Annotated in this window: 46 protein-coding genes, 4 tRNA genes and 2 pseudogenes; 25 read left to right on the top strand and 27 right to left on the bottom strand. The window is 71.9% G+C overall.

All coding sequences use genetic code 11. The annotated features are described in order from the left end of the window. Window positions 1-213 precede the first annotated feature (213 nt). The 6 genes and pseudogenes from hutH to AB0B66_RS03895 all read right to left on the bottom strand — a co-directional run bounded on the left by hutH (window position 214) and on the right by AB0B66_RS03895 (window position 7,967). Window positions 214-1,749 (bottom strand): histidine ammonia-lyase, encoded by a 1,536-nt coding sequence (gene hutH, locus AB0B66_RS03870; RefSeq protein WP_360522447.1) that lies wholly within the window; start codon window positions 1,747-1,749, stop codon window positions 214-216. Window positions 1,750-1,847: 98 nt separating this feature from the next. Continuing rightward, window positions 1,848-2,963: pseudogene (gene hutI / locus AB0B66_RS03875) on the bottom strand (imidazolonepropionase); the annotation flags it as partial. Continuing rightward, window positions 2,951-4,252: a formimidoylglutamate deiminase gene (locus AB0B66_RS03880; protein WP_360522931.1), complete on the bottom strand. Its 1,302-nt coding sequence runs from the start codon at window positions 4,250-4,252 to the stop codon at window positions 2,951-2,953. The pseudogene hutI and the gene AB0B66_RS03880, both read right to left, overlap by 13 nt. Then, a complete protein-coding gene (locus AB0B66_RS03885) occupies window positions 4,252-5,451 on the bottom strand; it encodes an allantoate amidohydrolase (protein ID WP_360522450.1) in 1,200 nt (399 codons plus the stop codon). The genes AB0B66_RS03880 and AB0B66_RS03885 overlap by 1 nt, the downstream gene beginning before the upstream one ends. After that, a complete protein-coding gene (gene hutU / locus AB0B66_RS03890) occupies window positions 5,448-7,097 on the bottom strand; it encodes a urocanate hydratase (protein ID WP_360522453.1) in 1,650 nt (549 codons plus the stop codon). The genes AB0B66_RS03885 and hutU overlap by 4 nt, the downstream gene beginning before the upstream one ends. Window positions 7,098-7,109: 12 nt before the next feature. Next, window positions 7,110-7,967, bottom strand: coding sequence for a MurR/RpiR family transcriptional regulator (locus tag AB0B66_RS03895; protein ID WP_360522933.1), 858 nt, complete (start codon window positions 7,965-7,967; stop codon window positions 7,110-7,112). Between the two features lie 123 nt (window positions 7,968-8,090). On the opposite strand from AB0B66_RS03895, the gene AB0B66_RS03900 reads away from it, so the two are divergent. After that, window positions 8,091-8,933, top strand: a complete 843-nt coding sequence (locus AB0B66_RS03900; RefSeq protein ID WP_360522456.1) for a class I SAM-dependent methyltransferase — start codon at window positions 8,091-8,093, stop codon at window positions 8,931-8,933. A 217-nt stretch (window positions 8,934-9,150) separates the two neighbouring features. Further along, a complete protein-coding gene (locus AB0B66_RS03905) occupies window positions 9,151-9,990 on the top strand; it encodes an MOSC N-terminal beta barrel domain-containing protein (RefSeq protein WP_360522459.1) in 840 nt (279 codons plus the stop codon). Here the strand turns inward: AB0B66_RS03905 and AB0B66_RS03910 are convergent. Together AB0B66_RS03910 and AB0B66_RS03915 are read right to left on the bottom strand one after the other, a co-directional pair. Further along, entirely contained in the window at window positions 9,983-10,498 is a 516-nt protein-coding gene (locus tag AB0B66_RS03910) for a GNAT family N-acetyltransferase (RefSeq protein ID WP_360522462.1), read from the bottom strand. The genes AB0B66_RS03905 and AB0B66_RS03910 overlap by 8 nt on opposite strands. Before the next feature lie 73 nt (window positions 10,499-10,571). Then, window positions 10,572-13,679: a M14 family zinc carboxypeptidase gene (locus AB0B66_RS03915; RefSeq protein ID WP_360522465.1), complete on the bottom strand. Its 3,108-nt coding sequence runs from the start codon at window positions 13,677-13,679 to the stop codon at window positions 10,572-10,574. A 181-nt stretch (window positions 13,680-13,860) separates the two neighbouring features. Here AB0B66_RS03915 and AB0B66_RS03920 point away from each other — a divergent pair, with 181 nt between their 5' ends. Continuing rightward, window positions 13,861-14,214: an MmcQ/YjbR family DNA-binding protein gene (locus tag AB0B66_RS03920; protein ID WP_360522468.1), complete on the top strand. Its 354-nt coding sequence runs from the start codon at window positions 13,861-13,863 to the stop codon at window positions 14,212-14,214. 7 nt (window positions 14,215-14,221) lie between these two features. Here AB0B66_RS03920 and AB0B66_RS03925 read toward each other — a convergent pair. Both AB0B66_RS03925 and bcp read right to left on the bottom strand, forming a co-directional pair. After that, window positions 14,222-14,294 (bottom strand) — tRNA-Leu (locus tag AB0B66_RS03925). Window positions 14,295-14,389: 95 nt separating this feature from the next. After that, a complete protein-coding gene (bcp, locus tag AB0B66_RS03930; protein WP_360522471.1) occupies window positions 14,390-14,866 on the bottom strand; it encodes a thioredoxin-dependent thiol peroxidase in 477 nt (158 codons plus the stop codon). Between the two features lie 107 nt (window positions 14,867-14,973). Here bcp and AB0B66_RS03935 point away from each other — a divergent pair, with 107 nt between their 5' ends. Genes AB0B66_RS03935 through AB0B66_RS03945 form a run of 3 tightly spaced genes read left to right on the top strand, consistent with a single transcriptional unit; the run spans window position 14,974 to window position 17,545 of the window. Next, the gene (locus AB0B66_RS03935) at window positions 14,974-16,017 is read left to right on the top strand and encodes an energy-coupling factor ABC transporter permease (protein WP_360522936.1); all 1,044 of its coding nucleotides are present in this window, start codon (window positions 14,974-14,976) and stop codon (window positions 16,015-16,017) included. Between the two features lie 2 nt (window positions 16,018-16,019). Then, entirely contained in the window at window positions 16,020-16,790 is a 771-nt protein-coding gene (gene cbiQ / locus AB0B66_RS03940) for a cobalt ECF transporter T component CbiQ (RefSeq protein ID WP_360522474.1), read from the top strand. Next, window positions 16,787-17,545 carry an ATP-binding cassette domain-containing protein gene (locus AB0B66_RS03945; RefSeq protein ID WP_360522477.1) on the top strand — a complete coding sequence of 253 codons (759 nt, stop codon included), beginning with the start codon at window positions 16,787-16,789 and terminating at the stop codon, window positions 17,543-17,545. Before cbiQ ends, AB0B66_RS03945 begins: the two co-directional genes overlap by 4 nt. Window positions 17,546-17,570: 25 nt before the next feature. Here the strand turns inward: AB0B66_RS03945 and AB0B66_RS03950 are convergent, their stop codons facing one another. The 5 genes from AB0B66_RS03950 to AB0B66_RS03970 all read right to left on the bottom strand — a co-directional run bounded on the left by AB0B66_RS03950 (window position 17,571) and on the right by AB0B66_RS03970 (window position 22,665). Further along, window positions 17,571-19,415, bottom strand: a complete 1,845-nt coding sequence (locus tag AB0B66_RS03950) for a hypothetical protein (protein WP_360522480.1) — start codon at window positions 19,413-19,415, stop codon at window positions 17,571-17,573. 181 nt (window positions 19,416-19,596) lie between these two features. After that, window positions 19,597-20,721, bottom strand: a complete 1,125-nt coding sequence (locus AB0B66_RS03955) for a hypothetical protein (RefSeq protein WP_360522483.1) — start codon at window positions 20,719-20,721, stop codon at window positions 19,597-19,599. Window positions 20,722-20,736: 15 nt separating this feature from the next. Next, entirely contained in the window at window positions 20,737-21,465 is a 729-nt protein-coding gene (locus AB0B66_RS03960) for a thioredoxin domain-containing protein (RefSeq protein WP_360522486.1), read from the bottom strand. Between the two features lie 21 nt (window positions 21,466-21,486). After that, entirely contained in the window at window positions 21,487-22,056 is a 570-nt protein-coding gene (locus AB0B66_RS03965) for a MauE/DoxX family redox-associated membrane protein (protein WP_360522489.1), read from the bottom strand. Between the two features lie 30 nt (window positions 22,057-22,086). Next, window positions 22,087-22,665, bottom strand: coding sequence for a sigma factor-like helix-turn-helix DNA-binding protein (locus AB0B66_RS03970; protein ID WP_360522943.1), 579 nt, complete (start codon window positions 22,663-22,665; stop codon window positions 22,087-22,089). A gap of 190 nt (window positions 22,666-22,855) precedes the next feature. Here AB0B66_RS03970 and AB0B66_RS03975 point away from each other — a divergent pair, with 190 nt between their 5' ends. The 4 genes from AB0B66_RS03975 to AB0B66_RS03990 all read left to right on the top strand — a co-directional run bounded on the left by AB0B66_RS03975 (window position 22,856) and on the right by AB0B66_RS03990 (window position 27,406). After that, window positions 22,856-23,503: a hypothetical protein gene (locus tag AB0B66_RS03975; protein ID WP_360522492.1), complete on the top strand. Its 648-nt coding sequence runs from the start codon at window positions 22,856-22,858 to the stop codon at window positions 23,501-23,503. Between the two features lie 113 nt (window positions 23,504-23,616). After that, window positions 23,617-25,299 carry a copper resistance protein CopC gene (locus AB0B66_RS03980; protein WP_360522495.1) on the top strand — a complete coding sequence of 561 codons (1,683 nt, stop codon included), beginning with the start codon at window positions 23,617-23,619 and terminating at the stop codon, window positions 25,297-25,299. 39 nt (window positions 25,300-25,338) lie between these two features. Then, the gene (locus AB0B66_RS03985) at window positions 25,339-26,034 is read left to right on the top strand and encodes a YcnI family protein (RefSeq protein WP_360522946.1); all 696 of its coding nucleotides are present in this window, start codon (window positions 25,339-25,341) and stop codon (window positions 26,032-26,034) included. 136 nt (window positions 26,035-26,170) lie between these two features. Continuing rightward, a complete protein-coding gene (locus tag AB0B66_RS03990) occupies window positions 26,171-27,406 on the top strand; it encodes a hypothetical protein (RefSeq protein ID WP_360522498.1) in 1,236 nt (411 codons plus the stop codon). A 143-nt stretch (window positions 27,407-27,549) separates the two neighbouring features. Here AB0B66_RS03990 and AB0B66_RS03995 read toward each other — a convergent pair whose 3' ends face one another. Continuing rightward, window positions 27,550-28,761 carry a glycosyltransferase 87 family protein gene (locus AB0B66_RS03995; RefSeq protein ID WP_360522501.1) on the bottom strand — a complete coding sequence of 404 codons (1,212 nt, stop codon included), beginning with the start codon at window positions 28,759-28,761 and terminating at the stop codon, window positions 27,550-27,552. A gap of 105 nt (window positions 28,762-28,866) precedes the next feature. On the opposite strand from AB0B66_RS03995, the gene orn reads away from it, so the two are divergent. Continuing rightward, window positions 28,867-29,472, top strand: a complete 606-nt coding sequence (gene orn, locus AB0B66_RS04000) for an oligoribonuclease (RefSeq protein WP_360522949.1) — start codon at window positions 28,867-28,869, stop codon at window positions 29,470-29,472. Window positions 29,473-29,569: 97 nt separating this feature from the next. After that, a tRNA-His gene (locus tag AB0B66_RS04005) sits at window positions 29,570-29,645 on the top strand. 188 nt (window positions 29,646-29,833) lie between these two features. Here AB0B66_RS04005 and AB0B66_RS04010 read toward each other — a convergent pair. Then, on the bottom strand, window positions 29,834-31,090 hold the full coding sequence (locus AB0B66_RS04010; protein ID WP_360522952.1) for an Ig-like domain-containing protein: 1,257 nt from the start codon (window positions 31,088-31,090) through the stop codon (window positions 29,834-29,836). 195 nt (window positions 31,091-31,285) lie between these two features. Then, complete coding sequence (locus AB0B66_RS04015) at window positions 31,286-32,560, bottom strand: Ig-like domain-containing protein (protein WP_360522504.1); 1,275 nt, start codon at window positions 32,558-32,560, stop codon at window positions 31,286-31,288. Between the two features lie 314 nt (window positions 32,561-32,874). On the opposite strand from AB0B66_RS04015, the gene AB0B66_RS04020 reads away from it, so the two are divergent. Both AB0B66_RS04020 and AB0B66_RS04025 read left to right on the top strand, forming a co-directional pair. After that, window positions 32,875-32,950 (top strand) — tRNA-Lys (locus AB0B66_RS04020). Window positions 32,951-33,029: 79 nt separating this feature from the next. Then, window positions 33,030-33,167: pseudogene (locus tag AB0B66_RS04025) on the top strand (dethiobiotin synthase); the annotation flags it as partial. A 17-nt stretch (window positions 33,168-33,184) separates the two neighbouring features. Here AB0B66_RS04025 and AB0B66_RS04030 read toward each other — a convergent pair. Together AB0B66_RS04030 and AB0B66_RS04035 are read right to left on the bottom strand one after the other, a co-directional pair. Beyond that, window positions 33,185-34,465 (bottom strand): MFS transporter, encoded by a 1,281-nt coding sequence (locus AB0B66_RS04030; RefSeq protein WP_360522507.1) that lies wholly within the window; start codon window positions 34,463-34,465, stop codon window positions 33,185-33,187. Between the two features lie 20 nt (window positions 34,466-34,485). Next, the gene (locus tag AB0B66_RS04035) at window positions 34,486-35,136 is read right to left on the bottom strand and encodes a helix-turn-helix domain-containing protein (RefSeq protein WP_360522510.1); all 651 of its coding nucleotides are present in this window, start codon (window positions 35,134-35,136) and stop codon (window positions 34,486-34,488) included. Between the two features lie 360 nt (window positions 35,137-35,496). Here AB0B66_RS04035 and AB0B66_RS04040 point away from each other — a divergent pair, with 360 nt between their 5' ends. The 8 genes from AB0B66_RS04040 (at window position 35,497) to AB0B66_RS04075 (ending at window position 45,150) form a co-directional block, all read left to right on the top strand. Beyond that, window positions 35,497-36,855, top strand: coding sequence for a radical SAM protein (locus AB0B66_RS04040; protein WP_360522513.1), 1,359 nt, complete (start codon window positions 35,497-35,499; stop codon window positions 36,853-36,855). Window positions 36,856-37,049: 194 nt separating this feature from the next. After that, window positions 37,050-37,325: a type II toxin-antitoxin system RelE/ParE family toxin gene (locus AB0B66_RS04045; RefSeq protein ID WP_360522955.1), complete on the top strand. Its 276-nt coding sequence runs from the start codon at window positions 37,050-37,052 to the stop codon at window positions 37,323-37,325. Next, window positions 37,322-37,636 (top strand): helix-turn-helix transcriptional regulator, encoded by a 315-nt coding sequence (locus AB0B66_RS04050; protein ID WP_360522516.1) that lies wholly within the window; start codon window positions 37,322-37,324, stop codon window positions 37,634-37,636. Before AB0B66_RS04045 ends, AB0B66_RS04050 begins: the two co-directional genes overlap by 4 nt. 260 nt (window positions 37,637-37,896) lie before the next feature. Then, entirely contained in the window at window positions 37,897-38,055 is a 159-nt protein-coding gene (locus AB0B66_RS04055) for a hypothetical protein (protein ID WP_360522519.1), read from the top strand. Between the two features lie 123 nt (window positions 38,056-38,178). Then, window positions 38,179-38,306, top strand: a tRNA-OTHER gene (locus AB0B66_RS04060). Between the two features lie 229 nt (window positions 38,307-38,535). Beyond that, window positions 38,536-39,246, top strand: a complete 711-nt coding sequence (locus AB0B66_RS04065) for a hypothetical protein (protein WP_360522522.1) — start codon at window positions 38,536-38,538, stop codon at window positions 39,244-39,246. After that, on the top strand, window positions 39,243-40,157 hold the full coding sequence (locus AB0B66_RS04070) for a cobalt transporter (RefSeq protein ID WP_360522525.1): 915 nt from the start codon (window positions 39,243-39,245) through the stop codon (window positions 40,155-40,157). Before AB0B66_RS04065 ends, AB0B66_RS04070 begins: the two co-directional genes overlap by 4 nt. Window positions 40,158-40,170: 13 nt before the next feature. Beyond that, window positions 40,171-45,150, top strand: a complete 4,980-nt coding sequence (locus AB0B66_RS04075; RefSeq protein WP_360522528.1) for a carbohydrate-binding protein — start codon at window positions 40,171-40,173, stop codon at window positions 45,148-45,150. A gap of 49 nt (window positions 45,151-45,199) precedes the next feature. Here the strand turns inward: AB0B66_RS04075 and AB0B66_RS04080 are convergent, their stop codons facing one another. After that, on the bottom strand, window positions 45,200-45,922 hold the full coding sequence (locus AB0B66_RS04080) for a class I SAM-dependent methyltransferase (protein WP_360522531.1): 723 nt from the start codon (window positions 45,920-45,922) through the stop codon (window positions 45,200-45,202). Between the two features lie 15 nt (window positions 45,923-45,937). Beyond that, on the bottom strand, window positions 45,938-46,522 hold the full coding sequence (gene thpR / locus AB0B66_RS04085) for an RNA 2',3'-cyclic phosphodiesterase (protein ID WP_360522534.1): 585 nt from the start codon (window positions 46,520-46,522) through the stop codon (window positions 45,938-45,940). A gap of 230 nt (window positions 46,523-46,752) precedes the next feature. Between thpR and AB0B66_RS04090 the strand changes: the two genes are divergently transcribed. After that, on the top strand, window positions 46,753-48,792 hold the full coding sequence (locus AB0B66_RS04090; protein ID WP_360522537.1) for a carboxypeptidase regulatory-like domain-containing protein: 2,040 nt from the start codon (window positions 46,753-46,755) through the stop codon (window positions 48,790-48,792). Between the two features lie 41 nt (window positions 48,793-48,833). Here AB0B66_RS04090 and AB0B66_RS04095 read toward each other — a convergent pair whose 3' ends face one another. Together AB0B66_RS04095 and AB0B66_RS04100 are read right to left on the bottom strand one after the other, a co-directional pair. Further along, complete coding sequence (locus tag AB0B66_RS04095; protein ID WP_360522539.1) at window positions 48,834-49,166, bottom strand: DUF2795 domain-containing protein; 333 nt, start codon at window positions 49,164-49,166, stop codon at window positions 48,834-48,836. Window positions 49,167-49,212: 46 nt separating this feature from the next. Continuing rightward, a complete protein-coding gene (locus tag AB0B66_RS04100; RefSeq protein ID WP_360522542.1) occupies window positions 49,213-50,472 on the bottom strand; it encodes an MFS transporter in 1,260 nt (419 codons plus the stop codon). Window positions 50,473-50,677: 205 nt separating this feature from the next. On the opposite strand from AB0B66_RS04100, the gene AB0B66_RS04105 reads away from it, so the two are divergent. Together AB0B66_RS04105 and AB0B66_RS04110 are read left to right on the top strand one after the other, a co-directional pair. Continuing rightward, complete coding sequence (locus AB0B66_RS04105) at window positions 50,678-51,178, top strand: hypothetical protein (protein WP_360522545.1); 501 nt, start codon at window positions 50,678-50,680, stop codon at window positions 51,176-51,178. Window positions 51,179-51,258: 80 nt separating this feature from the next. Then, complete coding sequence (locus tag AB0B66_RS04110; RefSeq protein WP_360522548.1) at window positions 51,259-52,290, top strand: LacI family DNA-binding transcriptional regulator; 1,032 nt, start codon at window positions 51,259-51,261, stop codon at window positions 52,288-52,290. Between the two features lie 122 nt (window positions 52,291-52,412). On the opposite strand, the gene AB0B66_RS04115 is transcribed toward AB0B66_RS04110, so the two are convergent. The 3 genes from AB0B66_RS04115 to AB0B66_RS04125 form a co-directional block, all read right to left on the bottom strand. Beyond that, window positions 52,413-53,321, bottom strand: a complete 909-nt coding sequence (locus AB0B66_RS04115; RefSeq protein ID WP_360522551.1) for an MEDS domain-containing protein — start codon at window positions 53,319-53,321, stop codon at window positions 52,413-52,415. Window positions 53,322-53,688: 367 nt separating this feature from the next. After that, window positions 53,689-56,058 (bottom strand): glycoside hydrolase family 6 protein, encoded by a 2,370-nt coding sequence (locus AB0B66_RS04120; RefSeq protein WP_360522554.1) that lies wholly within the window; start codon window positions 56,056-56,058, stop codon window positions 53,689-53,691. A 335-nt stretch (window positions 56,059-56,393) separates the two neighbouring features. After that, on the bottom strand, window positions 56,394-57,011 hold the full coding sequence (locus AB0B66_RS04125; RefSeq protein ID WP_360522557.1) for a class I SAM-dependent methyltransferase: 618 nt from the start codon (window positions 57,009-57,011) through the stop codon (window positions 56,394-56,396). Window positions 57,012-57,030: the final 19 nt, after the last annotated feature.

Below are 57,030 nucleotides of genomic sequence, written 5' to 3' on the forward strand. Positions count from 1 at the left end.
ATGATCGCTGTTTCGGGTCAGAACCTTGCGTGGAGCCGCACTTCTTGACCTGAGACAGCGATCATCGCGCCCCTACGTCCCGTGATCGCGACGATCTTGCGCGAACTGTTACCGACTTGCCCGATTCGGGCGTGTCTCGCCCACGGTTCGCGCAAGATCGTCGCCGCGCCGCGCCGCGCCGCGCCGCGCCGCGCCGAGCCGCGCCGGGGTGGGTCAGGACAGGGGGCCGACCTCGGCTTCGATGGCGGCGAGGAGCTCGGGGCCGGAGACGGCGGCGCGGACGTGTTCCAGGATCGGGGCCATGAAGACGTCGGGGCCGGGGGTGCCGATGAGCGGCGTGAGCTGCTCGATGGCGATCCGGCCGGCGGGGGACGGGGTCAGCGGGGCGCGCAGCTGGAGGCCGCGTACCGCCGCCAGCAGTTCCACCGCGAGCAGGCTGGTCAGGTTGTCCAGGACGACTCGCAGCTTCTTCGCCGCGGCCCAGCCCATGCTGACGTGGTCCTCCTGCATGCCCGAGGTCGGGATGGTGTCCACGCTGGCGGGCGAGGCCAGCCGCCGGTTCTCGGCGACGATGCCCGCCGCGGTGTACTGCGCGATCATCAGGCCGGAGTTGACCCCGGCGTCGGGGCTGAGGAACGGCGGCAGGTCCCGCGAGCGGGTCATGTCCAGCAGCCGGTCGACGCGGCGCTCGCTGATCGAGCCGATCTCGGCGGCGGCGATGGCGAGGAAGTCCGCGGCGAAGCCGAGCGGCGCGCCGTGGAAGTTGCCAGTCGACTCGACCCGGCCGTCGGGCAGCACCACCGGGTTGTCGGCGAGGCTGACCAGTTCGCGCGCGGCGACGGTGCGGGCGAAGTCCAGGGTGTCCCGGGCCGCGCCGGCGACCTGCGGGGCGCAGCGCATCGAGTACGCGTCCTGCACCGCGTGCTCCAGGTCGTCCCGGTGGCTGTCCATGATCGAGGACTGCTGGAGCAGCTTGTACATGTTGGCGGCGCTCGCGCCCTGGCCCGGGTGCGGGCGGATCTCGTGGATCGACGGGTGGAACGGCCGGTCGGTGCCGAGCATGGCCTCGATCGACAGGGCCGCGGTCACGTCGGCGACGGTGCACAGATGGCCCAGGTCGTCGCAGGCCAGCAGCAGCATGGCGAGCATGCCGTCGGTGCCGTTGATCAGCGCCAGGCCCTCCTTGGAGGACAGGGAGATCCCGCTGAGCCCGGCGGCGTGCAGGGCGTCCTCGGCGGCCACCCGGGCGCCGTCCTTGCCGAGCACCCAGCCCTCACCCATCAGCACCAGCGCGCAGTGGGCGAGCGGGGCCAGGTCGCCGGACGCGCCGAGCGAGCCGTGCTCGGGCACCCACGGGGTGATGTCGTGGTTGAGCAGGTCGACGAGCGCCTGGGCGACGAGGGGGCGTACGCCGGAGTGGCCCAGCGCCAGCGAGCGCACCCGCAGCAGCATCATGGCCCGGACCACCTCGCGCGGCATGGGCGCGCCGACGCCGGCGGCGTGCGAGCGGATCAGCGCGTGCTGCAGCTCGGCCCGGCGCTCGGGGGCGATGAACGTGTTGGCCAGCGCACCGAAGCCGGTGGAGACGCCGTAGACGGGGCGGCCGTCGCGTTCGATGTCATCGACGATGGCGCGGCTGGCCTGCATCGCGGCGATGGCGGCGTCGCTGATGGACACCTGCGCGTCGGCGCGGGCCACCGCGGCGACGTCGCCGGGGGCGATGCCGGTGGGTTCGACGATGACGGTCATGAGAGCACTCCCTTGTGCGGAGATTCCGGATGGTGCGGCCCCGAGGCGTTAAGAAGGTGCCCTTCCTCAACGCATAGCGATGTGAAGGTGCCCTTCCTTGCTACGGAGCGGATCAGCGGCACGCCGGGCCGGTAGGCCAGGTGCAGGTGAGAGGGGGCGTCGAGGACGATCAGGTCCGCGGACGCGCCGATACCGAGGTGGCCGAGGTCGGGGCGGCGCAGGGCGCGGGCGCCGCCTGCGGTGGCGGCCCAGACGGCCTCGGTGGGGGTCATGAACATGTCCCGCACCGCCAGGGCGATGCAGAAGGGCATGGATGAGGTGTACGAGGAGCCGGGGTTGCAGTCCGAGGCCAGCGCGACGGTGACTCCGGCGGCGAGCAGGCGGCGCGCGTCGGGATACGGCGAGCGCGTCGAGAACTCCGCGCCCGGGAGCAGGGTCGCGACGGTGTTCGAGTGCGCCAGGGCGTCGACGTCGGCGTCGGACAGGTGGGTGCAGTGGTCGGCGCTGGCGCAGTCGAGTTCGACGGCGAGCCGCACGCCGCCGCCCATGGTGAGCTGGTTGGCATGGATGCGGGGGCGCAGCCCGGCGGCGATGCCCGCCTTCAGGACCCGGCGCGACTCCTCGACGTCGAACGCGCCGCGTTCGCAGAACACGTCCACCCAGCCCGCGTACGGCGCGCAGGCGTCCAGCATCGGGCCGGTGACCAGGTCCACGTAGCCGTCGGGGGAGTCGGCGGGTTTGACGTGCGCGCCGAGGAAGGTGACCTCGTCGGTGAACTCGCGGGCGATGCGCACCGAGCGGGCCTCGTCGGGCGTGCTGAGGCCGTACCCACTCTTGATCTCGATGGTGGTGGTGCCCTGCCGCAGCGCCTCGCCGACCAGCCGGGCCACGTTGGCGCGCAGCTCGTCGTCGGTGGCGGCGCGGGTCGCGGCGACGGTCGTGCGGATGCCGCCGCCGGTGTACGGCTGCCCGGCCATGCGCGCCGCGAACTCCGGCGCGCGGTCCCCGGCGAACACCAGGTGACTGTGGCTGTCCACGAAGCCGGGCAGCACTGCCGCCCCGCGTACGTCGAGGCGCTCGTCGGCGGCGGGCGCGGCCGAGGCCGGGCCGACCCATTCGACCCGCTCGCCGACCACCATCGCGGCGTCCCGCAGCAGGCCCAGCTCGGGATCGTTCGTGGTCAGCTCGCCGATGTTGGTGATCAGAAGAGACACGTGATCGCCTCCTGCAGCTCGCGGGCGACGTCGACCGAGACGTGCCGCCCGTCCCGGACGATCTCCCGGCCGTCGGCCATGACGTGGGTGACGTCGGCGGCGCTCGCCGCGAACAGCACGCCCTCGGGGTCGATCCCCGCGGTGCGCGGGCTGTCCAGGGCCACGGTCACCAGGTCGGCCCGCGCCCCGACCTCGATCCGTCCGGCGTCAGGCCAGCCCAGGCTGGTATGCCCGGTCGCCGTCGCCGCGGCCCTCAACTCGGCCGCCGTGAAGTGCCCGCGCTGCTCGGTGGCGAGACGTTCGTCCAGTTCCAGGGCCCGCGACTCCTCGAAGAAGTCTATGACCGCGTGGCTGTCGCTGCCCAAGGTCAACCGGGTGCCCGCGTCGGCCAGGGTACGCGCCGGGCCGATGCCGTCGCCGAGGTCGCGCTCCGTCGTAGGGCAGAAGCACGCGTACGAGTCCGACAGCAGCGCCATGTCCCGGTGCGTCAGATGGGTGGCGTGCACCGCCGTGAAGGTCTCGTGCACGGCCCCGAAGTCCGCCAGCACCTCCGTCGGCGTGCGCCCGTGCTCGGCCAGGCACGCCTCGTTCTCGGCCCGCTGCTCGGACACGTGCGCGTGCAGCGGCCGCCCCGCCGCCCAGGCGGCCACGGTCGCCATCTGCGTCAGCGGCACCGCCCGCACCGAGTGGATCGCCGCCCCGACCACCACATGAGGCGCGTCGGGCAGCGCGTCCACCCGATCCGCCCACCGCAGCGCGTCCCCGTCCCCGAACCGCAGTTGCGGCCCCTCCAGAGGCTTGCCGTCCACGGACGCGGTCAGGTAGAGCGTGTCCAGCAGCGTGATCCGCAGCCCCGCGTCGTGGGCGGCGGCGATCAGCGCGTGACTCATCGCGTTCGGGTCGCCGTAGGGCGTCCCGTCCGGCCCGTGGTGCAGGTAGTGGAACTCGCCCACCGACGTGATCCCGCCCAGCGCCATCTCCCCGTAAACGCCCCGCGCCAACCGGTAGTACGAGTCCGGATCCAGCGCCGCCGCGACCCGATACATCTGCTCCCGCCAGGTCCAGAACGACCCCCGGTCGGCATGAGTCCGCCCCCGCAGGGCCCGATGAAACGCATGGGAGTGCGCATTCGCAAACCCCGCCATCGTCAACCCACCCCGATACACCGCCCCGCTCCCAAGATCGTCGCGATCTTGGAGGCGGGTGATGCGGGTCAGGCGGTTTTCGTGGGTTTCCAGCAGGACGTCGGGGAAGACGCCGTCGGGGAGCCAGGCGTACTGGCAGTGGATCAGCACGCGAGGTCCTGGAGGACGCTGGCGAGGGCTTGGATGCCGGATTCGCAGTCGGCGTCGGGGGCGTGTTCGGCGGGGGAGTGGGAGATGCCGGTCGGGTTGCGGACGAAGAGCATCGCGGTGGGGACGAAGGCGCTGAGGACGCCTGCGTCGTGGCCCGCGCCGGTGGGCAGGATCGGGGCCTCGTCGAGCAGCTTGGACAGGCGGTCGCGCAGGCCGGTGTGGAACTCGGTCTCGGGGGAGACCGACTCGGCGGTCAGGGTGACCTCGGTGCCGTCGGCCAGGGCTCGGTGCTGGGCGTGCAGGTGTACGCCGGCGACGACCTGCTCCATCGTGTCGGGGGAGTCGGCGCGGGCGTCGAGCCAGGCGCTGACCTTGCCGGGGACGGCGTTGGTGGCGTTCGGGTAGACCTGGACGCGGCCGATGGTGGCGTGCGCACCGAGGCGGCGCGCCTCGTCGTTCGCGGCGAGCACGGTGGACGCGAAGGTCAGCATCGGGTCGCGGCGGTCGGCCATCAGGGTGGTGCCGGCGTGGTTGGCCTCGCCGGTGAAGTCCAGCCGCCAGCGGCCGTGCGGCCAGATGGCGCTGGCCACGGCGACCGGGCGGTCCAGGTCCACCAGGGCGCGGCCCTGCTCGACGTGCAGCTCGACGTAGCAGCCGACCCGGCCGAGCAGGTCCGGTCGAGCTCCGGCCGGGCCGTCACCGAGCGCCTGCCGCATGGCCGTGCCCAGGGTGACGCCGTCGCGGTCGGTCAGCGCCGCCGCGGCGGCCGGGTCGACCAGGCCCGCGAGCAGGCGCGAGCCGAGGCAGGCGAGCCCGAACCGGGAACCCTCCTCCTCCGCGAAGACCGCGATGCCGATCGGGCGGGCCGGGGTCACGCCCCGGGCCCGCAGCTCGTCGACCGCGAGCAGGGCACTGACCACACCGAGCGGCCCGTCGTACGCCCCGCCGTGCGGCACCGAGTCCAGATGCGAGCCGGTCAGCACGGCGTCCCCGGCGGCGGGATCACCCCACCACGCGAAGATGTTGCCGTTGCCGTCCTCTTCGATCAGCAGGTCCCGCGCCTTGGCCTGCTCGACGAACCAGCTCCGCAGGGTCATCTCGGCCGGCCCGAACGCGTAGCGCAGGTAACCGCCGGAGTCCGCGTCCCGCCCCACCGGCGCCAGCTGCGCCCACAACTCCCCAAAAGCGCTCATGACTCACGCATCGGGATGCGGACGCCGCGGTCGGTGGCGACCGAGGCGGCGTGGTCGTAGCCGGCGTCGACGTGGCGGATGACGCCCATGCCGGGGTCGTTGGTGAGGACGCGCTCGATCTTCTGGGCGGCCAGCGCGGTGCCGTCGGCGACGGTGACCTGCCCGGCGTGGATGGAGCGGCCGATGCCGACGCCGCCGCCGTGGTGGAGGGACACCCACGACGCGCCGGAGGCGGTGTTGACCAGGGCGTTGAGCAGCGGCCAGTCGGCGATCGCGTCGGAGCCGTCAAGCATCGCCTCGGTCTCCCGGTACGGCGACGCGACGCTGCCGCAGTCGAGGTGGTCGCGGCCGATGACGATCGGGGCTTTCAGCGTGCCGTCGGCGACCATCTCGTTGAAGCGCACGCCGGCCTTGTCGCGCTCGCCGTAGCCGAGCCAGCAGATGCGGGCGGGCAGGCCCTGGAAGGCGACCTTCTCCTGCGCCATTTTGATCCAGCGCGACAGCGACTCGTTCTCGGGGAACAGGTCGAGCACGGCCTTGTCGGTGGCGGCGATGTCGGCCGGGTCGCCGGACAGCGCGGCCCACCGGAAGGGTCCCTTGCCCTCCTCGAACAGCGGCCGGATGTACGCGGGCACGAAGCCCGGGAACGCGAACGCGCGGTCGTACCCGCCGAGCTGGGCTTCGCCGCGGATCGAGTTGCCGTAGTCGAACACCTCGGCGCCCGCGTCGAGGAAGCCGACCATGGCCTCGACGTGCTTGGCCATGCTGGCGCGGGCCCGCTCGGTGAACTCCTCCGGCTTGTCGGCCGCGAACGTCTGCCACTGCTCCATGGAGACGCCCTCGGGCAGGTACGACAGCGGGTCGTGGGCGCTGGTCTGGTCGGTCACGATGTCGATGGCGACGCCACGGCGCAGCAGCTCGGGGAAGATCGTGGCGGCGTTGCCGACGACGCCGACCGACAGCGGCCGCCGGTCGCGCTTGGCGGCCAGGGCCAGCTCGATGCCGTGGTCGAGGGAGTCGGCGACCACATCGAGGTAGCGGGTCTGCACCCGGCGGTCCAGCCGGGTCTTGTCGACGTCGACGATCAGGCACGCGCCGCCGTTCATGGTGACGGCCAGCGGCTGCGCGCCGCCCATGCCGCCGCAGCCGCCGGTCAGTGTCAATGTCCCGGCCAGGGTCCCGTCGAACTTCTTGGCCGCGACGGCCGCGAACGTCTCGTAGGTGCCCTGCAGGATGCCCTGGGTGCCGATGTAGATCCAGGAGCCGGCGGTCATCTGGCCGTACATGGTCAGGCCGAGCTGCTCCAGGCGGCGGAACTCGGGCCAGGTGGCCCAGTCGCCGACCAGGTTGGAGTTGGCCAGCAGCACGCGCGGGGCCCACTCGTGGGTGCGGAACACGCCGACCGGGCGGCCCGACTGGACCAGCATGGTCTCGTCGTCCTTGAGCGTGGTCAGGGTACGGATCAGCGCGTGGAAGCTGGGCCAGTCGCGGGCCGCCTTGCCGGTGCCGCCGTACACCACCAGGTCCTGGGGGCGCTCGGCGACGTCCGGGTCGAGGTTGTTGCACAGCATCCGGATCGCCGCCTCCTGGGGCCAGCCCAGCGCGGTGCGGGTGGTGCCGGTAGCGGCACGGATGATCTGCTCCATCGTTTCCCCTGCCTATTCCATGAAGACGCTGCGGCGGGTGGCCGAGCTCTCGAAGTGTTCGAGCCGGCGCTGGGTGGCCGCCGGGTCGACGTCGCTGATGGCCTGCAGCAGCACCATGGTCAGCACCATGGGGGCGGTGTGCAGGTCGAACACGAGCTGGGAGCCGACCGCGGCGGTGAGCGTCACGTCGGCGAGGTCGGTGGCCGGGCTGACCGGGGAGTCGGTCACCACGACGATCTTCAGGCCCAGGCCGCGGGCCTCGGTGAGGGCGTCGCGCAGTTCCCGGGGGTATCGCGGCAGCGCGTACGCCAGCACGGCCCGCGCGCCGGAGTCGGCGGCCTGTTCGAGCCGTTCGGCGAGCAGGCTGCCGCCGGTGTCCAGCACCCGCACCTCGGGGTGGATCTTGGCGGCGAAGTAGCCGAAGTAGCCGGCGAGCGGGGCGGCAGCGCGCAGCCCGACCACGGGCAGCGGGCGGCTGGCGGCCAGCAGGCCCGCCGCGGCGTGCACGGCGGCCGGGTCGGCGAGGTGGTCGGCGAGGCGGTTCAGGTTGGCCATCTCGTCGCGTACCGCGCGCTGCAGGTCGTTGTCGCCGTCGGCGGCGGTCCCGGCGCGCGGCCCGGCGGTGAGTTCGCGCAGGCGGCGGCGCAGGGCAGGGTAGCCGTCGAAGCCCAGCGCCATCGCGAAGCGGGTCACCGACGGCTGGCTGACCTGTGCCAGCTCGGCGACCTCGGCGGCGGACAGGTAGGCGACGGTGTCGGCGTGGTGCACGAGTTCGCGGGCGATACGCCGCTGGGTGGGCGTCAGCCGGGCGCCCTGCACGAGCGAGCGCACGTCAGCCGCAGCCCCGGTCGGCGCATCGGTTGTTGGCACCACATTCACGACGACACTGTATGCAAAATTTCATTCAGCGACAATCTCGGGTCTGTCCGCGAGGCGGCCGGACATGATAGAACTCGCACACGAATTCATGTTCGCCGGTGGAAGGTGCGCCCCATGCCCGACCGCAAGACCCGGATCAGGCGGGCCGTGTCGCGCACCGCGCTGGCCCCGCTGGCCGCCCTGCCCAAGCGTCTGGCCAGGGTCGCCAAGCACGACGCCAAGGTGATCCGCCAGTCCGCGCGCTGGCTGGTGACCTCCCGCGAGCACCACAACTACACCTATGACCTGACGCCGCTGAACCGCGAGCACCTCGCCTGGTTCGTCAGCATCGTCGCCGAGGCCCCCGTCGCCGACGTGCGCGGCTGGATGGCCGAGATCGAGTCCGACACGGCGCTGCGCACGCACATCGAGCAGACCACCGCCCGTTCCGCCCGCCGGGGCCTGGCCGACAAGCAGGTGCGCTACGCCCGCCGGGTCGGCTGGTATGCCCTGGTCCGGGCCCGCAAGCCGCGGCACGTGGTGGAGACGGGTGTGGACAAGGGCCTGGGCACCTGCGTGCTGGCCGCCGCCCTGCTGCGCAATGCCGCCGAGGGGCACCCGGGCCGGGTCACCTCCCTGGACATCAACCCCGAGGCCGGCTACCTGGCCAAGGCGGAGCCCTGGGCCGGCGTCGTGGACCTGGTCATCGGCGACTCCATCGCGACGCTGAACGCCCTGGACCGCCCGGTCGACATGTTCCTGCACGACAGCGACCACAGCGCCGGGCACGAGCAGCGCGAGTTCACCGCCGTCGAGCCGCACCTGTCCGAGCGGGCGCTGCTGCTCACCGACAACGTCACCATCACCACCGTGCTGCTCAAGCACGCGGAGAAGACCGGCCGCCGCTTCCTGGCCTTCCGCGAGCAGCCGAAGGAGCACTGGTACCCGGGCGACGGCATCGGCGCGGCCTGGCGCTGAGCCGCGCCCGTCCGGCCCCACTGCAGCTGAGCGAAGATCGCTGTTTCCGGTCATGATCTGCGGCTGCACCGCACGTTTTGACCGCAGACGGCGATCTTTCCCGGTTCCGCCCGGCTGAGCCGCCGTGCACCCGGGGCGCGACGCGGCCGGATCGGGCGGGTGGCGGGACGCTGGTCGCGTGGGGCCGCTCAGGCGAGGGCGCTGATAACGTCGCGTCATGCGAGTGAGCGCGCTGCACACGTACCCGATCAAGGGCTGCCGCCGGATCGATCACCAGCGGGCGACCGTCGAGCCCTGGGGTCTGGCCGGCGATCGCCGCTGGATGATCATCGACCCGGACGGGGCGCAGGTCACGCAGCGTGACATCGCTCGGCTCGCCCTGCTGCGCGCCGTGCCGGTGGGTAGCGGTCTGGAACTGTCCTTCCCCGGCGGCGAGCCGCTGCTGGTCGCGCAGCCCGCGCCCGACCCGGTCGTGACCGCCACGCTGTGGGGGCGCATCACCATGACCGCCACCGCGGCCGGCCCCGACGCCGACGCGCTGCTCAGCAAGGAACTCGGCCGCGACGTGCGGCTGGTCTGGATGGACGACCCGGCGAACCGCCGCCCGGTCGACCCCGACTACGCCGTGCCCACCGATCGGGTCTCCTTCGCCGACGGCTTCCCGCTGCTGCTGACCAGCACCGCCTCGCTGGACCGGCTCAACGACTGGATCGCCGAGTCGGGCTCCGAGGAGGGCCCGCTGCCGATGGCCCGGTTCCGGCCCAACGTGGTGGTCGACGGCGCGCCGCCGTTCGCCGAGGACGAGTGGCTGGGCCGGCGACTGCGGATCGGCACGCTCGTGTTCCGGGTCGCCAAGCCGTGCGGCCGCTGCGTGGTCACCACCACCGACCAGGAGACCGGCGAACGCGGCCGCGAACCGCTGCGCACCCTGGCCCGTCACCGCAATGTCGGCCAGCAGCTGCTGTTCGGCTCCAACCTGATCCCCGACACGTTCGGTGAGATCGTGGTCGGCGACGAGGTCGAGGTGCTGGACCGGTTCCGGGCCGAGCTCAGCTGAGGTCGAGCCACATGAGGACCTCGTCACGGTCGTCGCCGGGAGCCACCCGCAGCGCGCCCGGCAGCCGGCCGACCTCCCGGTAGCCCAGCGGCCCGTAGAAGCGCTCCAGGCCCATGCCGCCGCGCACCGTGATGTGCAGGCCCGCCAGCCCCATCTCGCGGCCGATCCGCTCGCCCTCACGCATCAGTGCCGCTCCCTCGCCGCGGCCCTGGCGGCGCGGGTGCACCATGACCCGGCCCAGCGTGCGCCAGTGCTCGCTCAGCGCGAACCGCTGACTCACCAGGATCAGCATCGCCGCGACCACGCCGTCCTCGTCGTAGCCGACCAGCAGCCGGTCGATCCCGGCCGCGATCCCGTCGAACGCCGCCCGGGCCACCGGCGCGACGTCGTCCCGGGTCACCTGCCCCACGAAGCCGATCGATCCGCCCGCGTTCGACGCGTCGGTCCACAGCGTGATGATCTGCTCACGCACGACGTCCGTCAGCTCGGGATCCAGCTCAAACCGCATGATCCTGATCTTAGAAAGCAAGGAAGGGCACCTTCACAACGCTATGCGTTGTAGAAGGTGCCCTTCCCATCACTCAGTAGCCGAGCAGGTGCTTCATCGAGCGCTTGACCAGGTCGTTGCGCTCTGCCGGGGTCAGGCCCTCGGCGCCGAATCCGGTGAAGACCGTGTCACGGGTGACCACGATCGAACCCTCCTCGAACGCCTGCTGGCTGCGCACCCAGGTGTTGCTGCCGCCCGACGAGCCGTCCGGCGGTGCGGCGACGGTGAAGCCGCCCAGGCCGTCCTCGAACGAGGTCGTCGCGAGTGGCGCGCCGTCGGCGCTGACCGTCACGTCGTCGAGGAACACGCCGAGGCCCTGCGTGCCCCAGTCGGACGCGTACGAGATCGAGATCTCGATCTGCTGGCCCGCGTACGGGGTCAGGTCGTAGGCGAGCTCCGTCCAGCCCCCGGAGGGACCGGTCAGCGCGTGCCACGCACCCGTCGTGCCGGTCGGCGCGCAGTCCGCCGTCTGGTAGTGCGCCAGGAACGGGTGCAGGGTGGCCCAGCCGCTCGCGCAGCTGTCACCGGTCTCCTGGGTGCTGTGCCCGGTGGTGTCCGGCAGCGTGGTCCAGGTGTCCGAGCCGACCGGGTGGACCTCCACGAACATGAAGTCCCAGTTCGGCTCGGTGTCGTACGACGACCAGAACCGCAGCTCGCCGGAGGACTTCCCGGTCAGGTCCACGGTCCGGGACAGCCGCTTGTACGACACGTCCGCCCGGTCGCTGTAGAGATACCAGTCACCGGTGCGCGGATCGAACGGAGCCGCTCCCGGGCGCAGCCAGTCCACCGGGGACGAGCTGTTGAACTGCGGGAACTGTGCCGGGGGCAGGAAGCTCGACGTGGTCAGGAACGACGCGCTGTGCGTCTGGTTGCCCGCCGAGCCCGCCTCGTTGAGCGTGCCCGAGAACCCGCTGAACGCGCCCGTCCCGCCGCCGACGTCGTACGGCTCGCCGTCCGGGTCGGTGCCGCCGTCGCTGACGTAGGTGTACGCCCCGAGGTAGTACTGCATGAAGTCGTTCAGCAGCGGCAGACACGGGTATGCCCGCACGGTGCACTCCGGCTGCGCCGGTGCGTCCGGGTGGTAGAAGTACGCCCCGTCCGCCGACTGCGCGAACAGCGCGTTCTGGCCCGTGAGCAGCAGCTTGCCGCCCTCGTTCAGGTAGTCGCGCACGGCCAGCTCGATGTCGAGCGCGGCCTTCGCCGAGGTGCCGCCCGGCTGGCCGGTGGACCGCAGGATGATGTCGTCGCCGGTCTCCCAGACGATCGCCTTGTAGTGCGACAGCACGCCCAGGTGGTGCGGTGCCTTGCGGCCCATCACGTCGAAGTCGTACACGTCGCTGGAGTAGCCGGCCGCGGTCAGCGACGCGGCGTAGTCCGCGGCGTACTTCGCCGTGGTCACCCCCTGGGCCGGGCTGATGCCCGTCACGTCCTCCGCGGCGAGGATCAGCACCTTGCCGCCGACGTCGTCGTGCACCCGGTAGGTGAAGTGGTCGCTGGTCACCGCGCCGGAGCGGCCCGGCGTCACGGAGAACCCGCTGAACCACACCTCGACCTGGTCACCCGGCTTCTGCCCGGTCACCGTGCCGCGGAACTCGGCGTAGAAGTCGTCGTTCTCGTCGCCGTAGCGCTCGCCGCCCTTCCACTCCTTCACCGAGCCGGACTTCGTCGCCCCACCGTTGATCTTCCAGTTCACCTTGACGTTCTTCAGCGACCGGCGGATCGTCGCGGCGACGGCCTGGCTGCGGCCGTACGACACGTCGAAGCTGTCGGTCACGAAGTGCGGGGTGACGTGGCCCAGCACGGACACCGGGTCGTCCGGCCGCGCCGCCGACTTGGCCAGCGACAGCGCGAACGGGATGTTCTTGGCGAACTCCGCCTGGATCAGCTCCTCGTCGTCCGGGAAGTTGAAGCCGCTGGCGCAGTCCTCGGCCAGCCACTCGTCGTCCGGAATGGAGTTCGACACCGTCTCGCAGGTGGTCATCTCGGGCGTGAAGCCGAGCGTGCCGTACTTGGCCTGCATGTGCGAGTCGACGTCGCCGTTGGTGGTGTACAGCTCGGCCGAGATGTCCGGGTCGTAGCCGGGCACCGCCGGGTTCGCGTCGTCACCGGCCAGCGCCTGGTAGATGACGTCGTCCGGGCTCGGCGTGCTGACCTGCCAGCCCGTGCCGTAGAGCAGCAGCTCCGCGGCCGAGTGGTAGTTGACGTAGTAGTCCGGGCGGACCCGCTTGAAGAACGAGTCGAGGGCTTTGCTCTCCGGCTCCGAGTTCGGGCCGCTGCCGCGGTAGGTCTCACTGGACGGGTCAGGTGAGGAACCCTCGTTGTCGTAACCCCACTTGAAGGCGTAGTTGCGGTTCGGGTCCACGCCGTCGCCCGCCGTGATCTGCCCGTCGCCGTTGTTGTCACGCAGGTTCTTGCGCCACAACCGGTTGCCCTCGGTGAACGTGAAGTCGTAGCCGTCCGGGTTGACCACCGGGAAGAAGTACAGCTCACGCGTCTTGATCAGGTTGGTCAGCTCGGCGTTCGTGCCGTAGCCGTCGACGTAGTGGTGCAGCAGCCGGCGCACCATCTCGGGCGTGATCCACTCCCGGGCGTGCTGCGCCCCGTTGTAGACCACCGACGGCTTGAGCCCGTCGGGCAGCACGCGCGCGCCCAGGCTCAGCTTGATCCCTCGGATCGGCTTGCCCTGCACCGAGTGCCCGATCGTCAGCAGCTTGGTGATCGACGGGTACTGCGCCGCGATCTTCTCCAGCTCCTCGCGCAGGCCGCCGGGCCCGCTGTAGGGCCGGTACACCACGTTGCCCGCCAGCGCCTGCTTACGCAGCGCGTCCGAGGCCTTCTGGCCCCGGATCATCTTCACCGACAGCGGCACACCACGGCCGGCCAGCCGCGACGCCTCCACTTCGGAGAGCACCGCCTCGACCTTCACCTTGCCGCCGGGCAGCGGCGCCGTCCGCAACTCCTCGTTGTCGATGCCGAGCTTGCGGAACTGTTCCAGCTGGCTCTGATCCAGCTCGCCCACGTACACGTCGAGCGGGTTCCTGGCCCGATCGCCGTCACCGACGGGTTTCGCGCTCGCCGGCACGACCAGCGCGATCGCGCCGACCATGCCGAGGCACACCGCCACGACTCGAAGTTTCCTCACTGCCCCTCCAGGGTGTCGAAGGACTCGCGCAAGGAGCCTTTCGGAACACCGTTAAATGTGTCAATAGAACACGCCCGTTCCCGGCCGTGTGGTCGGGAATGTCACCGGTGAGGGGCAGACTGGTGGACGCGGCGCCTGGCCCAGGCTAGAGGTGCCGCGACCGGCGGCACGGGAGGCGCGGATGGTCACGGCGGAACAGGTGCGGCAGGTCGCGTTGTCGTTACCCCGGGCGTACGAGGCATTGGTGCGCGACCGGGTCAAGTTCCGGGTGGGGCGGATCGTGTTCGCAGCCCTGTCAGCCGACGAGACGGAGCTGGGCTTCGGCTATCCGAAGGAGGCGCGCGACGCGCTGGTGGCGGCCGAGCCGGACAAGTACTTCCTGCCCCGGGCGTCCGACCTGCGCTACCACTGGGTCGAGGCCCGGATGGCCGCGCTCGACTCCGACGAGCTGCCCGAGCTGATCACCGATGCCTGGCGCATGTGCGTCCCGAAGCGCGTCGCCGCCGAACACCTGCGCACGCTCGGGCTGAAGTGAAGGTGAGTAGGGCCGGCGGGATTCGAACCCGCACTGGCGCGGACCTAAACCGCGTGCCTCTGCCGTTGGGCTACGGCCCCAGGGGCATCTGATGTGCCCGAGCCATTCTCGCTCATCGGTGGCGGCAGCCGTGACCCAGGGGCACGCCACATCTCGCGCGTGCCCCGGGGCGGTTTCAGTCGATCTTCAGGTCGCGGCGGAGCTTGGCGACGTGGCCGGTGGCCTTGACGTTGTAGAAGGCGTGCTCGATCTGGCCCTTCTCGTCGATGACGAAGGTGGACCGGATGACGCCCTGCACGACCTTGCCGTAGTTCTTCTTCTCGCCGAACGCGCCGTAGCTGGTGAGCACGGCCTTGTCCTGGTCGCTGACGAGCGGGAAGGTGATCGCGTCGCGCTCGACGAACTTGGCCAGCTTCGCGGGCGCGTCGGGGGAGATGCCGACGACGGCATACCCCTTGGCGGTGAGCGAGGCGAGCGAGTCGCGGAAGTCGCAGGCCTGGGTGGTGCAGCCGGGGGTCATCGCGGCCGGGTAGGCGTACAGGACGACCTTCTTGCCGCGCAGGTCGGACAGGCTGAGCGTGCCGCCGTCGGCGGTCGGCAGGCTGAAGTCGGGGGCGGCGTCGCCGGGGGCGAGTCGTACGTTCTCCGTCACACCGGCCACCCTATCCGTGTCGTCTGCCTGCGCAGGTGAGGGCAGGACCGACGCAGCTTATTGCAAGTCTTTTGCAACAACCCTAGGCTGGCTGAGTGAATATCGCGATGCACATCTCCAACGGCATCATCGGCGGGCCGGTCTCGCTGGCGTACGGCGTGGTCGCCGTGGGGCTGCTGGCCCTCTGCCTGGGCCGCGCGCGCCAGGACCTCAACGACCGGCTGGCCCCGATGGCCGGCCTGGTTGCCGCGTTCATCTTCGCGGTGCAGATGCTCAACTTCCCCGTGCTGCCCGGCGTCAGCGGGCACCTGCTCGGCGGCGCGCTGGCCGCGGCGCTGGTCGGCCCGTGGGTCGGCGCGCTGTGCGTCTCGGTCGTCCTGATCGTGCAGGCGCTGGTCTTCGCCGACGGCGGCATCAGCGCGCTGGGCCTCAACATCTCCAACATGGCGCTGCTCGGCACCGCTGTCGCCTATCTGGTGCTGGTCGCGCTGATGAAGTTGCTGCCGCGCACGGCCGCGGGTGTCGGCCTGGCCGTGTTCCTGGCCTCGATCGTCTCGGTGGTGCTCGCTTCGCAGGGCTTCGTGCTGCAGTTCGTGCTCGGCGGTGAGGTGCCGCTGACCATCGGCTACGGGCAGATCTCGGCGACCATGGCCGGTATGCACGCGCTGATCGGCATCGGCGAGGGCCTCATCGCGGCGGCCGCCGTCACCACGGTGGCCAAGGTGCGACCCGATCTGGTGTACGCGCTGCGCGGCTCCCGCCTGGAGCAGCCCGCGACGGGCGGCGTACCGACCAGGGTCTTCGTGATCGGTGGCCTGGCCGTCGCCGCGGCGCTGGCCGGCGGTGTCAGCTACCTGGCGTCGGGCTCCCCGGACGGTCTCGACGCGACCACCCTCACCGGCTGCACCGTCGACGCCGACGGGGTGATCACCGGCGGCAGCTGCATCGCGCAGCAGGCAGCCGACCATGAGCTGGGCGGCTCGTTCCTCGCCGACTACGGCATCAAGGGCCTGGACAACGCGACCGGTCTGGCCGGGCTCATCGGCGTCGCGCTGACCTTCGCGATCGGCCTGGCGATCTTCTGGGCCGTGCGCCGCCGCCGGCACGCTGCGGCCGAGCAGGCCCCGACCGCCGTGGCCGCGGAGAAGTAGCCGTGGGCGCGGGGCACACCCATCCGATGTACGTGCACGGGCACTCGTCCGTGCACCACTTCGCGCCCGAGGTCAAGATCGCCGCGTCGGTGCTGTTCACCGTCGTGGTGGTGGCGACGCCGCGCGAGCTGCTGCCGGCCTTCGGGGCGTACGCGATGATCGTCGCGGTGCTCGCGGTGCTGGCGCGGATCCCCGCCGGGTGGCTGGCCCGGCGCAGCCTCATCGAGCTGCCCTTCGTGGCGACCGCGGTGCTGCTGCCGTTCTTCGCGGCGGGCCCCCGCACCGACGTGCTCGGGCTGTCGGTGGCCGTCGAAGGGCTGTGGGCCGGCTGGAACATCCTGGTCAAGGGCACGCTCGGCGTGCTCATCGCGCTGCTGCTGGCGGGCACCACCCCGGCCCGCGACGTGCTGATCGGCCTGGACCGGCTGCGCACCCCGCAGGCGATCACCCAGATCGCCCTGTTCATGCTGCGCTACCTGGACGTGCTCGCCGACGAGGCGCGGCGCATGCGCATCGCCCGGCTTTCCCGGCTCGACGACCCGCGTTTCCTGTGGCAGGTGCGCGGCTTCGCGGCCGGGCTCGGCACGCTGTTCCTGCGCGCGTTCGAACGCGGCGAGCGGGTCTTCCTGGCCATGCGCTCGCGCGGCTACACGGGGCGGCTGCCCGCGGCGCTGCAGGAGCACACCCGCGCCACCGCGCGGCAGTGGGCGATCGGGGCGGTGGTGCCCGCGCTCGCCGTCGTGGTGCTTCTGGCGGATAGGTTCCTCCTATGACCGCGCTGCTGCTCGACGACGTGCGATACGCCTACCCCGACGGCCACCAGGCGCTGCACGGCGTGAGCCTGCGCATCGAGCCCGGCGAGCGGGTCGCCCTGCTCGGCCCGAACGGCGCGGGCAAGACGACGCTGGTGCTGCACCTCAACGGCATCCTGCCGGCGTCCGGCCTGACCGGCTCGTCCGGCTCGGTGTCGGTCGGCGACCGCACCGTCGACCCGAAGGACCGGCCCGGCCTGGCCGAGATCCGCCGCCGCGTCGGCCTGGTCTTCCAGGACCCCGACGACCAGCTGTTCCTGCCGACCGTCGCCGAGGACGTGGCGTTCGGCCCGGCCAACCTGGGTCTGCGCGGCGCGGAACTGGTGGCGCGGGTCGACGAGGCGCTGGCCGCGGTCGGCATGGGCGACGTCAAGGACCGGGCTCCGCACCACCTGTCGCTGGGCCAGCGGCGGCGGGTCGCCGTCGCCACGGTGCTGGCGATGCGGCCCGACCTGCTGGTCATGGACGAGCCGTCGTCCAACCTGGACCCGCAGGCGCGGCGCGAGCTGGCCGAGATCGTGCTGGGGCTGGACGTGACGCTGCTGATGGTTACCCACGACCTGCCGTACGCGCTGCAGCTGTGCCCGCGCTCGGTGATCCTGGACGGCGGCCGGATCGTGGCGGACGGGCCGACCCGCGAGCTGCTGTCCGACACCGAACTGCTGGCCCGGCACCGGCTGGAACTGCCGTACGGATTCGCGGTCCCGGTGGCCTGACGCCACCGGGACCCGCCGTCGGGCGTCAGCGCCCGCGCACCTGCTGGCGGACCGTGGTCCAGACGCGGTTGCCGAACCTGGTGTGCCGGATCCGGCGCAGCAGGCGCACCGGGGCGCTCTCGGGCCCGAACGCCGCCGGCCGCGCGGTGACCCGGGCGTAGGTGCTGCCGGTGGCCGGGAGCGTGGTCTCCGGCTCCAGATGCTCGGCGGCGACCGCCAGCGTGGTGAACTGCTGCAGGATGCGCGCGTCCGGGCGACCACCCAGCCTGGTGCTGCGCAACGCCTTCTCGACTGCCGGTTTGTGCATGAGCCCGGCGAGCGTGCCGTCCGCGGTGTCCAGGAGGTCGCTCACCGCCGCCACGCCGTCGCCCTCCCAGACACGGGTGGCCGTGGACCGCCCGGTGTGGAGGCTGACGAAGGGCACGTCCGCCCACTCCGGCACCAGCCGGGCGATGATGCCGGTGTGCAGCAGCCGCTCGCGCTTCTGTTCCGGGGTCAGCGCGAACGTGGTGGCGACGAAGCCTGGCGCCAGGAATGGAGTGATCATGCCGGTGGTGTACGCGGAGGTGGACCAGCGGCGCATCCGTTCCACGAGGTAGAGGTAGTCGAGCAGGTGCAGCCCGCGTACGCCCCTCGCCTCGGCGTGCTGGAAGATGCCTTCGATCCGGTCCCGTTCGGCGGCGAACACGGCCGGCGCGATGGCCGCCGCGGGTGCGCCGGCGAGCAGCTTGCCCATGCCCGCCTGCCGGGGCGTGACCGTCGGGCCGGCGGCCGCCGGATACCAGTAGCCGACGGCCAGTTCGCCGGCCGCGCCGGTGTACGTGGCGGGGCTCATCCGCTCGGGCGGCAGCGGTGAGTCGGCCGGGCGGGTCAGGTAGCTGGACGGAAACTGGTGGTCGTAGCGGTCGCGCAGGTATCGGGCGCGCTCGCGCAGGCCGGTGTTCAGTACCTTCGCAGGGGCCCCGGCAAACCGGAGCACGTGTTCGGGATCGAGGCCGCGCCGGTCGCGCAGCAGCTGCACCAGCTGCTGCGCCACCCGCCCCTCGGCCGCGGTGTCGGTGTAGGTGAGGAAGCGGGGAAGACGATCGGCCGCGACCAGCGTGGCGGCGATCAGGCGGGAGTCCTTGCCGCCGGACAGGCCGAGGGTGATCTGGTCGGCGTAGAGCCGGGGCACGCCGGCGGCGACGCGGGTGAGCGCGTCGGCGGCTCGGTCGAGCTGCTCCGCGACGGGGCGGCCCTGGCCGGCGAGCCCTTCGGCGACCACGTCGTCGACCGCGTACCGGAGCTCGCTGTCCAGGCGCCAGCCACCACCGGGCAGGCGTCGCCCGGTCGCCCGCTCGCCTGGGCGCAGCTGCCGGGTCCCGGCCACCGGGGACAGGTCCCCGCCGAAGTGCCCGCAGACGGTGTACGAGGTCCAGCCGGCCAGGTCAGGCCGCGGCGTCCCGTGCAGGAACGTGGCGAGCAGTCCCGGCCGGGTGCAGTAGGCGGTGACCCCGTCGGCGGTGCCGGTGAACACCCGGGCCATGCCGAGCCAGTCCTGCTGCAGACTGAACCGGTCGGTGTCGAGCGCCAGCAGGCCGAACGGCGGCACCACGGCACGGTGCACGTCCTCGGCGGCCAGCAGCCGCTTGGCCAGCGCCGCCGCGCCGCCGTCGGCGTCGACCCCGACGGGGATGCCGAGGGAGACCGCGGTGACCGGACCGGCGGTCTCCACCGAGGGCCACCGGAATGCTCCCCGGTCGGCAGGGTGCAGGACGGTGACACCCCAGTCCTCGCCACCGAAGTCGTGTCGCGTCCACGATGCCGGCACGAGCCCGTCGAGCGCCTGCGTGAACCGGGCCGCACGCTGCGATCGCGCCTCATCGGACACCGGGACATGGGCAAACCAGCACAGCATGAGCTGCATCAACTACCCCCAGGTCGACTGCTGAGGGCGCAACTTAACGCGCTCGTAACGTTGTTGCTGTCCCTGATTCCTGTTCGGGGGGATAGCCGACCGAAAAGCTGACCTCAGATTGACCGGGGATCGGGTGGCGATCCGCCACCCGGGGTCAGGCGGGCGCTGCCGGGGTGGTGCCGGCCGCCGGCGGGCTGACGTCGGTCGGCACAGTGCCGTCCGACGGGTCTGCCGCGCTGCCGGAGGTGGTGCCGCGCAGGCGGAGCATGCCGGCCGCGGCGACACCGACGCCGAGGGCGATCACGGTGGCGACGACGACCCGGGCCGTGGTGTCGCCCCACGGGATCGGGGCGATCGAGCGGTGGAACACCGCCGCGTTGACCATGCCCGCGAACAGCCCGACCGCGGCCGCGCCCAGCGCGAGCGCGAAGTCGCCCGCGGCCCGGCGGGACAGCGAGTACGCCCCGGCGGCGATCGCGGCCAGCGCGCTGACCACGGCCCACAGCTGCACCGTGAGCAGTTCCAGCAGGATCGGGCCGAGGGTGTGGTTGCCCGCGTCGAGCTCGCGCCCCACCGCGTACGCGAGCGCGAGCACCCCGGCGGCGATGGCGGCAGCGGCGAGCACGACGGTGATCGCGCGAGGGCGGCCGCGGACCAGGCCGAGCAGGGCGACGGCTAGCGCACCGGCGACGGCGGCGATCCACCACGTCGTCGGGTTCGGCGGCGGCACCCAGTCGAGCACGCCGGTGACCTGCAACGGGGTCACCTCGGTGCGCATCGGCACGGTCCACTCGCGAATGCGGTGCGGCTGGTCCGGCGCGGCGGCCACGGCGGGCGGCTCTGCCGGCTCGGTCCAGATGGCGCGCTGGTCGTGCCAGCGGTACACCGGCTCGTCGCTGACCTTGCGCCACTCCGGGGGCACCGTCGGGTCGGCGTGCGCGGGCGGGTCGACGTGCGCGATGGTGATGTTGAGGTACGTGGCGGGGGAGTGGATGTTCTCGTACACCCCGTCGGGGCGTACCTCCAGATAGGGCTCGTTGCTGTAGCCCAGGACCTCGACCGGCTTGCCGCTGTGGTTGGTCAGCTGCAGCCGCGCGCCCGCCTCGATCGTGATCACTTCGAGGCCGGGCAGGTCGGGCGTGCCGGTGATGACGGTGCGGTAGTTCGTGGCGTCGGGGGCGTCGGCCCCGTGCGCGGCGGCGGGGGAGGCGAGGGTGAACAGCAGGGTGAGCGCGGTCCCGAGGACCGCGCCCACCCGCCGTGCCGTGAGGGGTGTCATCTGCTCCTGCTCAGGTCAGCTCGCCGACGGGGTGGCTCCGCCGGCGGCGGCGACCGCGGCGGCGATCTGCGCCGCGCTCGCCTGGGTGGGCTTGCCGTTGACCAGGACGGTCGGGGTGCCGGTGACCCCGGCTCGGCCGGCCTCCTCGCTGACGTGGTTGGTCCAGGTGAGGAAGCGCTTGTCGCGTACGCACTGGGCGAAGTCGTCGCCGAGCCCGGCCTGCCGGCCGAGCACGATCAGATCGTCGTCGGTGGGCCCGGCCCCGCCCTCGGCGGGCTGGTTGTCGAACAGCACGTCCGAGAACTCGGTGAACTTGCCGTACTCGGCGGCGCAGCCCGCGGCGGCCGACGAGCGCGTCGAGTACCGGTTGGTGGACGCGCCGTCGAGGTACGCCACCGGGTGCGTCACCAGGGTGATCTTGCCGTCGGCGGCGAGCTGCGCGATCGAGGCGGCGGCCTCGTCGTGGAAGCTCTTGCAGTGCGGGCAGAGGTAGTCGACGTACTCGTCGACGACGACCGGCCCGCTGCCGGTGACGATGCCGTTGCCGGCGGCGTTGGCGCCCCGAGGGGCGGTGTAGTCCGTCGTCTTGGAGCCCGCGTAGATGCCCCAGCCGATCAGACCGGCGATGACCAGCGCCGACACCGCGGCGATGGAGATCCACATGGTGCGCTTGCGGCGCTGCTCCTTGGCGATCTGGTCCCGCACCATCCGGGCAGCCGCGTTCTGGTCCTTCCGGCTGCTCATGCGCTCACCCGCCCGGCGCGGTCAGGCCCGTTCGCGGCGGGGCGCGGTGTGCTCGCTCGATTCACTTTCTTCCTCCAGCACGTCGTCATCCGCCGGGAGTCCGGCGGAGAACGGTCGGTCCAGTCGTGCGTCGAGGGAGAAACGGCTGACCGGGTAGATGATCAAAAAGATGGCCATCGCGAGGAAGGCCACATCCCGGAAGATCTCCGGAAGATAGTTGGGCGTCACCCCGGGCGGCAGCTGCCCGCCCTTGCTGAAGCACCCGCAGTCGATGTTCAGGCCGCGGGCCCAGGCCGAGCTGATGCCCGCGATGAAGGCGACCATCATGCCCGCCGACAGCCACGCGGCCAGCCGGGTGGCGAGGCCCACCAGCAGCAGCAGGCCGACGACGATCTCCACGAAGGGCTGGATCGCGCCGACGACCATCGCGGCGTCGTACGACATGATCTGGTACGCGTTCACGGCGCGGCCGTTGGCGGCCAGGTCGGTGACCTTGAGCCCGCCCGCGACCAGGAAGATCCCGGCCAGACCGAGCCTGACCAGCAGGCTCACCCACGGCTGGGCCCTGCTCCAGCCGGTGCGCTCGTCCATCGTTCTCCTCCTTCGCCCCCGCGCGCCGCCTCAGGCGGCTAAGGCGCTAACGACGTCGTCCACCAGTTCGGCGCGGGCACGCGCGACCCGGGACCGGATCGTGCCGACCGGCACCTCCTGCACCGCGGCCGCCTGCTCGTACGACAGCCCCAGCAGCTGGGTCAGCACGAACGCCTCCCGGCGCTCCGGGGACAGCCGGTCGAGCAGCTGCGCCGCCCCGACCTGGCCCGCCGGGTCCGGATGCGGCCCGCTGACCAGCACCTGTGCGGCCAGGCGGACGCCCAGCCGGCGCTGCCTTACCACCGTACGCAGATGGTCGGCGCAGGTCCGCCGGGCGATGCCGAGCAGCCAGGTGCGCACCGTCGAGCGCCCCTCGAACGCGGGCAGCGCCCGGAACGCCCGCAGATACGTCTCCTGAGTGAGATCGTCCGCGCTGCCCGGGTCGACCAGGGCGGCCACGAACCGCCATACCTCGGCCTGGGTGGACCGCACGAACGCGGCCTGCGCCACCGGGTCGCCGGTGCGGGCGGCCAGCGCCCACTCGGTGGCCGGGTCGACGGCGGAATCCGCCTGCCGCGCCTGGGCCGCGGCGAGCGGCAGCTCGATCATCGGGGCCGGTTCCGCGCGCCCGCCATCCCGGGCGACGGGGACACCGTCGTCCGCGAGCGTGTCGTCTCGTGGCACGGGGGGCACGGGGAGCAAGCCTAACCGCCGTCCGGGCCCACTCCGGGCGGTGACGGCACGCGTGTCCTGGGACACCGGCGGGAACTGAACGGCCCCGCGCGGCGACTACCCGCCCATGACGAACTGCGACGAGGTGCGCGTCGGGCTGTCCGCGCGGCTGGACGGCGAGGCCGACGCCTGGGCCGCGCAGGCCGGGCTCGCGGCGGACGTGTTCGACCGGCACCTGGCCGGGTGCGCGGACTGCCGCACCTGGTCGCGGGCCGCCGAGCAGCTCACCCGGGCGGTGCGCGTGCAGGCGGTCGCGGTGCCCGACCTGACCGCGCCGATCCTCGCCGCGGTCGCGGCCGAGCGGCACGGCGCGGCGTCGGCCGCCCGGCGGCAGGCGCAGGGGCGGCGGCAGATCCTGCGGATCGCGCTCGGTGCGACCGCCGTCGTCCAGGTTCTGCTGGCGCTGCCGGTGCTGTTCGCGGGCGGCGGCGACCTGCACACCGGCCGGGAGGCGGCCTCGTTCGACATCGCGCTCGCGGTCGGCTTCGCGCTGGCCGCCTGGCGGCCGGACCGGGCCCGCGCGTTCGTGCCGGTGGCCTTCGTGCTCGCCGCCTGCCTGATCATGACCAGCGCGTTCGACGTCGCCGAGGGCGTGACCGCGCTGGCCCACGAGATCGGCCACGCGGCGGCGCTGGCGCAGGCCGGGCTGCTCTGGGCATTGAGCCGCACCACCACCTCGCGCGAACCCGCCCGCCCCGTTACGGTCGCCCCGTGAGTCAGATGACTGCCCCCCGCAGCACCCCCGCGCCCCATGATCACTCGACTTGCCAGGCACCTGTGCGAATGAGTGGTCAAGATACGCACGTATGCCAGGCAAGTCCGACGATCATGGACGGCGCGCACGGCGCGAGCGGCGCGCACGGCGCACGTGGCCGGCGGGCGCGGCGCGGCCGGGTGCGGGCGCTGCTGGCCGCGGTGGCGTTCCTGGCGTTGACGCTGCTGCCCGCCTCTCCGGCGTACGCGCACGCGGCGCTGCTGCGCACCAGTCCGCCCGCCGGGTCGGTGGTGCCCGAGGCGCCCCGGGACGTGACGCTGACGTTCAGCGAGCCGGTGTCGCCGGTCGCCGACAAGATCCGGATCATCGGGCCGGACGGGCAGCGGGCCGACCGCGGCAAGCCCACGGTCGAGGGCAACGTGCTGAGCATCGGGCTGCGCGAGGACGCCCCCAAGGGCACCTACCTGGTCAGCTACCGGGTGATCTCGGCGGACAGCCACCCGATCCCGGGCGGGTTCACCTTCTCGGTCGGCGCGCCCTCGGCCACCCCGACGGCGCTGCCCGAGGAGAAGGTCGACACCACGATCCGCAACCTGATCGCGATCGCCAAAGCGATCGGCTACGCCGGACTGGTGCTGCTGGTCGGCCCGGTGCTGGTGCTGACGCTGCTGTGGCCGGCCCGGCTCAGCCAGCGCGGACCCCGCCGGGTCATGTGGACCGGCTTCGGCGTGGTCGCCCTGGTCACCCTCGCCGGCCTGTACCTGCAGGCCCCGTACTCGACCGGCAGCAGCCTGACCGGGGTCACCGGCGGCGACCTCGGCGACGTGCTGGGCAGCCAGTACGGCATCGCGCTGCTGGTGCGACTGGCGCTGCTGGCGGTGGCCGCGTTCCTGGTGCGCCCGCTGCTGGCCGGGCGTGACGGCATCGTGGACCGGGTGCTGCTGCTCGCCGTCGCCGCCGGGGCCGCGCTGACCTGGCCGCTGGCCGGGCACCCGGCCGCGTCGCCGGTGCCCGCGGTGTCGGTGGTCGTCGACGCGCTGCACCTGGCCGGCGCGGCGGTGTGGCTGGGCGGCCTGCTCATGCTCGCCTGCTTCCTGCTGCGCCAGGCCGACAACCGCGAGCTGGGCGCGATCCTGCCGATCTGGTCGCGCTGGGCGGCGCTGGCCGTGTCGACCGTGCTGCTGGCCGGCGTCGTGTCCGGGCTGATCCAGATCGGCACGCCGCAGGCGCTGGTCGACACGACGTACGGGCAGCTCATGATCGCCAAGATCGTGCTGGTGGGCCTGATCCTGGCCGCGGCCTTCTTCGCCCGGCGGTGGACGAACAACGGGGCCGCGGACAACCCGCACCCGCTGCGCCGGGTCGTCACCACCGAACTGGCCATCGCTGCCGTCGTGCTGGCGGTCACCGGCGCGCTGACGCAGACCACCCCGGCGCGCACCGCGCAGGAGACCGCGCAGCTGCCCGCCCAGCCGGTCATCTACTCCTCGACCCTGACCAGTTCGCTGTACACGCTGCAGGTGGAGGTCGACCCGGCGAAGCTCGGCGACAACGCGGTGCACCTGTACGCGTACAAGGCCGACGGCTCGCCGCTGCCGGTCGTGGAGTGGAAGGCCACCGCGGCGCTGCCCTCGGCCGGCATCGAACCGATCACGTTCCCGCTGCTCAAACTCACCGACAACCACGCCAGCGGGCAGGTCACCCTGCCCACGCCCGGAGACTGGCAGCTGCGCTTCACCCTTCGCCTCTCCGAGATCGATCAGGATTCGGTCACCGCGACGGTGCCGATCTCATAGCGCTCGGTTCCGAGCCGTACGAAAGGTCCAGGCATGAAGATGACGCGCCGGTTCGGCGTGGTCGCGATGACGGTGCTCGGCCTGCTGGCCGTCGCTGTGCCCGCGTCGGCCCACGTCACGGTCAACCCGAAGGAGGCCGTGCAGGGCGGCTACGCCCGCGTGGCGTTCCGGGTGCCGAACGAGTCCGACGACACGAACACCACCAAGATCGAGGTGTACCTGCCGGAGGACGCCCCGGTCGCGTCGGTCACCACGATGCCGGTGCCCGGCTGGACGGTCGCCGTGGCCAAGCGCAAGCTGACCACCCCGATCGAGGTGCACGGCAGCCCGGTCAGTGAGGTCGTCTCCACGCTGACCTGGACCGCCACCTCGCCCGACGCGGCGGTCAAGCCCGGCCAGTTCCAGGAGTTCCCGGTGTCCATGGGCCCGCTGCCCAAGGTCGACAAGATGGTCTTCAAGACGCTGCAGACCTACTCCGACGGCACGGTGGTGCGCTGGATCGAGCCGCCGGCCAACGACGGCGCGGAGCCGGAGAGCCCGGCCCCGGTGCTGACGCTGCTGCCCGCGGCGGCGGGTGCGGCGGCGACCCCGGCGACGGACAACACCCTCGCCGTCGGGGACACCAAGGGCAGCGACACGGACTGGTTCGGCGTGGCGGGCCTGATCGCGGGCGTTTTGGCGCTGATCCTCGCCGGTCTGGCGCTGGCGCGTACCCGCAAGGAGCCGGTGCGCTAGTCATCCGCACGGTCGTCATCGGCCGGGTGCCCGCATCTGCCGGGCGCCCGGCCGCGTTGTCCCGGGAGAGCGCGCCTCGATCATTGGTGCGCGGAGAGCCTCGCCGCCCCACCGGCGAGCCCTGGGAGGTCACCCGATGCGCGCTGTCCGTGTTGTCGTCGGTCTGCTGGCCCTGCTCGTGGCGGTGCCCGCGCTGGCCGCGGGCGGCGGAGCGGCCTGGCTGTCCGGGCACGACAGCCCCGACGGGGCGTTCCACGCGACAATCGCCCCGCCGAAGGACCCGAACCGGGTGCTGGTCGTGCCCGACCTCGACGCCCTGCTGCAGCGCGACGTTCCGTACGCGCGGGTCGGCACGACCACGCTGCGGCTGTCGGCCAGCTCGGCGAGCACGCCCGCGTTCATCGGCGTCGCCGCGCCCGACGAGGTCGCCGCGTACCTGGCGGGCATCCGCTACACCGAGGTGGCGCAGACCGTCATCGGGACGGGGCCGGTGGTGCTGCGTACCAACCGGATGGACGCGCCCGGCCGGGATCCGCGCGACCCGCTGGCCCAGGGGTTCTGGCTGCGGCAGGGGCTGGGCTCGCTGTCCTGGAACCCGCAGCTGGACCGGGGCCGGCACCTGGCCTTGGTCGTGGTGCTGCGGGACACACCGGCGGGCGAGCCCGCGCTGCCGTCGGACGCCGCCACCCTGGACGTCGCGCTCAGCGCGAGCTGGCTCGGCTCGGCCTCCTGGGGCCTGCTCATCTTCGGCATGGTGCTGCTGATCCTGGCGTTCGTGACCCTGTCCTGGCCGGCCCGGACGGGTGAGCCGCCGGCCGACACGGACGGCGACGGCGCGCTGACCGCACTGCTGTCGGACCACACCCGGCCGGTGCTGCCCGGCGACCCCGACGCGGTCACCGTGCTGCCCGCGCCCGGGCAGCGTGCACCGCAGGAAACCGAGCCGGGGGTGCGCAGCCCGCAGGCACCGGGGCCGGGCGACCCCGCGTCGCAGGGGTTCGAGCCGGGCACGCGCGCGCCGCTGACCGTTCCGTGGGCCGGGGCGCCCTACACGGGCCCGGCCGCCGCGCCGATGACGACCTGCCTGCAGGCCGCCGACACGGTGCCGGACCCCAGGCTCGCCGACACGGTGCCCGGGATCGATCTCGGCGACACGATGCCCGGCGACACGATGCTCGGCGTCAGGACGGCCGACGTCACCGTGCCCGCGATGCGGGCCGTCGCCGCGCCCGAGCTGCCGTGGCCACCGCTGCGCGGCACGCTGCCCGCGACGGAGCCGGTCCGGGAAGTGATCACCGAGGAGTTCCTGCGGGTGTGGCTGCCCCGGCCGGGCTGCGAGTTGCGGCTGGACCGCCCGCGTCAGCGCGCCTGAGCGCAAGTCGAGCGGCCCGCACGTACCGGCGTACGGGCCGCTCTCACCGGGGGAACGGTGTCACCACTTGGGGACCTGTCCCGGGGGAGACGTTGTCCCTGCCGTTCACGCTACGGCAAAACCGTCAGAACGGACAAGACTGGCTATATGGCCCTTGACGTGGGATAATCCCCTGGTCGATTGATCGGCAGGAAGACCAGCAGCACCAGGCTGAGCAGGACGTACGCGTTGCGGGCCAGGAACAGCCCCACGGTGTCCGTGGGCACCGCGTCCACGCCCCAGTCCACCAGCGAGACCACACCGATCACGCACACGGCGTACACGCCCGCGGCGAAGGCCAGCCAACCCCACCGGCGACCGGCCCGCGCCCGCTGCGCCGCGGCGAGCAGGGTCACCATCGCCGGCACGAACCAGTACAGGTGGTGCGGCCAGGTGATCGGGCTGATCAGGCCCGACACGAGGCCGGTCAGCGCCAACCCGGTGACCACGTCCCCGGCCAGCCCGGCCCGCGCCGCGCGCCACATCCCGAAAGCCAGCACCGCCAGCGCCAGCAGCAGCCACAGCCACTTCGCGGGCTGCTCCGGCGCGACCAGGCGGGCCAGCAGCCCCTGCAGCGACTGGTTGCCGGTGTAGTCCAGGCGGCCCACCCGGGCGGTGTCCCACAGGGCCGAGGTCCAGAAGTCCCACGAGGCGCGCGGCGCGATCGCGGCGGCCAGCAGGGTCACGCCCGCGGCCGCGCCCATCGCCGTGAACGCCGCCCGCCACTGCCTGGTGACCAGCAGGTACACGATGAACAGGCCGGGGATCAGCTTCAGCGCGGTGGCCACGCCGATGCCGACGCCGGTCCACTTCGAGCCGCGCGGCCCCAGTACCAGCAGATCCATCATGATCAGCAGGATCAGCAGCATGTTGATCTGGCCGAACGTGATCGTCTCGCGCAGCGGCTCGATCACCAGCACCAGCGGCGCGGCGATCGCCACCGCATACCAGGCCGGCCACCCCTGCCGCCGGGCCAGCGGCGCCACCAGCCAGTACGTCGTCACCACCACCGCGGCGACGGTGCCCAGCGTGAACAGCGCCTGGGTCACGCCCAGCGGCAGCAGCCCGAACGGGAACAGCAGCAGCGCCGCGAACGGCGGGTACGTGAAGTACAGCGCGCCCTGCACCCGGTCGGGCTGGGCGTAGTCGTAGAGGTCGTGCCCGTCGCCCCACCAGTTCACGGCGGACATGTAGATCTTCAGGTCGAAGAAGCCGTGCTCCACCCGCAGCCGCCAGAAGGCCACGGCGGCCAGCGCGAGCACGGCTATCACGGTGAGCACCCGCACGAGCGGGTCGCGGGTGCGGACCTGAGACATGGTCGCCACCCTATCCGCCAGGCGGCCGGCGGGGCACGCCCGTGGGCCCGACAGTGGCGGCACTGACAGTGCGCCCATACGGCGTACGCTGTGCCGGTGGGAGATCTGCGAAGCGCCGACCATCTGGTATGGATCGACTGTGAGATGACCGGCCTGAACCTGGGCAGCGACGCCTTGATCGAGGTAGCGGCCCTGGTCACCGATGCCGACCTGAACGTGCTGGGCGACGGGGTGGACGTCGTGATCCACACCGACGACGCCGCCCTCGACGGCATGGTCGACGTGGTGAAGCAGATGCACGAGAAATCGGGCCTGACCGAGGCGGTGCGCCGCTCCACGGTGACCGTCGAGCAGGCCGAGGACATGGTGCTCGAATACATCACCAAGTACGTCACCGAGCCGCGCACCGCGCCGCTGTGCGGCAACTCGATCGCCACCGACCGCGGCTTCATCGTCCGGGACATGCCCCGCCTCGACACGCACCTGCACTACCGCATGATCGACGTGTCGTCGGTGAAGGAGCTGTGCCGCCGCTGGTACCCCCGGGTGTACTTCGGCCAGCCGGAGAAGGGCCTGGCCCACCGGGCCCTGGCCGACATCCGCGAGAGCATCCGCGAACTGCGCTACTACCGCGAGGCGATCTTCGTCCCGCAGCCCGGCCCGGACGTCGACGAGGCCAAGCGCATCGCCGCGACGATGGTCCTGCCATAAGTAGTCGGGGACACAGCGATACCCGCTCGACGTGGCGCCGGGGGGTATGGCTATCATTGGTCAGTCGCCGCGGCCGCACGGTCAGCGGCGTGCAATGGTGGTCGTAGCTCAGCTGGTAGAGCACCGGGTTGTGGTCCCGGGGGTCGCGGGTTCGAGTCCCGTCGATCACCCCAGATGAGAAAGCCCCGGCGGGATTCCGCCGGGGCTTTTCGCTTGCCCGCCGCCCCCCCACGCCCCCGGCCCTTCGGGCCGGACGCGCTTCGGGCCGCAACTCTTAAAGAGTCGCGGCCCGAGAGGCGGTCTGAAGGCGCGACTCTTTAAGAGTTGCGCCAGGTGGTGGCGGTGGTGGCCGGGCTGGGCGTCAGGCGCTGGGGGTGCCGGAGACGGCCGGGGACGGGGTGGCGGACGGGTCGGTCGACGGGTCCGGGGTCGGGTCGGCCGGGGGGACGTACGGGATGGCGCTGCCCTTGACGTACTGCTCCCAGGTCTTGTCCCAGTCGGTCCAGCCGTTGCCGTAGTCCAGCTCGCGGGGCGTGCCCTTGGTCGTGATCGGCGTGCCGACCAGCGTGTTGGCGAACAGCCAGGCCGCGTTGGCCATGGACACGTTCACGCAGCCGTGCGACACGTTGCGGCGGCCCTGGTGCTGCACCGACCACGGCGCGGCGTGGATGAACTCGCCGCCCCAGGTCATCCGCTGCGCGTACTCCACCGGGGTGCGGTAGCGGTTGGCCGGGTTCGGGGCGTCCATCGTGTCGAAGACGGTGTTCCGCTTCTTCTCGATGATGATCATCGTGCCGCTGGACGACGGCATGGTGGGACGGCCCAGGCTGACCGGGATCGTCTTGATCACCTTGCCGTCCTTGTGCACCGTCATCTTGTGGGTCTTGTCGTCGACCCGCAGCTGGAGGTCCGGCCCGACCTTGCAGACCAGCGTCGAGTCACGGCGGCCGTAGTAGCCGCCGCCCATCGGCAGGCCGCCGGCCCGCACCGTCACGTTGATCTGCGTGCCGGCCTGCCAGAACGTCTTCGGCCGCCAGTGCAGCTCACGGGCGGTGTACCAGGTCCAGATGCCTTCCTGGAGCGGCTGGGTCTCCACCATCAGCCGGCGCTGCACCGCGGCCCGGTCGGCCTTGGCGATGTCCCGGCTGGTCTTGAAGATCAGCACCATGCCGACGCCGATCACGGCGTTGTCGGCGAGGAAGCTGCTGATGCCGACCAGCTTCGTCGGCTTGGCCATGGTGGTGAACGTGCTGGTGGCGGTGGCGGGCTTGCCGTCGTCACCGGTCGCGGTCACCGTCGCCGTGTACGTCGCGCCGAAGGCCAGCGCCTTCTCCGGCAGCCAGCCGGCGCCGTCCGGGTGCATCGCGCCCGGCACCTCGGCGCCGTTGGCGTCCTTCAGCGAGACCGTGGTCTGCACGGCTTCGGTCGCGGCGAACACGATCTCCGCGCTCGCCGGGACGTTCTTGGCGTCGGCGGCCGGGCCGCTGATGGTGACGGTCGCCTTCGGCGGCGTCTCGGCCGGCTTGTCGCCGTCACCGGTCGAGCCGTTCCAGATCGGGGACTTGTCGCCCGTGCAGGCAGCCAGGCCGGCCACTCCGGCGACACCCGCACCGGCCAGGCCGAGCGCGGTGAGCGCGCGCCGCCGGGTCATGGACATGGGGGCGGGGAGATCGGGGGTGGGCATAGGCTCCTCACCAAGATCGAGGGGTGTGTGCGCGAGGCGCTTGTCCAATACTGCCTCAAAGACGCTCGATCAAGGTTACGCGTTGCATCCAGTGAGCACGACCACCGACGCATACAGTGACAAAACGGGCTAGTTGATCGAATCTGTCGGGGACGGGACCGCCGCCGAGGGCGACGCGCTCACCGACGGTGACGGAGCCACCGCGGGTACCGGCTCCAGCAGTTCCTGCGGCACCGGCAGCGCGCTGCCCTTGACGAACTCCTTCCAGCTCAGGTCCCACGCGGTGAAGCCGTTGCCGCGTTCCAGCTTCACCCCCGTGCCCTTGACCGTCACCGGGTCGCCCACGTGCGTGTTCTGGAACAGCCAGACCGCGTTGCTGGGGGAGACGTTCAGGCAGCCGTGCGACACGTTGCGGTTGCCCTGGTCGCCGACGCTCCACGGAGCCGAGTGGATGAACTCCCCGCCCCAGGTCAGGCGCTGCGCGTACTGGATCTGCACCCGGTACTGGTCGCCCGGCTCGCCGGTGGTGTCGAAGATGGTGGACTCCTGCTTGTCCATGATCACCATGGTGCCGGAGGACGACGGCGTGCTCGCCTTGCCCAGGCTCACCGGCATCGACTTCACCTTCTTGCCGTTGCGGAAGACGTCGATGTGCTTGTTCGAGTTCTTGACGATCAGCTCCAGCTTCTCGCCCGCGATCTTCGCGGTGGCCTTGCGGTCGTCGTCGCCGTACCGGCCCTCGCCCATCGGCAGGCCCTTCAGCGCCGCCCGCACGCTGAGCACCGTGCCCGGCTTCCAGTACTCCGGCGCCCGGTAGGTCACCTGCCGCCCGCTCATCCAGTGCCACACCCCCGGCTGGGCCGGCGTCGTGGTCACGAACAGCCGCGACTCCACCTGCGCCCGCGACTTCTCGGGGATCTGCTCCGAGAACTCCACGACGACCGGCATCGCGACCCCGTAGGTGTGGTCGTCGAACAGGTACATGCCCGTGCCGACCTGCCGCTGCGGCTCCGCCATCGTGGTGAACGAGGTCGACTTCGTGATCGCCCGGCGGCCGTCGGTGGCCGTCACGGTGACCGAGTAGCGGCCCTTGTAATCCAGGGGCTTGTCCGGGATCCAGGCGCTGTTGTCGGGGCGCATCCGGCCGGTCAGGAGTCGGCCTTTGGCGTCGGCCAGGGCTACCGAGCGGACCGAGGCGTTCGCGGTGGTGATGCCGATCTCGGTGCTGACCGGCAGGTCCTTCTGTTCGGCTGCCGGGGTGAGTTCCAGGGTCTGGGCGGGTGGGGCCGGTTGGGGGGCCGCGTTCTGCTTGAAGCCGGCGGGGTCGCCGGTGTCGCAGGAGCCCAGTGGTACGAGGACCGCGGCCGTTGCCGCGGCGATGCCGAACCTGCGCAGTGCACCCATGACGCCACCTACCCGTTACCGCCGATATGTCCCGGTTCACATATTGCCGCAGGCGGGTGGGGCGTGTGGGCGGTTCTGACGGAATCTCGGGATCTGGCGTGGCGACACGGATGATCTTTGCGTGAGCGTGCTCACAGGGCGGGGTTGTGACGCTCCGTGGTGGGGAGGTTCGGGCGGTGTGGCGCGTCGTTGTGGGGTGATATGCGGTGTTCTGGAGGGCGGTTTGGGGCGGTTTGGGAAGGCGCACCGCGAGTCCGCTAACCGATTGGAGAACCCCCGGATCGTCATGCTAAGGTTCTCTCCGTTGCCAACGAGCGCCGCTAGCTCAACTGGCAGAGCAGCGGACTCTTAATCCGCGGGTTCGGGGTTCGAGTCCCTGGCGGCGCACCACTGGTGTCGAGGGCGTATAGCTGAGAAGCTATACGCCCTCGATCTTTATGCGCTCCACGTGGGGCCGGGATCCAACTAGCTGCACGGACTGCTCCCGGACGGCGCGGGCGCCATCGAGCCCGGCGTCTTTCGCCGCAGCGCCCCGGGCTGGCTCAGCCCCACCCTGCACGGCGACTGCACCGACCCCCGCACCCTCGCCGAGCTCGACAAGGAGTGACCGCGCGCCTCCGGCCGTCACAGCGCCGCCCTGCGCAGCGGGGTGACGGCCAGCGCGGCGAGCGCGGTGAACAGCTCGGCGGCGGCGCAGATGACGAAGGACGCGGGCAGCGACGTGGCCTCCACCAGCGCGCCGAACGCCGTGTAGGACACCGGGACGAGGCCGAGCGCGGAGAAGGTCACCAGTGCCATGACCCGGCCCAGGTATCTCGTGTGGGTTCTGGCCTGGACCAGGCCGAGCAGCAGCGCCGAGGCGGGGCCGGAGGTCACGCCGAGTGCGGCGGCGGCTCCCACGGCGACCAGCAGGCTGGGGCTGAAACCCAGCGCTCCGATGCAGAGACTGCCCGCGATCACCCAGATCAGGCCGACGGCGGCCGGTCGCCGCCGGGGCCGGAAGCGGACCACCGACAGGGCGCCGACGGTCGCCCCGGTGCCGAAGCCGGCGATGATCGCGCTGAATCCTGCGGCCTGCCAGCCCCGGGCGTCTGACAGCAGGGCCACCCCGACGTTGAGCGGTGCGGCGATGGCGAGGTTGAGCACGGTGACGACGAGCAGCACCGGCCCGAGCACCGGCTCGCGGATCGCGTACGCGAGGCCGCCGCGCAGCGCCCGCCAGGTGCCCTCGGGCTCGCTCGGCCCGGCCGGGTGGGTGTGGTCGGCGGACGGGCGCAGCCGCAACGCGCGCAGGATCACCAGCGCCGCCACGAACAGCAGCGCGTTGGCCGCGGCGGCCGCGCTCAGCCCGCCCAACGCGACGATCAGCCCGCCCACCGGGGCCCCGACGATCGTGGCGACCCGCTCCAGGGTCTGCACCAGCCCTTGCCCGGCCGGCAGCGCGTCGCGGGGGAGCAGCTGCGGCGGCAGCGCGGCGGCGGCCGGCATGTGCGCGGCGTCGACGGCGCCGAAGACCATCGCGACGAGGGCGAGCGTCCACAGCCGCGGCTCCGCCGCGACCGCGAGCGCCACCGCGGCGAGCATCGTGACCACCCGCGCCGCCTGGCTGACGAGGGTCACCCGCAGCGCACCCCAGCGGTCGGCGAGGGTGCCTCCGAACAGGATCAGCACCGCCCGGGGCAGCGATCCCGCGGCCAGCACGAACGAGGCCTGGGCGGGGTTGTCCAGGCGGGTGGCCGCCCAGGCCAGGGCCACGAACCAGACCTGGTCGCCCAGCAGCGACAGACCGAATCCCGCGAGGTAGCGCAGGAAGCCGCGGTCGCGCCACACGGCGGGGGGCGCGTCGGCCCGTGTCGCCTCGGGGACGTCGACAGGGCCGGTGGCGGCCCGGGGGGTGGTCGTCACGGGTCCTCCGCTTCGCGGGGTCAGGCCGGGTTGCCGCGGGACGGGCCGGGGCGGTCGTCGAACGGGAACGCGTGGGTGAAGACGAAGACCTGCTCGCGGTCGGTGTCGTCGCCGCGCCGGGCACCCTGGGTCGCCGCCCGGGACGCCTCGCCCCACTTGTTCATCACGGCGTGCAGGTCCGCGGCGAACTCCCGCAGCTCGTCCAGGCTCAGGTGGAGCACCGTGTCGGTGGCCACCGCGGCGCCGGCCCAGTCCGGACCCCACTGCTCGGCCCCGGCCGCCTGCCACGCGTGCAGGCGTTCGAGCTGGCGCGCGACCAGCACCTGCTGCGCGGAGGCGAGTGCCTCGCGCCCGGCGGGCTGGCCCTCGAAGTCGGCGTTGGACCAGCGCACGCCGCCTGGGATGGCACGCCACCAGCGCTCGCGCCCGTCCTTGCCCAGCTCGGGCGCCTCTTCGATGTAGCCGTGCTCCGCGAGCTGGCGGAGGTGATAGCTGAGCGATCCCGGCGCGCCGGGCACGTACGCGGACAGTTTGGATGCCGTTGCCGGCCCGCCCGTGGCCAGCACCTCGTAGAGCCTCAGCCGGACCGGATGCGCGATGGCGCGCAGAGTTCGGAGATCGGTGATACGCGCCGTGGTCTTCGCCGCGGTCGCGCGTGGTTCCTTCGCCATGGCGCCATCCTATCAGATCCACAAAAAAATTTGTACATCTCCTATTGCGCGACTGCTATTGCGCAAATGTTCGCGTGGACTTTAGTGTCGATGGCAGCTCTTCCGGAAGGAAGAACGATCACGGGGAGGTGAATAGCATGTTCATCGAGGTCTTCGAGCTCGCCGAGCGCGACGCTGCGTCGTCAAGGGCTGATCCGCCCGACGCCCCGGAGCCGGTGAGCCGGCTCCCGGAGGTCGCCACGTCGGCCTCCTTCGCCAACAGCGCGCCAGTGCACCGGATGACGACCGCCCTTTCGGGCCAGTTCGAAGCCGGTGCACTGGCGTGTCTGCTCTCATCGACCGTCCAGCGGGGGACCTACCATGACCATGACCATCGAAGCCGCACCCGACATGCCTTCCGCCAACCGGCCCGGCCGCCTGCTGGCGGGCAGGGACGGCTGGTGGGCTGTGCACGAGGACCGCGTGGCCCGCCTACCCGGGCACGCCGCGCGGGAGACCGCCCACGGGCCCGAACTCGTCGACGAGGCCCGCGTGGCGCTGGAGGACCAGCACTTCTTCGCCGCGCCCGTGCAGACCACGTACGCGATCACCGTGCTCACCGCGACGGCCTGCAACCTCGGCTGCTCGTACTGCTTCCAGAACACCGCGCTACCGGCGGAGGGCTCGTTCGCGCCGCCGCGCATGCCCAAGGCGGTGCTGTCCGGCGAGGACGTGACCCGGATCGCCGACTTCGTACGCGGGCAGATGGCCCGCTACGGGTTCACCGAGTCGAGCCTGCTGCTGTTCGGCGGCGAGCCGCTGCTCAACCCGGCCGGCGCGCTGGACATGCTGCGTGCCATGCAGCCGCTGGGCCTGCACAAGGCCGAGATCATCACCAATGGGGTGCCGCTGACCAGGAGCCGCGCCGTCGAGCTGGCCGACGCCGGGCTCAGGCGGGTGCAGATCACGTTCGACGGGGCTCGGCACAACCACGACACGATCCGGGTGACCCGCAACGGCAAGGGCACGTACGACACGATTTTGCGCAACGTCCGCAACGCCGCCGAGGCCACCGACCTCAGCTGGCACTTCCGGGTGAACATCTCGCACCGCACCGTCGATTCGCTCGGCGCGCTCGTCGAGGATCTCGCCGCGGCGGTGCCGGCCGAGCGGGCGAGCCTGCACCTGGCCCTCATCGACGACATCGGTCTGGGCTACGACAACAAGGTCGCCTACACCGACGACTACCTGGAGAAGGTCGTCGCGCTGCACGACCAGGCCATCGGCCACGGAATGTACATCCCGCTGTCGAAGCCGCTCACCGCCTGCCAGTACTGCTCTGCCTTCGGCGGCACCCGGGGCGCCGTCGTCAACGCCGACGGCCGGCTCTACAACTGCTGGGAGACGGCGGGCCGCGACGAGGCGTGGGTCGTCGGCGACGTGAGCACCGGGCTTCCTGCCCGACGACGTCATCCGGGACCGCTGGGTCGCCTGCGACTTCGACATCAAGTCCCACGGCTCCCACGAGCAGACCCGGAAGTTCTTCGACCGGGTCGACGCCGCCGCGCTCGACGCCATGTACGAGCAGCGCCGCCGCCGCGCCACGATCTGATCACCCCAGCGACGGCCGCCGCCCCCGACCGGAGCCGTCACCCGGTCGGCGACGGCGGGCCGCTCAGCGACCGGGGGCGGGCGGCGACGGCGGACGGCGAAGGTGTCGGGCATGCCGAAGTAGGCTGAGGCCGCAGCCTGCTCGCCGATGGCACCGTATGGCCGTCGATCTCGGGGTATAGCTTGAGCTATAGTTGCGCCTGTGAGCCCTGCGGAGCAACGCCGTTGGAACGTGCGTACCAGCGCAGAGGTGCGCGAGTGGCTGCGTGAGTTTGCGCAAGGACGACGCCGACTCCTACCGCAGTGTCAACGTCGCGATCGACATGCTGGCCGAGACCGGGCCGGCGCTCGGTAGACCACTCGTCGACACGCTCAAAGGCTCCTTCCTGGCCAACCTCAAAGAGCTTCGGCCACGATCAGGCCGCGACGTGTCCATTCGGATCCTGTTCGTCTTCGACCCGTGGTCCCAGGCGGTTCTGTTGGTCGCCGGCAACAAGGCCGGGAACTGGGACGGCTGGTACAGGCAGGCGATTCCCAAGGCTGAGACTGGTTACCGAGCGTGGCTCGAGTTCGAGCAGAAGAGGAGGCAGGGGCTATGACCGACTTCCACGATTGGGAAGACGTGCGGGCCGAGTTGCACGACGGCGACGACGCTGCGCTGGAGAACGAGCGGGCCCGTACCCTCGCCTGGGCGCATGCCTATCACCTTGCGGAGGAGCGTCGCCGGCTCGGGCTGACCCAACGCGACGTGGCTCGCCTGATGAACGTCACCCCTGGCCGGGTGAGCCAGATCGAGAACGGTGACCTCGACGTCAACGAGGTGGCGACGCTCAGCCGGTATGCCCAGGCGCTGGGCGCGCGTATGCGCATCATCTTCGACTACGGCGACGACCTGCGGCAGATCGCCTGACGTTCCGCGCGGCCCTGATGGTCGAGGTAGGCGGCTGGTCGCAGTCGATGCCGGAGGTGGGTGGTGTCGGCAGTCCACCGTCTGCATGTGGATGTCGGCCCAGTCATCGAGCACGCAATGCGAATGACGTCGCGGCCCGGCGCGGTTAGGGTCGCGGCATGGCAGCGGACTCCGATGAGTGGGTGACCGTGTTCTACTTCAGCAGCATCAAGGCCCGGGTGTGGCACCGGGCCTGGGAGCGTTGACTGTTCCGGTGGGGCATGGACTGGGACCCGTTCACCGCTGACGACATGCGTCTCACCCACTACACGGTGGGGCGCGCCGACGGGACCCATGGTTGCTCCTGGGTCTGCACGGTGCGGGCGAGCGCGTTGCGGCGCCTGGGCATCGAGCCGCCCGAGGTGCGGAAGCTGGACTGACCACTCCGCGTTCGTCGCGGGCGGCGAGCCAGGACCGGCTGAGGGTGCGGCAGTCGTCGCCGCGGTCGGCATCGCGTCGGGAACTGTGATGCGTTGCCGATGAGATCGGGCGATACTGCGGTCGGACCGGTGGCAGAGCCGGGTTATTGCAGCGCCGAGAGCCGGACGCCGGGCACGCACGGGCGGTTCGAAGACGCGTGGGGCCGCTGGCGTGCCAAGCCCCACCGGGGGTTCGAATCCCCTTCGGTCCGCGCGTCGACCCCGGCTGGGGTCAGCCCGGTGGGGCGAGTCCCGGCTCCAGCGTTCTGCACGCTCGGCTGCCGTCCGCTTCCGCACCGTGATTGATCAACTGACTGTTCATGTGGACGATCCCCGCAGATCACCGCTGTCACCCGGTGAGTTCTCGAACGCTCGGCAGTGTCCCTGGCTGGTTGCGCTCCCAGCGCGCCACAGCACCTCAGGGATCCGGAGCGTCCTCCCTTGCCCCCATACGCACATCGGCCGCGTCGCGGCGCGACGATCGTCCTCGCACTGTCGGCCTTCACCGCCACCCTGCTCGCACCCGCCCCGGTGCAAGCGCACCCGTTCGGGGATCCGCAGACCGTCGCCATAGCCGCCGACGCCGCACGCCCCGAGGTCGTACACGTGCGCTGGAAGGTCGGCGGCGTCGACGACCTGACGCTGCTCGGGGTGTCGCTCGGCCTGCTCCCGCAGGACCGGGTCATGCTCGACGGCGCGGTGTTCTACCAGGACTCCGACGCAGCGGCGATTGGCCCGTCGACCGAGTTCTCCGCCTACCTGCTGAAGCAGATCACGGTCACCAGCAACGGTTTGGCGTGTGCGGGGGCGGTCGCCCCGCCGAACGATCTGGCCCGGACCGGCGTGACCATCGACTACACGTGCGCTGGACCGGTCGGCACGGTGGCGGTCGCGGTCCGGACCCTGACCGACCTCAACCCCGCGTACCGCACGCTCGCCACGGGCCCCGGCGGCGCACGCGCGGTGTACACGTCCGACCAGGCCTCGCATGACTGGGTACTCGGCGACGCGCCTGCGCAGGCCGCCCCGGACCTGGGCCGCAGCGCCGCCGTCCAGATCACGGCAGTGGTCGGCGGCGTGCTGGTCGCCGCCGTCGCCGCGCTGCTGGTGTGGCGCTGGTCGGGCCGTCGCCGTCGGCGGGTCGCGCGATGACTGCCGCGATACCCACCGCGTCCATTGCGGACCAGTTGCAGAGCATCATCCAATCGCCGGGGGTGCCGCCGCTCGCGTTCGGGCTCGCGTTCGTCGCGGGCGCGGTGCACGCGGTGGCTCCGGGGCACGGCAAGAGCCTGGCTGCGGCGTACCTCATCGGGTCGCGCGGCCGGATTCGCGACGCCGCCTGGCTCGGCGGCTCGGTGGCCGTGATGCACACCGTCTCGGTCCTCGTCATCGGCCTGGCCTGGACGTTCCTGTCCCTCTCGGACGTGCTGCGCATGGAGGAGCTGACCGGCTGGCTGCAACTGCTCGCCGGCCTGCTCGTCCTGGCCACCGGCCTCGCCCTGGTGCGTCGCCACGTCCGTGGCCACGGCCATTCGCACAGCCACAGCCACAGCCACAGCCACGGCCACTCGCACAGCCACAGTCATTCGCGCGGCCACGCTCATTCGCACGACCTTGACCACGCGCAGAGCCCTGACGACGAGCACGGCCCTGACCGCGCGCACATCGCCGACTCCGGCCACGTCCACGATGCCGATCCCCACAACGTGGACGGCCACGGTCATGGCTCCGGCAGGCGGCCCGGTCTGGTGCTGCTCGGGGTTTCCGGTGGCCTCACGCCGTCCCCGGCCGCGTTCCTCGTGCTGGTGACCGGGCTGTTCATCGGGCGGCCCGGGTTCGCGCTGCTGCTGGTGATGACGTTCGGCGTCGGGATGGCCGTCGTGCTGTTCGGCGTCGGCCTGCTCGCGATCGCGGGCAGTTCCGTGGTCGTCCGGGGTGCCCGGTCGAGCGGGGTCCTGCGTCTGGCCACCCGGGTGGCCCCTGTTCTCGCCGCCGCCGGCATCACGTTGTTCGGCGTCGGTGTCACCGCTGTCGCAGCGGTGCAGCTCACGAATGTCACCTAAGGAGACACCCCTCATGATCCACCGATTGCGCCCTAGCCGGCGACGCCTGCTCGGGCCGGCGCTCGCGCTGGCGCTGGTCGCCGGTGCGGGCACCGCGATCGTCTCGGTCGCCGCGGACGGTTCGCCGGCCGCGGCGTCGAGCAGCGGACCGACCCTCGACCTGCGTGAGGGCCAGACCCTCGAAGGCACCGTGCAGATTGACGCGGGGCCGGTCGCGGAGGACGACTCGGTCGTCTCCATCACTGTCGACGGCGTCACGGTCGACGCCGACAAGACCGCGGGCACCGCGCGCCTGAGCTTCGACATGGGCGGCAACGGCACGGAGGCCCGCTACCACAACTACCTCGTGGTCAACGGGCACACCGCCGACGCCGACCGGATCTACTTCCCCGACGTCGTCGGCGGCACGCGCGGCACGCTGGAGTTCCCAGGCTCGTGGCTGCGGGCGGGCACCAACACGGTCACCGTCAAGGCCGGTGCGAACTGGGTCGACACCACGAACGCGACCGCGGTCGGGGTAGAGCAGCTGCCGTACGGGGAGGGCCTGCGCTGCCCGAACTATGACGACTTCGCGCTGAGCAGCATCGGCCTGGGCCTGCTCGGGGTGGTGGCCGACGGCGAGCAGAACGCGTTCAGCTACAGCTTCGGCGACGGCACCTGCGGCAGCTCGAAGCGCCTGCTGAGCCAGCCGCTGACGTTCGTCGTCTCCGGCGAGCCGGGCAGCACCGCCGGGCTGAGCGCCGACCTGGACACCACGAAGCTGACCAACGGCTCGCACACGGTCTCCGCGACCACGGAGTCGGGCGCGCGGACCAGCGTGACCGTCGAGGTCAACAACGCTCCGGCCGGTGCGGCCAAGGTGACGCCCGCCGACGGCGCGCTCGCGCGCGGCACGCAGCTGGTGACCGCGGCGCTGCCGAACGGCAGCGGTGACACGGTCGAGTCGCTGGCGATCGACGGCAAGCCGGTCGAGAACGCGGAGACGCTCGCCGCGGGCACCGCGACGTTCGGTCTCACCGTCGAGGCGGGCAACTCGGCCGAGGCGAAGTACCACAACTTCGTCCTGGTCAACGGCAACCGGGTGGACCTCGGCGGCGACTACGGGGCGCTGGGCGCGGAGGACGTGAGCCTGCGGTTCCCGACCCGGTTCCTGCGGTCCGGTGACAACGTCGTCCAGGTCCGGACCGGTGACTACAACGGCACCGCCAACGGCGCGACCTGCGCCAACCACGACGACTTCAAGGTCACCCGGGCTTCGGCGAAGCTGGCGCTGAGCCTGCCGGGCACCGTCACGGCGGGCACGACGTACCTGGTGACGACGACGGGCACGACGGAGACGAAGGCCGAGACGACGGCGGCGTCGCTGGCGCTCGGCGACGGGACCTGCGGGCCGAACAAGGACGCCGAGTTCCACTTCGACATCGCGGGCGCGCCGACGGCCCGCACCGTCGGCACGCTCGGCAGCGGTGGCGACGCGCACCTGCGGATGTTCATCGGTGGCAACGGCACCGACAACGGATACGACAACAAGGTCCTGATCAACGGCATCCCGCTGGACCTCGGGGTGTGGGAGAAGGAGACCGCGGACGTCTCGTTCCCGAACGAGTGGCTGGTGCCGGGCGTCAACGTGCTGGAGTTCGTCGCGGGCAGCGACCACGGCAGCGCGAAGCCGGGCGGCTGCGACAACTTCGACGACTTCACCCTGCGCGACTTCGAGCTGCTCCCGGCGGGGGCGAAGGCGACGCCGCTGACCAGGATGCTCGCGCAGACGACGGTGACCATCGGCGCGGCGAGCTACCCGGCGGGTTCGCCGGTGACCGTGCACGTGGGTGACGGCACCTGTGGCAGCAGCTTCAACAGTGCGCTGGTCAAGGCGATGCTGTTCGAGGTGACGGCCGCCGACGGCGCGGCGCTGCCGGTGCTCGGCACGCGGGCTGACGTCGACACGACGAAGCTGGCGGACGGGGCGCACACCATCACGGCCGTGGTCGGCGGCAAGACCGCCACCCGGCGGTTCACCGTCGACAACACCGCGCCGGAGATCGACGGCAGCGTGCCGGCGCAGGGGCAGAAGCTCGTCGCGACCGTGGCGCTGAACGTCAAGGTCAAGGACGCCTCGGGCGTCGTAGGCACGCCGGTGATGACGCTGGACGGCAAGCTGGTGCAGCAGGGTGACCAGATCGGCCACGGCCTGCCGGCCGGGGCGCACACGATCGCCGTCACCGCGACCGACACGCTCGGCAACACCGGCACCCGGGAGATCCGCTTCACCAGCGCGAGCATCCCGGACGTCCCGACCGAGCTGACCGCGACGGTGTCCGACCCGAACGCGCCGTCGGCGCGGCTGACGGCGCGGATTCCCGGCGAGGAGGGCGTGCCGCTGACGGCCACGTTCACCAAGGCCGACGTGGTGACGCCGACCTCGGGTTACCAGGGCGAGGCGCTGGCGGTGCCGACCGCGCTCGACGTCGCGCACGATACGAACGTCAAGGTCGAGTCGCTGCGGCCGCTCGACGGGCAGACGGTTGACACGCCGTCCGGCCGGGACGTGGTGTTCCAGCGCTACGACCTGACCCTCGCCGAGACCGCGGCGTCGCCGACGCTGCGGTGGGAGGGCACCATCGACCCGAAGCGCCTGGTGGCGCTGCGGGTGTGGGACAAGGCGGCCGGCAAGTGGACGGTGCTCACCAGCTCGCGCGGGCAGGTCGGGCGCAGCACAGTGCTGACCGCGCCGCTGGCCGCCGGTTACCGGGACGGCACGACCGTGCACGTGCTGGTGACCGGTGAGGACCCGTTCGCCGACGACCTGTCGCCGCGCGACGCGTCCGCGGCCGCCGACAAGAACCACTTCGAGCAGCCGGGCACGTACGACTTCGCGATCTCGCACTTCACCGACACGCAGTACATCACCGAGGGCGCGGCGGGCGGCACGTACGACGACTGGGACGGCAAGACCGAGCCGTCGGACGTGATGGCGGCGGCGGAGCAGGCCATCTGGCAGGCGGCGTACCGGGCCGAGACGCAGTGGATCGCGGACAACGCGGCCAGCCGCAAGATCGCGTACTCGGCGCACACCGGCGACGTCATCGAGAACGACTACTACGACCCGCTGGCCAAGAACGCCGACGGCACGCTGGTCCGGCCGGGCCTGCACGAGCAGGTGGAGAAGGAGCTGGCGGTCTCGTCGGAGTACCAGAAGATCCTGGACGACGGCAAGGTCGTCAACCAGGTCATCGCGGGCAACCACGACAACCAGCTCGGCGCCGAGACGGGACCGGGCTCCCGGTTCAGCCGGACGTTCAGCGCCGACCGGTACTACGGTGTCGCGAAGTCGTGGCCGGCGGGCGCGTCGTACCACGCGTGGGACGAGGTCGTGAACGCCGACGGCACGGTCACGCCCGGCAAGGACAACCAGAACAACTACGTGCTGTTCAGCGCGGGTGGGCTGGACTTCGTCGCGGTGGGCCTGTCGTACGGGGTCACCCCGGCCGAGGCCCGCTGGGCTGACTCGATCTTCAAGCGGTACAAGGACCGCAACGGGATCCTGCTGTCCCACGACTACCTCAAGCCGTCGGCCAACCCCGACGGCCGCGGGGCGGCGTTCTCCGACCCGGACGGCTCGGCCCTCTACAAGGGCGTCGTCGAGAACAACCCGAACGTGTTCCTTATCCTCGCCGGGCACGAGCACGGCGTGGGCATCAACCTGAAGTCGAAGGTCGGCGTGACGGTGTCGCACGACGTCGTCGAGCTGCTGGCGGACTACCAGTTCTACACGGTGCCCGCGAGCGGCCTGTGGCCCGACAAGGTCGACGCCAACGGCAACATCGACCTCAACGGCGACGGGGTGACCGACCACAAGGCGGCCGACCGGCTCCAGTTCGGGGCGAGCTTCCTACGGCTGATGCAGTTCGACGTCAAGAACGCCGAGATGCACATCGACACGTACTCGCCGTTCCTCGACACCTTCGGGGCGACCGAGTTCGACATCCGCGCCGACGGCAGCCAGACCAAGCCGCGCTACAACGGCGCGGAGGACAACCTGACCCTGCCCGTCGACCTGACCAGCCGCATGACGTCGTTCTCGACCGACTCCCTGGCGGTGTACGTGCCCACGAGCGTCATCGCTTCCGACGAGGTGGCCGCCAACGGCACCGCCACGGTGACCTGGCCCGGGCTCAAGCCCGTGACGTCGTACGCCTGGATCGTCACGGCGCGCAGCGCCGACGACGGCGTGGCCGTGGCGCAGCCCGCGGTGTTCCGCACCGGCAAGGGCAAGCCGTCCGTGACGGTGACCTCGGCCTCGACGGACTGGGGCACGGCGGCGAAGGTGACGGTCAAGGTCGCCGCGGCCGGCCTGCCCGTGACCGGCACCGTCGAGCTGCGTGAGGGCGACAAGGTGCGCGGCTCGGTCACCACGACCGACGGCGCCGCGACGTTCACCCTGCCGGTGGGCCTCGCCGCGGGCAGCCACCCGCTGACCGCGTCCTACGCGGGCAGCGACCAGCTCGAACCCGCCCAGGGCAGCGGCACGGTGACGGTGAACCTGCCGGCCGCGTGGGTCGCGTCGAAGGCGTACAAGGAAGGGGATCGTGTCTCCTACCAGGGCAAGGTCTACAAGGCCTCCTGGTATGCGCAGAACCAGAAGCCGGGCGACCCGAACGGTCCGTGGCAGGAACTGGCCATGACCGAGGACGGCAGCACGGTCTGGACCGCGTCGCGGATCTTCAACGGCGGTGACGTCGTCGTCCACCAGGACAAGAAGTTCCGCGCTCGCTGGTACACCCGCAACCAGGCCCCGGGCGACCCGAACGGTCCCTGGGAGGAGCAGGCCCCGCCGTCACCCGACGGCAGCCCCGCCGCCTGGACGCCCACGACGGTGTACAACGCCGGCGACCGGGTGTCGTACCAGGGCCACGTCTACGAGGCGAAGTGGTACACCCGCAACCAGGCGCCGAGCACCGCGTCCGGCAGCCCCTGGAAGCTGATCAAGTAGCGGGAAACACGCAGGGCCGGGACCGTGACGGTCCCGGCCCTGCGTGTTCCTAGGGCCGCCGGAACAGCGCGGTCCACAGGAAGGGCTCGCCGAACAGTGGGGAGTCCTGCGGCTCGTCGCGCATGCGGCGCAGCTCGACCTCGGTCAGCTCGGCGAAGATGCCGCGCAGCGACTCCGCGGTGTAGGCGAGGCCGCCGTGCAGCCGCCCATGGCGGTAGAGGTCCACGTCGGACTCCTCGGAGCCCATGCCGCCCACGGCGAAACAGCTCAGGCCGAAGTGGCCGCCGGGGGCGAGAGCGCGGTCGAGCAGCCGCAGGTAGCTGATGCGCCGGTGCGGCGGCAGGTGGTGGAAGCAGCCCGAGTCGTAGATCAGGTCGTACGGGCCGGTCAGGTCCAGCACGAAGGCGTCGCCGCACAGGAAGCGCACGTCGACCGAGGCCTCCCGGGCGCGGTCCTGTGCCCAGGCGATCGCGGCCGGGGCCAGGTCCACCGCGTCGACCTCGAACCCCAGCCCGGCCAGGTGCACGGCGTTGCGGCCCGCCCCGCACCCCAGATCGAGGGCGCGACCGGGGGTGATCAGGCCGCGCTCGACGTACGAGGCCAGGTTCTCGTCCGGCTTCGCGACGAAGAACGGCACCTCCCGCGAACGGTCCGCGTAGAAGCCGTCCCACCAGGTCGCGCCGCCGTCGGCGGTCCAGCGGTCCGCGTCCGGCGCGAACAGGGTGTCCATGAGTCTCAGCACGTCGTCGATGGTGCGGATGTCGCGTTCCACGTGGGGCTCCCAGGGTCAGGCGGGCAGGGGGGCGGTGAAGATCTCGGTGTAGTGGTTGCTCACCGGATGGTCGCTGCGCATGAGCACGAGGGCGGGCGCGGCCCAGACCGGTCCGGCGTACGCGCCGAGCTGGTCGAGGACCTCGCGCAGCTCGTCGGGGCCGAGGCGGTCGCCGGGCCGGGCCAGGGTCAGGTGCGGCTGGTAGGGGCGCGGGTCGAAGGGCACGTGCCCGTCTGCCAGCGCCCCGCGCAGCCGGTTCGCGAGTTCGTGCAGGTCGTCGAGCTCGCCGTGCAGGCCGGCCCAGATCGCCGCCGCGCGCCCGTTGGGGAAGCGGCCGCCGCCGGACAGGCGCAGCCGTGGGGCGCGCGGGGTCGCCGCGGCGGTGGCGCTCATCGCCGCGATGGTCGTGTCGAGCTGGGCGGGGTCGAGTTCGCCGAGGAAGGCCACGGTGACGTGCCACTGCTCGGGCGGCACGGGGCGCAGCGACAGGCTCTCGGGGTGCGGCCGGGTGAAGGCGAGGCGGGAGACCAGCCCGGCCAGGTCGGTGATCGCCGGCGCGGGCGGGTAGACCGCGACGAACAGGCGCTGCGTAGGTGGCACGGCAGAACACGCTAGCGACCCGGCATCCGGCCCGTCTGCCGGGTGCCGGGATCGGCTGCCGGTGACACTGCTCCGAGCTGCTCGGATGGTCGTTCGGGTGGTGCATGGCGACGTTCGGGGGACACACACGGGAGAGGTCCTTCGTGGACAATCACGTGTGCCGCATTGATCACGGGGCGGCTCCACCAATGCGAACCGCGGCGACGCTTCGCGTACCCCTCGAGGACGTCATGTTGAAAACCTCAGCGAGGCGGCTGGGCGTGCTCGCCCTGTCCCTCGCCATCGGAACTCTCGGCCTGGGCGCACCCGCGCGGGCCGCCGACACCGGAAGCATCGTCGGGCAGCTCACCGACGGCGGGCAGCCCGTCTTCGGCGCGTCCGTCCAGGCCACCGCCGTGGACGGCGACGGCTGGGGCTGGGCCAGCACCGACGCCAGCGGCCACTACCAGCTCACCGACCTGCCGGCCGGGGCGTACCGCGTCCGGTTCGACCTGGACGGGCACCCGGGCCAGTACGCGTTCGGCCAGGTGAACTACCCCTCGGCGGCGCTGATCACGGTGCCCGCCGGCGGTCAGGCGACCGTCGACGACGCGCTGCTGCCGACCGGCACCATCACCGGCACGTTCCGCGACCGCGCGGGCAACGGCATGGCCGTGTCCGTGCGGGCCGACAGCACCGACGGCGAGGGCGCCTACGCGTACACCTACGCCGATGCTGACGGCCACTACACCATGCGGGTGCTGCCCGGTTCATACCGGGTGAGTTTCGAGGTCGCGTCCGGCGTCTACCAGTACGCCCCCGGCGCGATCGGCTACGACGGCGCCGCCGTGTATCCGGTGGCCGTCGGCCAGACGGTGACCGTGGACGACGCGAAGCTGCCCACCGGCTCCATTGCCGGCCGGTTCACCGAGCGCGACGGCACGGGCATCGGGGACGTGCAGGTGCAGGTGTCCAGCCAGTCCGGCCCGTCCTACGTCACGATGACCGACGGTGCGGGCGACTACCGCGTCGATGACGTCTTTGTCAGCGACGACTACACGGTCGCGTTCTACAGCTGGCAGCGGGAGTTCAGCCAGTACGCGTACGGCAAGATCGACAGCACTGACGCGACCGAGTTCACGGTCACCGCGGACGCGGTCACCCGGGTCGACGACACCCTGCTGCCGACCGGGACGGTGCACGTCACCGCGACCGACGCGCTGACCGGCGCTCCGATCCCCGCATTCTTCGCCGAGGCGGGCATGATCAGGACGAACGGCACCGACGGTCAGGCCACGCTCACCGGCGTCACCGTCGGCGCGCAGCGCCTGTTCGTGAGCGCGGACGGCTACCTCGGCGGGCACTCCACGGTGACAGTCACCGACGGCGCCACCACCGAGGCGGCGGTGGCGCTCACCCCGGTCGCGACGGTCACCACGACGGTCGTCGACGCTCGCACCGGCGCGCCCGTCGAGGGCTTCTGCGTGCAGCCGGTCGTGCCGACCGACCTGTACCTCGGGGAAGGCTGCGCGCAGAGCGACAGCGAGGGCAAGGTGTCCATCAACTGGCTGCGGGCCGGCACCTACCAGCTGTTCGCCTACGCGCCGCCGTACACGCAGAACACGTCGCCGTATGGCGCGCAGTGGGTGACCGCCGACGGCGGCACCGGCACCCAGACGCTGGCCACGGTCATCACCGCCGTAGCCGGGCAGACCGTCGCCGCGCCGACCGTCAAACTGGACCGGCGGGGTGTGCTCACCGGCACGATCCGGGCCGCCGACGGCACGCCGGCCAAGAACGCCTACGTCAGTTTCGGCAACTTCCACTACCACAGCGGCGACGGCAGCATCACCTTCCCGGCGGCCGCCGACGGCACCTACACCGTGGACTTCCTCGGGCCGTACCTGTGGCCGCTGCACTTCTACGCCGCCGACCACGCCCCGCAGTGGAGCGGCAACTCGGGCGGCCGCTCGGGCGCGACGAAGGTCAAGGTGCGCGCCGGCAAGACCGTCGTGTACGACATCCAGCTGCTCAAGGGCACGAAGGTCACGGTCAACTCGCCGCAGAGCGGCGCGTTCGTGGCGTACCACGCGGCGACCGGTGAGACCAGCGGCCGCTGCAGCGCCTGGCCGGCCACGACCTGCGAGATGCTGGTGCTCGGCCCGCAGAAGGTGCGCTTCAAGATCTGGGGCAGCGAGGAGGACTTCTGGTACGGCGGTGCCGACTTCGCCACCGCCACCTCGGTGAGCATCCCCGCGACGGGCACCCTGACGGTGAACGTCACCCGATGACGGCCCGGCCGGGGCGGGTTCGCCCGTCCCGGCCACGCCGGTCAGCTGAGCTCGGTGTTCGGGACCTCGCGCAGGTACGACGCGACCTTCTTGTTGTGCGAGCGCGCCTGCGCCGCCTTCTGCGTGATCGTGGTGCCCTCCTCGACCGACGGGTCGAGCCGGACCGAGCTGCGCACCTCGGACATGTTCCGGTAGACCTCCGGCGGCAGCGTCCGCGCCAGCTTCAGCACGTCGCCGTCGCTGGTGTATTCGATGACGTGCGCGAAGATTGCGTGCTTATCGGCCGGAAAGTCGATATCGCGTAGTGCTTGCTGCATCTGCAGCCACGCTTGGTTCTCCATCATTCGACTCTGATCCGTCGCCGTGCCGTACACGGCCTGTTCCCGGAAAATCCTGCGCCGAGCACGCCTGCCGTGATGGTCAGCCCGCGGTCGGCGCGGGCACCGGCGCGGGCCGCCGCCGGGCCGTGCCCGCCAGCCGCAGCCCGCCCGCGACGACGGCCAGCGCGACCGTCGCCGCGCCCGAGGCCAGCAGCGTGCCGCCCGGCCCGAGCCAGTGCACCAGCGGCCCGCCGAACGCGGCCCCGATCGGGGCGGCCGCCACGGTGATCGAACCCCGGGCGGCCAGCACCGCGGGCAGGTCCGCCGGGCCGGCCGCGGCCTGGAACAGCGTGATGTTGAACGCGGGGAACGGGCCGTAGATGATCCCGCCCGCGGCCAGCCCGACCAGGGTGATCCAGGTCGAGGTGGTGAACCCGAACGGCAGCAGGGCGGCGCCCCAGCCCGCGATGACCGCGATGGTGAACGGCCACGGCGCCACCCGCCGCAGCGCGCCCGCGAGCAGGCCGCCGAGCAGCGCGCCGACCCCGAACACGGCCCAGTAGACGCCGAGGAAGCCCGCCGAGCGGCCCAGCGTGTCCACGATGAACAGCGGCAGCGCCACCTCGACGGGGCCGTACAGGAAGAAGAAGACCGCGGTGAGGGCGAGCAGGCCGAGTAGCTCCGGCCGCCGGGCCAGCAGGCGGAAGCCGCCGGTGGTGCCCGCCGCCGCGGGCTCGGCGTGCGCGGTGCCGGCGGGGATGCGGCGCAGTTGGGCGGCCAGCACGAGGTAGGTCAGCGCGTCGATCGCGAGGGCGGCGCCGGGTCCGGTGGCGGCGACCAGGAGCCCGGCCAGCGGTGGCCCGACGATGATGGCGGTGGTCTGGCTGGTGCCGAGCAGGGTGTTGGCGGGCAGCCGTTGCTCGTCCGGTACGAGTCGGCTGACCAGGGTGTAGGTGCCGGCCGAGCCCCACGCGACGAGCAGGGACGAGAGCGCCAGCAGGGCGACGTACCCGGCGGGGGAGAGCAGGCCGAGCAGGTGCAGCACCGCGGCCGCGCCCAGCCCGCCGGCCCGCAGCAGGGCGTTGGCGGTGACCAGGGTGCGGGCGTCGACCCGGCGCAGCCACGGGGCCAGCGCCAGTGCGCCGAGCGCGGCGGGCAGCGTGTACGCGGCGACGGCCGCGCCGACGACCAACGCCTCCTCCTCCGGTGCGGCGATCCGGATGGCCAGCAGCGAGATGGTGACCACGCTCAGTCCGTCGCCGAGGTAGGAGACCGCCTCGCCGGACAGCAGCCGGCGGAACCCGGTCACCTGCAGGACGCCCCGGTAGGCAGCCGGGACCAGGCGTTTCGTCACGCGCATCGGCACAGCCTGCCAGCTCAACCACGCTTGAGGTCAACCCGCCCGCCGGCTCGCCGGCTCGCCCGCGTGGTCGATCATGAACTTGCGGACGTGTTCGACGGCGTGTCGCTCCCCTAACTTCATGATCGACGCGGGTATGGCCGGAACCGGGTGGGGGTGTCGTGACTCGTCCCGGTGACCGCCGCCCCGGATCCGGGAGACTTCCATGACCCTTTTGTTGAGGCGCTCCGCCGCCGTCCTGGCCGCCTGTGCCGTGTTCGCCGCCGGGTGCACGGAGCAGGGCTCGCCGTCCGCCGCGCCGAGCCCGTCGCCGGCGGCCCCCTCGCTCGCGCCCGGGTGCTCCGCCACCAAGGTCGAGAACGGGCCGCTGCCGGAGTGGGCGCGGGCCGGGTTCAGCGGGGACGCGCGGGCCGTGTACGTGCTCGGCGTGCAGGGCGAGATCGCCGCGGTGCTGTTCGGGCACCCGCTGACCTACGACCGCAAGGACGGTGTGAGCAACAAGATCCTCTGGGTGGCCCGGGAGAAGTACGAGACCGGCGACCTGACAATCAAGGCGCGGCTCGAGGGCACGGGCGAGCCGGTGCTGCGCGAAGTCTCCGGCGGGCCGGGACCGTCCATCATCGACCTGCCGCAGGCGGGCTGCTGGCGGGTGGAGCTGAGCTGGCCCGGTCACACCGACACGATGGACCTGGTCTACGCCGGCTGAACCGGCCGCGTCCGGCCACTGCGGACGATGGCTCTTGTCAACCCTACCGCCGCCCGGGAACTGCGGGTTATGGTGCACCAATGACGGACGGGAGCGCTTCCACGCTGCACCCGGGCGGGCCGGCCACGCTGGCCGAGGTGGCCCGCGCGGCCGGTGTCTCCATCGCGACCGCCTCGCGGGTGCTCAACAACTCCAGCCAGGTCAGCGCCGAGGCGTACCAGCGGGTCTGCGACGCGGCGAGCCGCCTCGGCTACCGCCGCCGCCGCGCCGCCTGGGGGCGTACGTCCGCCGGGGCGCGGGCCGTCGCGGCGGTGGTGCACGCCGGGCACCGGCTGGTGTTCACCGAGCCGTTCTTCGCCCGCTTCCTGGGCGCGGTGGAGACCGAACTGGCCCGCTACGACCTGCCGCTGCTGGTGACGAACGTGTCCGGCACGCTGGCCGAGACCGTCGGGCGCTACCTGCGGGCCGGCAACGTGGCCGGGGTGATCATCGTGTCGGATCACGGCCCGCTGCCGCTGTCCGGCTCGCTGGCCGCGCTCGGGCTGCCGATCACCGTGGTCGGCCGGCCACTGCACCCCTACCAGCTGCCCTATGTGGACGCCGACAACCGCGGCGGCGCGCGTGCGGCGGTCGAACACCTGCTCGGCAAGGGGTACCGGTCGATCGGGCACATCGCCGCACCGCCGGACACCGGCCCGGGGGCGGACCGGCTGGCCGGATACCGTGACGCGATCCAGGCGTCGGGACTGACCGACCTGCCCGTCGCGTACGGCGACTGGAGCCAGGCGTCTGCCGCCCACGCCATGCAGCGGCTGCTGGAGCAGCGACCGCAGCTCGACGCGGTGTTCGCCGCGTCCGACGTGATGGCCGCGGGTGCGGTGCGCTACCTGCGCCAGGCCGGCCGCCGCATCCCCGACGACGTCGCCGTGGTCGGGTTCGACGACCACGCGCTGGCCGCCCAGGTGCGCCCGGCGCTGACCACGGTCCGCCAGCCGGTCGAGCTGATGGGCGCGACCTGCGTGCGAGGCCTGCTCTCGGTGGCCGCCGGGGACCCGCCGGGCGAGTTCGCCACCGTCCTGCCCACCGAACTCGTCATCCGCGACTCCGCCTGACCGCACCTCGCCTTGCCCCGGACTCAATAGACGTTGGCCAATCACATCGAAAATCGGGCGGTCTGAGTCGATGTGATAGGCCAACATCTATGACAAGTGCGGCGCGGGCGCGGGTGCCGGGGTCACTCGTGGGCGGTCAGGTGCAGGCGGATGGTGGTCGCGCCGGGGCGGGCGTGCACGCGTACCAGGTCGCAGTGCAGGTGGGCGGTCAGCAGGGCGGCACCGTGGGCGGCCAGCGGATCGGTGAGCTGGCCGTGGTCGCGCAGCTGGCACACGACGAGGTCGTGTTCGGGCCAGACGCTCACCGCGCCGGGTCCGTCGGTGCGCGCGAGGGTGCCGGCGGCCAGTTCCGCGATCAGGTCGGCGAGCAGGTCGCGCCGCTCCGGCTTCAGCCCGGCGGTGGCCGCGTGACCGGTCACGAAGGAACGCAGCCCGGCCAGGTCGTGCACGGCGTCGTACCGCATCGTCGCCGCGTGGGGCGGGGGAGCGGGCAGCGGTGGATGGAACGAGGTCGCCATCTGGCGCGGGTCGCCGTAGGCGGGGCTCGGCCGGCGCTCGCCGCGCAGCAGCAGCTCGGGGTGGGTGCGGTGGGCGTCGGAGACCATGTGCGGGTCCAGATTGGCCGCGTCGCACGGGCACAGCAGCGCCACGTCTCGGTCGGCGAACGCGAGGTTGACCATCGCCTCGTGCGCGACGCAGGCCGGGTACTCCAGGGCGCCGCGGCCCGGCCACAGCGGCTCGGCGACGATCGCCGTACGGCGGCCGGGGAACTCGTCGGCGAAGGCCAGTAGCACGCCGGGCAGGATGCGGCCCGGGTTGCGGCCGGCGACGGTCAGGTCGGTGAAACGCACCCGCTCGGCATGCGAGCCGAGGCAGTCCCGCAGGATCTCCAGCTTCGCGCTGGGCACGGCGACCAGGACCGGGTGTCCGGCGTCGAGGGCGGTGTGGATGAAGGCGAGTGTGCCGCTGACGTACTCGGCGACTCCGCGGTAGGGGAAGCCGACGTGCTCGCGTGGTGCAGGTGCGGACATGCGTCACGCGGCCGGGAGCGGTGGTGCGATGGGCGTGCCGGCGCGGGGCACGTGCCATGGGGGCACCTCTTGCCATGCCATAGCGGGGGCGTTACCCCACCGGGTGGGCGGCTAAACGCGGTTTCGCGGAAAAGATTCGCGGCGTACCGGCGCGAAAGGCGCGGACCGCCGGCGTCGCTCTCACGACGCCGGCGGCCGTGCCGCTGCCGGCGGGGCCCAAGTTTCCGCCCCAGCGGCACTCCCTACAGACCCGCCGCGCCGGTGCGCCCGGGCGGCGGGGTTCCCGTCGACCGGGCCAGCCGGTCGACGCGAGGACGGTCCCGATCCTGAGCACCCACGCGGATGCGGGACCGTCGCTCGGTAGCGGTCAGCTCAACGGCGGGTACGCGTTCGCCATCAGCTGCTGGAACTGAGCGGAGAACCAGTGCCCCGACACGGGGGCGTTGGGCAGCGCGCCGGACATGCTGTTGCCGTTGCGGGCGTTGCCCGGGTACGTCGGGTCGCACATCCGGTCGAAGCCCTTGCCCTCGTCGTTCGGGATCAGGCTGCTGGAGCCGTCGGACTCGCCCGGCGGCTTGATCCAGACGTACGCGTCGATGCCGGTTGCGGGCGCGGAGCGCGGGCGCTCGCCGAGGCCGGCGCCGGCCTGGTTGCACCAGTTGCCCTTGTGGATACGGCGGTCGATACGCGACTGGTTCACGAACGTGTTCGGGTCGGTCGACGTGCTCGCCGCCGTGGGCCGGGTGGCCTGCGTCGGCTGGCAGGGCGTCTGGACACAGCTGCCCCAGCCGTTGCGGGAGGTGTCGATCAGCATGCCGATGCTGGACGAGAACCCGGACTGGATGAGCCGGGACCGGAACGCCTGCGCGAACGTCAGCTCGTCGTTGTACCGGTTCCAGTCGATCCAGGTGGTCTGGCGCAGCTGCTCGGTCACCGAGCCCACGTACGGCTCGGTCAGCGCCGAGGTGTTCGCGGTGTTGGTGATGAAACCGTGCACGTTGGCGGCGGTGCTGCCGGACGCGGTCGCGGCCGTGAACATCATGTTCGCGGTCGCCCCGAAGTTGTCGTCCCAGCCGACCCAGCCGTGGTGGGCCGCGTCGATGTAGTTGTAGACGTTCGGGATCGCGCCGAGCTTGTTCAGTGCGTAACCGACGCCGTCGACGTAGCCGCGGTTGGCGAGCATGGTGTCGCACATCGCGGTCGCGGTCGCCCGGCCGCCGACGTTGGTCACCAGGTTGGGCAGCGAGTCGATCTCGATGATCGCCACGATGCGCAGGTTCGCGTACGCCGGGCGGGCAAGGATCCCCGCCATCACGTCGATGTACTCGGACTTGTACCGGGCCAGCTCGGTCGGGCCAAGCTCGCCGTTGGAGGCCAGCGCGGCGCAGTCACGGCCGGGCAGGTTGTAGACGACGATCTGGATCACCATCGGCGTGGAGCCGTTGGCCGCGTCCTGGGTGACCGCCTGGTCGAGGTGGTCGGCCAGGCCCATGGTGCCCGTGGTCGGGCTGCCGTTGCCGGTCAGCGCGCTGATCCGGTCGAACCACACACCGGTGGGCTGGTTGGCGATCCGGCTGCCACCCGGCTCGGCGAGCGCCTTGGCGCGCCACTGCGGGTTCACGTAGACGCCGGCGTTCGCGTACGGGTTGTCGGCCCGCGGGCCGCCGGTGCCGCCGTCGTTGTCGGCCTCGGTCGCGGTGACCGTCACCGAGGTCAGGCCGCTGGACGCGACCGTGATCGGCCGGGTGCCGGCGGTGCTGTCGGAGTCCTCGGCGGCGGCCAGGGTCACCGTCTGGGGGGTGCTCCAGTTGCTGGTCGTGAACGTCAGGCTGGAACCCGACGACACGGTGATGTTCGTGTCACCGGAGCCGGCCGTGTTGGTCACGGTCACGTTGCCCGACGGCACCGCGGCCAGGCGCACCGTGTACGTCGCCGTGCCGCCTTCCGGCACGCTGACGCTGGTCGACGAGACCACCAGCGACTGGGTCGTGGTGCCGTCGTTGTCGGCCTCGGTCGCGTTGACCGTCACCGACGTCAGCCCGGACGACGCCACCGTGAACGGCCGGGTGCCGTTCGTGGTGTCGGAGTCCTCGGCCGCGGCCAGGGTGACGTTCTGGTTGGTGCTCCAGTTGCTCGATGTGAACGTCAGGCTGGCGCCCGACGACACGGTGAGGTTGGAGTCACCCGAACCCGCGGTGGTGGTGACCGTGACGTTGCTGCTCGGCGCGGCCGACAGGCGTACGGCGTAGGTGGCGGTGCCACCCTCGGGCACGCTCAGCGACGTCGGCGACACGACCAGGCTCACCGTCGGCGTGGTGCCGCCGCAGGAGACCCCGTTGATCGCGAAGTTGCTCGGGTTGGTGTTCGTGCCGCTGTAGGTGCCGTTGAAGCCGATGCCGGTGGACGCGCCGGTGGCCAGGTTGCCGTTGTAGGACAGGTTCGTCGCGGTGACGTTCTGCCCGGACTGGCTGTAGTTGGCCGACCAGCCCTGGATGCCGCCCTGGTTGCCGGGCCAGGTCCAGGTCAGCGACCAGCTGGTCAGCGGGTCGCCGGTGTTGGTGATGTTGATGTTCGCGCCGAAGCCGCTGCCGTTGTCCCAGGCCTTGGTGTAGGTCACCTGGCAGGACACGGCGGCCTGTGCGGGCGTGGCCACGGCGACCAGCCCAATGGCCGCCAGCGCGCTCGCGCCGAGCAACGCCGTCAGGCGGCGTCCGGCGGATCTGATCGGAATCCTCACTTGGGTACTCCTTGAGCCAGGCCGGACCGGTCCGCTGATGGGACCGGTGCGGGGCCTGCGCGGGCACGCGGCCACCGGGCGGGCGGCACGTTCGAGCGCAGGAAGGAATGGACAGCCCGGACGAGCTGTAACAGCGGTGCGCGGCGCCGCCCGGAGAACCGGGGCCCTCGGTGCCGTGTCGCGCGGTCTGGCTCCCTGCGCGCGTGATGGCAGTTTCACACCGTCGCAACAGGACCGCAATGAGCGTCGATGGATCTGGCACAAAGTCGGGTCGCACAACTAAGACGTATGATGACCTGGCAAGATCCGCCCGGTGGCGTGCCGGGAACGTGCCGTCAGGGCAGGTCGGGGATCGGGGCGTGGGCTTGGATCAAGGCGTCGACGGCCTGCCGTACGCCCTCGTCGGTGGCGACCTCGCGCTGCACCCGCTCGGCCCGGTCCACGGTGAGACCGTCCGCGGCCAGGTGGTGGGTCAGCTCCTCGGGCGCCCAGAGCAGGTCGGGGTCCTGCGGGCCGCCGGTGCCGTGGGTGAGGTTGGTGCGATCGTGGCCGATCGCGAACAGAGTGCCGCCGGGCGCGACCGCGCGAGCCGCCAGCGCCCAGACCTGCGCCATCTGATCCGGCGGCAGCTGCAGGTAGGCGATCAGGACCAGGTCGAAGCCCTCCGCCGGAGGCCGGTACGCCAGCACGTCGCCGACGACCCAGTCCACGTCGAGCCCGTCCTGCCGGGCCCGCTCGCGTCCTTTGTCGACCGCGACCTGCGCGTAGTCGATCGCGGTCACCCGCCAGCCCTTGCCCGCCAGCCACAGCGCGTTGCGGCCCTCGCCCGAGGCGAGATCGAGCGCCCGGCCCGGCGGCAGCGCGTCGAGCGCGTCTGCCACGAAGCGGTTCGGCTCGGCGCTCCACACGAGGTCGGCGGCGGCGTAGCGGCGGTTCCAGTCCTCGGCGTCCATCGCCGCCAACCTACCGCCC

Source organism: Catellatospora sp. NPDC049111 (assembly GCF_040648615.1).
Lineage (GTDB): Bacteria > Actinomycetota > Actinomycetes > Mycobacteriales > Micromonosporaceae > Catellatospora > Catellatospora aurea.

Excerpts from the sequence above, each read along its gene's own strand:
- hutH (WP_360522447.1), bottom strand. The coding sequence starts at position 1,749 with ATGACCGTCATCGTCGAACCCACCGGCATCGCCCCCGGCGACGTCGCC.
- AB0B66_RS03885 (WP_360522450.1), bottom strand. The coding sequence starts at position 5,451 with ATGAGCGCTTTTGGGGAGTTGTGGGCGCAGCTGGCGCCGGTGGGGCGG.
- hutU (WP_360522453.1), bottom strand. The coding sequence starts at position 7,097 with ATGGAGCAGATCATCCGTGCCGCTACCGGCACCACCCGCACCGCGCTG.
- AB0B66_RS03900 (WP_360522456.1), top strand. The coding sequence starts at position 8,091 with ATGCCCGACCGCAAGACCCGGATCAGGCGGGCCGTGTCGCGCACCGCG.
- AB0B66_RS03905 (WP_360522459.1), top strand. The coding sequence starts at position 9,151 with ATGCGAGTGAGCGCGCTGCACACGTACCCGATCAAGGGCTGCCGCCGG.
- AB0B66_RS03910 (WP_360522462.1), bottom strand. The coding sequence starts at position 10,498 with ATGCGGTTTGAGCTGGATCCCGAGCTGACGGACGTCGTGCGTGAGCAG.
- AB0B66_RS03920 (WP_360522468.1), top strand. The coding sequence starts at position 13,861 with ATGGTCACGGCGGAACAGGTGCGGCAGGTCGCGTTGTCGTTACCCCGG.
- AB0B66_RS03935 (WP_360522936.1), top strand. The coding sequence starts at position 14,974 with ATGCACATCTCCAACGGCATCATCGGCGGGCCGGTCTCGCTGGCGTAC.
- AB0B66_RS03945 (WP_360522477.1), top strand. The coding sequence starts at position 16,787 with ATGACCGCGCTGCTGCTCGACGACGTGCGATACGCCTACCCCGACGGC.
- AB0B66_RS03955 (WP_360522483.1), bottom strand. The coding sequence starts at position 20,721 with ATGACACCCCTCACGGCACGGCGGGTGGGCGCGGTCCTCGGGACCGCG.
- AB0B66_RS03960 (WP_360522486.1), bottom strand. The coding sequence starts at position 21,465 with ATGAGCAGCCGGAAGGACCAGAACGCGGCTGCCCGGATGGTGCGGGAC.
- AB0B66_RS03965 (WP_360522489.1), bottom strand. The coding sequence starts at position 22,056 with ATGGACGAGCGCACCGGCTGGAGCAGGGCCCAGCCGTGGGTGAGCCTG.
- AB0B66_RS03970 (WP_360522943.1), bottom strand. The coding sequence starts at position 22,665 with ATGATCGAGCTGCCGCTCGCCGCGGCCCAGGCGCGGCAGGCGGATTCC.
- AB0B66_RS03975 (WP_360522492.1), top strand. The coding sequence starts at position 22,856 with ATGACGAACTGCGACGAGGTGCGCGTCGGGCTGTCCGCGCGGCTGGAC.
- AB0B66_RS03980 (WP_360522495.1), top strand. The coding sequence starts at position 23,617 with ATGGACGGCGCGCACGGCGCGAGCGGCGCGCACGGCGCACGTGGCCGG.
- AB0B66_RS03985 (WP_360522946.1), top strand. The coding sequence starts at position 25,339 with ATGACGCGCCGGTTCGGCGTGGTCGCGATGACGGTGCTCGGCCTGCTG.
- AB0B66_RS03990 (WP_360522498.1), top strand. The coding sequence starts at position 26,171 with ATGCGCGCTGTCCGTGTTGTCGTCGGTCTGCTGGCCCTGCTCGTGGCG.
- AB0B66_RS03995 (WP_360522501.1), bottom strand. The coding sequence starts at position 28,761 with ATGTCTCAGGTCCGCACCCGCGACCCGCTCGTGCGGGTGCTCACCGTG.
- AB0B66_RS04015 (WP_360522504.1), bottom strand. The coding sequence starts at position 32,560 with ATGGGTGCACTGCGCAGGTTCGGCATCGCCGCGGCAACGGCCGCGGTC.
- AB0B66_RS04035 (WP_360522510.1), bottom strand. The coding sequence starts at position 35,136 with ATGGCGAAGGAACCACGCGCGACCGCGGCGAAGACCACGGCGCGTATC.
- AB0B66_RS04040 (WP_360522513.1), top strand. The coding sequence starts at position 35,497 with ATGACCATGACCATCGAAGCCGCACCCGACATGCCTTCCGCCAACCGG.
- AB0B66_RS04045 (WP_360522955.1), top strand. The coding sequence starts at position 37,050 with ATGCTGGCCGAGACCGGGCCGGCGCTCGGTAGACCACTCGTCGACACG.
- AB0B66_RS04050 (WP_360522516.1), top strand. The coding sequence starts at position 37,322 with ATGACCGACTTCCACGATTGGGAAGACGTGCGGGCCGAGTTGCACGAC.
- AB0B66_RS04055 (WP_360522519.1), top strand. The coding sequence starts at position 37,897 with ATGGACTGGGACCCGTTCACCGCTGACGACATGCGTCTCACCCACTAC.
- AB0B66_RS04070 (WP_360522525.1), top strand. The coding sequence starts at position 39,243 with ATGACTGCCGCGATACCCACCGCGTCCATTGCGGACCAGTTGCAGAGC.
- AB0B66_RS04075 (WP_360522528.1), top strand. The coding sequence starts at position 40,171 with ATGATCCACCGATTGCGCCCTAGCCGGCGACGCCTGCTCGGGCCGGCG.
- AB0B66_RS04090 (WP_360522537.1), top strand. The coding sequence starts at position 46,753 with ATGTTGAAAACCTCAGCGAGGCGGCTGGGCGTGCTCGCCCTGTCCCTC.
- AB0B66_RS04100 (WP_360522542.1), bottom strand. The coding sequence starts at position 50,472 with ATGCGCGTGACGAAACGCCTGGTCCCGGCTGCCTACCGGGGCGTCCTG.
- AB0B66_RS04105 (WP_360522545.1), top strand. The coding sequence starts at position 50,678 with ATGACCCTTTTGTTGAGGCGCTCCGCCGCCGTCCTGGCCGCCTGTGCC.
- AB0B66_RS04110 (WP_360522548.1), top strand. The coding sequence starts at position 51,259 with ATGACGGACGGGAGCGCTTCCACGCTGCACCCGGGCGGGCCGGCCACG.
- AB0B66_RS04115 (WP_360522551.1), bottom strand. The coding sequence starts at position 53,321 with ATGTCCGCACCTGCACCACGCGAGCACGTCGGCTTCCCCTACCGCGGA.
- AB0B66_RS04125 (WP_360522557.1), bottom strand. The coding sequence starts at position 57,011 with ATGGACGCCGAGGACTGGAACCGCCGCTACGCCGCCGCCGACCTCGTG.